This window comes from Nesterenkonia ebinurensis, assembly GCF_008711175.1.
Lineage (GTDB): Bacteria > Actinomycetota > Actinomycetes > Actinomycetales > Micrococcaceae > Nesterenkonia > Nesterenkonia ebinurensis.
Map to the genome: position 1 here is coordinate 1 of NZ_VWNF01000041.1, position 57,671 is coordinate 57,671.

Sequence of the window (57,671 nt, forward strand, 5' to 3'; positions counted from 1 at the left end):
GACCACCAACTGGACCGGGTTCTTCCTCTTCACCCTCTCCCTAGCAGTGATCATCGCCGCAGCCCTAGCCACCCGCGCAGTACTGATCGCACCCATCGCCTCCCTCTTCGGCCGCATAAGCCGCTGAGCAGAAACCGACACAACAACCCAACATCCCATAATTATCAGTTCTCTCCGCTCACCTTCTGCCCCTAGTCTCTCTTTCTTTCTCCCCTTAACACCAGCTTAGAAGTTCTCATGGTGTTGATCATCTCCCCATCAAGATGTATCGTCATATATATTGCACTTCTATTACGATCGCAAAAAAGTCGACATAAAAAGAAGCGTAGAATTTTTCGCACTCACATAGGGAGGAATGCAGTGACAAAGATCGATCGGTATAGCACTGGAAGTTACTTCGAAGGGTTCGCAGGCTACTGTCGTGCAGTTCGCTTAGGTGATCGAGTCGTCGTGAGCGGCACCGCGCCGCAGCCGCCCGAGGGGAAAGACCTGAGCGAGCTCGACACCTACACCCAAACGATAATGTCCCTCGAGAATGCTTTGGAATCTGCGGCGAAAGTTGGCGGTGATAAAGAGCTGACCATTTTCACACGCCTCTACCTTGCCCCTAACGCTTCATGGGAAGAAGCCTCGAAAGCACACAGTGAGATTTTCGATGCAATTCGACCGGCGAACACGACACTTTACATTCAACGACTGATTCCACCAGGAGCACTGATCGAGGTAGAAATCGAGTGCGGCGTCGCCAATGCACAACAGGGTTAAGCAACAGAGAGGAAATCAAATGGTTAAAGCAACAAGTACACCCGAGGTCGCGATAATCGGCGCCGGAGCAACCGGCATGTCGACCGCTTGGCATCTGAGTCAGCGTGGCCTGCGGGTGGTCGTGTTTGACCGCGTAGGCGTAGGAGCTGGCATGACATCCCTCCAGCCTGGTGGAGTACGGACGCAATGGGCGCACAACGACACATTCAAATTAGCGAAGGAATCACAGGATTTTTACGAGAATTTCATCGAACGTACCGGTGCGGAAAAAGATCCCGAACTGGTCCACTGCGGTTATGCTTTCGTGGCATCGAAACAGGAAACATTAGAAGCCTTGAAAGCAACGGTCAACTCACAAAATGCGCAGGGAATCCACTCTCGCATGTTGACAGCCGAAGAGCTCGGAGAAATGATACCCGGGCTTGCAGTGGATTTGATCGCAGGCGGGTCTTTCAACGAGTCCGACGGTTATTTCAATCACCCAGGCGCCCCGGTGTCGGGCTTTGCAGAGGGAGCACTCCGAGGCGACGCCGAAGTTCGCGTGGCTAACGTCGAGCTCATCGAGCGCTCCGGAAATGAGTGGAAGCTTCAACTGAGCACAGGCGAAATCCTGCTGGTTCCTATGGTCGTCGTTGCGGCGGGCGCTGAGAGCGCCAAACTCATGACGCTGCTAGGAATCGATCTGCCGCTCGTCCCAGAACCTCGCCATATTTTCTACAGCAATCCCATCAGCGAACGTCTAATAGAACCGCTCGTGATCTTCCAGGACGAGCATTTTGCAGTGAAACACCTCGCCGATGGCAGCGTACTAGCTTCTGATCTCTCACCCCTACCCAAAAATACCAAGGCCGATGAGAGGACCATGCGACGCAACATGATCGCCAAGGGAAAACGTCTGATTGAGACACTCGATTACGTGCAGTTCCCCGTCATGGTGACCGGCCACTACGATGTCACACCAGATCAGCAACTTTTACTGGGTTCTCCAGAAGGTCTTCCTAATTTAGCCCTCGCCTGTGGGCTCAACGGTCGCGGGATGATGCTCGCACCGGCTGTCGGGCGCGTAGTCGCAGACACCGTAGTGAACGGCAATAACGATGCAGTGCCGGCCAGCATGCGCACTGATCGTTTCGCTGAGGGCGGTGCGGGTGCACGAGAGCAGATGGTTATCTAACTGCAGTTCCCCGTGAAGTTGTGAACACGAGTTGAGGGAGCAGTGCCTTCGATGGCGATGTGGGTTCGGCGATGATTGCACTAATGAAGGAAGTCCTCGTAGGAAGCTGGCCGGACTGACTCACTAGAATAGGGGCAGGCGTAGGTCCACACTCACCATCAGTGTGCGGTTGAAGCGTTCGACTTTTCCATCAGGCTGTGGCCTATATAGTTTGGCGTGCCGGTGTTTTACACTTTCGCCGAGTGCTTGTTTGAACTTGCCTGAGTGGTAGCAGGAGCCGCTATCGGTCATGACCGCGAGATTCACCTACCAGTAGCCCTGTCCCGGTGAGGCACCCCGGTAGTAGCTGTCTGCCTCTTGGTCAGAGCTTTCAGCGCCTGCTCGGGCACGGTTGGCCCATTTACTCATGGTCACTGCTAGACCTGAGATCTCTCGGCGGCCCTCCGCCGAGCTCACCCTTCTTCCAGGACCAGGAGGACCGTCCCTGCTTCCACAATGTCCGGCCCAACTTCGCCTGATGGCACTGATGGGCGGTTAACTATGGGGCCGCCGGCGATACCCTTGCCTGACATCATAACGTCCATGCAAAAACCAATAGAGCACCAACCCCGCTAAGATCAGCCCTGCCCCGACGGCAAACATTAAACGGTAGCCACTAATCTCTACCAACAACCCCATTACTAGAGGAGAGAGACCAAGGCCAGTGTCAGCAACAATATAAAGAGTTGAAATACCGATGCTGATCCGCTTAGCAGCTACCGCAGAGGCAATGATCGCCTGCAACACCGGCAACATAGCGCCGTTACCAACGCCCGCGAGGATTGCTGAAAGCAAAATCCCAACTTCATGAGGGACCCCTGCCAGTAACGCCAGCGAGACCACAAACGACACCAAGGCCGGATAGAGCGCGGCGTTGTCTCCAAAACGATCCTGAATCCGACCAATAAAAAGTCGGGTAAGCAGCACGGTGGCCGCAAAAATCAAGAAATAGAGGCTGGCTATATTCTCCATTCCCTCACTCTGGGAGAAACTATCCAGAAATGTCAGCACGGGTCCGAATGCTGCTGAAGTAAGTAGCGCAACCATTGCAACAGGAAGCGCTTGACGGTCAATAATATCTTCCGGTTTCAACGCAAATTGGTAGCGTAGCTGTTGACGGCGCACTGATATCTCGGGCAGTTGAATAAGCAACCCCATCACCAGCGCTGCGGAGGCGATCACCGTAGCCGAAACGAAAACTGCGTCAAAGCCCAAAACGTGGCTGAGTTGTAACCCTAGAAGCGGCCCTAGAGCCTGCGGTAACGAATTAGCAGTTGTGTAGTATCCCGCACCCTCACCTCTGCGAGAGCGCGGGATAAGGGAAAACACTCCTGCATTCAGTGCTGTGTGGCCGAAACCCATGGCGGCACCGTGAATCATACGTAACACGACAAGCACTTCATAGTCGTTCACCAGCAGATATGCACCGCTACACAGGACGAAAACCATTAAGCTCAGCGCCACAGTGCGGCCTCTTCCCCACAGATCTACGTATTTCCCAGCGAAACAACGAGCTACAACAGTGCCGACTACAAAAGAGGATGAGGCGAACCCTGCCGCAGTGTGCCCAACAGCGAACTCCGAGACTGCAAATACTGCCATGCTGGTAAGGAGCATGAAGAGGACTACCCCAAACCCAAGGTTAATACCGATAGCTAGCAAGAAAGCAGCACTTATAAGCCCGGGACGGGAAGCCTCAAAGTCTTCATCGCCCCCTAAGGAATCGGGAGGGTGTTGAGAGTTCATGCCCTGCGTGTGTCACTCTTCATAAGAGTAATATATCGATAACCTTGCGATCGTTGAATTTATGTTACATAGAGACAGTCCAAGCTACCGTGACCATAAGGCGCCGAATAAAGTAGCCAACCCGTCCCGAGCCACCACCAACAAGGCCAAATTCCCACGAATGGGCGAACATCAGCTCGGGTGCAACCCTGAGGCGAAACCACACCCAACTCTCTGTAACCTCCCGGAAACGCCAAGGTGACCACTAAGTAACTGAGCTCTGGGTAGCATAGTGATCCATCCTCATATAGCAAAAATTTTACGATCGTTGACTTTATGGTATAAAAGCATAGTGTAGGTCACATCCCAGGTCGCACAGGGAGGTATTTCGCGTCAGAAGGCAACCCTTGCGTCGAGGCGAATGCTGCAAGTGCTTCTCGACAACATAAGGAGTACAGCTAGCACAACTTCAAAAACAGTGCAAAATTTTAATTTTTAGCAACATAAACGTGATCCCAAGGAATCATTTACTCGATATAGTTAGAATTATTAGTGTCGCAAATATTGTCCTTTATTTCATCTAATAGATGAAAGGAAAAGGGAGTTTATAAAAATGGTTGATTCGATAGTCTCGGTACCTCCTGAACTGAAAGAGAAGCAACTACGAGAGCCAACGATCGTGGTCGAGGGGCTCACGAAGCGATTCGGTGATACAGAGGTGCTAAAAGGCATTTCGTTCGACGTCAAGCCCGGCGAAGTGCTCTCTATCATTGGGCCCAGCGGTACAGGTAAAAGCACTGTCATACGTTGTCTCAACCTCCTCGAAACGCCGACTTCAGGCACTGTATCGATCCTTGGACAACAGGTCAGCACTGATGGCCGCACGCTACTGAGCCAGAGACAGCTAGAAAAGCTTAGATCGCGAGCGGGGATGGTCTTCCAAACTTTCAACGTCTTCCCACATCTGACTGCACTTGAGAATGTGACTCTTGCTCAGCAGCACGTTCTCGGTCGCAGCAAGTCCGAAGCACGTACGCGTGCAATGTCGCTACTTGAGCGGGTGGGGCTGGGAGAACGGGCAAACTTCAAGCCCAACCAGCTGTCCGGAGGACAAAAGCAACGTGTCGCGATCGCAAGAGCGCTCGCGCTCGACCCCGAAGTACTTCTACTGGACGAACCTACATCAGCGATTGACCCGGAACTCCGCGTAGAAGTACGAGCCGTCATCGACGAACTCGCAGCGAGCGGGATGACTATGGTGCTCGTAACACATGAGGTGCGTTATGCAGCTCGCCTTTCCGATCGTATGCTCTTCCTCTCCGACGGAGTAGTCGTAGAGAGCGGCACACCGGATCAGGTTGTCGGAGAGCCACAACAAGAACGCACCCGACGTTTCCTCCATGCGCTTGAGGACGATGGCGTATGAGTCTCATAGGTCTCCTCTCAGCATTTTTCGTAACACTACAGATGGTCGTAATCGTGTTGATCGGTGCGAGCCTGCTCGGCATACCAGTGGCATGGGCGCGAATGGCTCGATTCAAAGTCATTCAATTCATTGCTGCAGCTTTCATCGGAATAATCCGGGGCATTCCCACACTCGCTTGGCTATTTATTGTCTTTTTCAGTGTAACCATCGCAGGATGGACGCCGGGGGCTCTTTTCTCTGCCATCATCACACTCGTCGTGGTCAACTCTGCCTACTTCGCAGAGAATTATCGCGCTGGGTTCGAGGCCGTACCTTCTGGATACAAGGAAGCAAGTGCCGCCCTTGGCCTGAGCGGCTGGGATCGCACGAGGCTTGTCACCGCACCATTAGCGTTAAAAGTTATCGTCGGATCGTCAAGCTCCATCGCCATACAGATCGTCAAGGAGACCTCGGTCGCGTCCCTCATCGGCGCACAGGAACTCACCTACTACGCTAACGCTCATGTAGCTGCCGGAGGCAACGGAATGTTCTACTTCAGCGTAATTGGAGTCTTCTACCTAGCCCTTTCGTTGGTTCTCGGCATTTTCGCACGCCGCAACACCAACACCGAATCGACCCCCGCGACCATCTAATGATTGATACTCTCATCGAACTATTGCCCGGTCTTTGGACCAGCCTGCACATCACTGCTTGGACACTTGGCATTGGCTTAGTTGCAGGGTTGCTGCTTGGCCTCGCGATGTACGTCCTGCCAGCCTGGATCAGTTGGCTCCCCTGGGTGATCTCAGAAATAGGACGAGGGCTTCCAGCGCTCGTAACGCTCTACTTCGTCTACTTTGGTCTGCCGAACGTCGGTCTACCACTTCCCGGCTTCAGCTCAGTCGTCGTCGCTTTTAGTTTCGTCACCGCAAGTTACACCGCTGAGATCTACCGCACGGCGCTGACCTCCGTGCCTAAAGAGCAGACAGAGGCATCGCAGGCAGTTGGTTTATCCCAAGCGAAGACACTCTGGTTCATCATCATCCCGCAAGCCCTGAAAGTGGCTGTCCTGCCCCTAGCAAGCTTCTCAATTCTTGCCTTTCAAGGTACTTCGCTTGCCTACAGTATCGGCGTCACCGAGCTCATGTCCGTCGCGTACACGACAGGCGTTCTTGAGTTTTCCGTCACCCCCTACATCTATGGCGCAGCCGCCTACTACCTCATAGTCGTCCTCATCTTCGAGGGAATCATCTGGCTATTCAAAGAAGGACATATCAACCCTACCCGTATCCGACTATTGATCCGTCTCCCACGCACTCCACTAACCTCCCAGTAATTATATTTTAGAAAGGAAATAAAATGATGAATACTATTCAATCACGCATTTTATCAGCAACTATCGCTACTGGCTTTATTCTTTTTGCTTCCTCCTGTGGAAATAGCGAATCAGATGCTGAAAATAATGAATTCGATTGTGATCCACAATGGGAGTTTGACACTATTGAATCTGGTTATCTTTCTGTAGCAGCAGTAAATAATCCACCAAGTATCTATGTCGATCCTGATACGGGGGAAGCAGAGGGGTTCGATGCCGACATACTGCCAGAATTCGCCGAACGCAACTGCCTTGAGATCCGCTGGATTCCATTAGCTGGTGCCGCCGCTGTCGCGGCCATGACAGAAGGGCGAGCAGATCTCGGATCTGGAGGCTGGGCCATCACCGAAGAACGCGGGGAAGTCATCGGACAGTTCGAGGAGCCTGTCTATTACAACTCGGGAGCTATTCTCGCGAGTGAAGAATATACCAGCATTGAAGATCTCGAAGATCTGACTGTAGGTGTAGAAGGAGGCTCGATTTACCAGGATGCAGCCAGGGACGCGCTCGGCAGCGATAATGTCCGTGTATACCAATCTGTTGAAGCCCAGATCGGTGATCTTCACGCAGGCCGACTCGATGCCGTTCTAGCACAGTCACTTCAGATGAATTACCAGGCTGAACAACGAGGGCTCCTCGATGAATACCAGGTGACAACCCTCCCACCGGATGACGAGTATCCCGATATTACCGGATTCACTACTTCCAATTATCCCTTCACAAAGAACAACACAGAGCTTGGAGAGGCGATCCAGGAATACATCGCCGAGATCAAGGAGAGTGGCGAGTTTGAGGAGATTCTGCTCAGCTATGGGCTGGGGGAAGAGAACATCTATGGCCCAAATGCCCCTGAGGATTCTGAGTGAACAGTCTGTGCTCACGGCACGAGCACTCGATTATCAACCACACACTGCTAAGGAGTCCACCGTATGTCGATTTACCTCACGAATGTCAATGTTGTCGCCTGCGCTGCGAAGGGATCAGAACTCCCAGATCTCATTGAGGACGCAACCGTAGAAATCGACGACGCTAAGATTGTGAGCGTCTCGACCACACCCCCACCTGAGAATGTGCACGTACACGATCTTGCGGGACGTTATCTCATGCCGGGGCTGTGGGACGCGCACGTCCATTTAGGCAGTCGCGTCCCCCCGTACGAGAGCCTACTCGAGAGAGAGGAGGCCGCCGAGCAAATGGCGAGGTGTATCACCAAAGCGCAAGATAACCTGCGTCACGGCGTAACTTCGATACGATCGCTCGGGGAACCCCATGACATGGATCTTAAGTTACGGGATCTCATTCGCAAAGGCATGGTGTGGGGACCAAACCTGTATGGGGTGGGAAATGTCAAGTGGTCTCAGAAAGCGGCAGGCGTCGACGAGTTTCGACGTCATGTGCGTACGACCGCTCTCAAAGATGCCGATGAAATCAAGCTATTGATCACTGGTGGGATCCCCTACAACGGGCCCATCGATGCTTTGACAAGTCGGCGTCCAGAAGTGAGGGCAGCAATTGAAGAAGCACACATGTGGGGACGCTCAGTCGCGGTCCACGCCATGGGAAACGAGCCGACTAAGATGGCTATTGAAGAGGGTGCGGATGTGATCGAGCACGGATTTGGTTGCACCCCTGAGATTGCAGAGTTGTTTCTTCGCAAGGGCCTCGTATTCAGTCCTCAACTCACAGTTACGGACCGGTGGACAAGGGCATATGCGGAGGCTGAGGGACTCCCCCAGTGGTTCGCTGACAACGCCGAAGCATCCCGAGAAGGACACCATGAGTTGTTCGCTAAAGTTGTCGAATTAGGCGGAACTGTGGTGGCGGGAGTTGATAACCTACCTCGCAGAGGCGTCGATGACATCGGCATAGAGTGGGCTGACGATGTCCCCGGACTCGTGCGCGAGATCGAACTCATGGTTCAACTAGGACTAGACGTCGCAGAGGGGCTCCGCGCCGCAACTCGAAATGTTGCTGCAGTCCTCGGAATGGATGAACAGACTGGATCCATTGAAGAGGGCAAAGCAGCCGACATGATCATTCTCCAGCGCAACCCGCTAGATGATATTCGGGCTTTGGCCGACGTGGATGCGGTTTGGCTTGCAGGACGATGTGTTCACAGAACCACAGCACCCAAGACAGATAAAATTCACATTTCTGCAGGCTGATTACTAATGACCTAGTGGAAACCTACTGTTCAGTAACCATAAAGGTGCCACTGAGCTTCTCATCGGTTCATCTCAAAGGAAATTCTTACATTTAAAAAGTTGCCAAAGGAGCAGAGGAGCTTGAGGGAAGTAAGTGCCTGTGCGGGCGCGTGGGATGTTAATTCCATTTTACTGTTGGCGGGGGTCAGGGTTCTTGATCTGACGACCGCGTTGTCGGGGCCTTGCGGCACACAGACTTTGGCTGATATGGGTGCTGATATAATTAAGGTTGAGCGCCCTGCCGGGGATGATACCCGCAGATGGGGCCCACCATTCGTCGGTTCTGAGGCTGCGTACTTCTACGCAGTCAACCGTAACAAGCGCAGCATCGCCCTCGATCTGAAGGATGAGGAAGATCGGCAGACGCTTGCTGGGCTGGTTGCTCGGTCAGATGTTCTGGTGGAGAACTTCAGGCCCGGTGTGACTGCTCGGCGGGGAATCAGCTATGAGGAGATGCGGGAGCTCAATGAGACCCTTATCTACTGCTCAATCTCCGGGTGTGGGGCAACTCTTGCGCCGAAAGCCGGGTATGACCAGGTGGTGCAGGCGACTTCAGGATGGATGTCGTTGACCGGAGATGAGACTTCTGGGCCGATGAGGACCGGGTGCCTATAGGTGATATCGTCGCAGGGATGAACGCTGTGTAGTCCGATCCTGGCAGCGCTGTTCCGGCGGCAGAGCACCGGAGCAGGGGCTTATATCGATATTTCCATGCAGGACACGCTGATCTCGATGTTAGTCTATCACGCCACGAGGGTCTTCGCCACTGGTGAAGACCCTCGTCCTAGCAGGAATATTCACCCTCTGCTGTCTCCCTATGGGTACTTCCACACCTATGACGGTGGGATCGTGATGGCGGTGGGCAAGGATGCCCAGTTCGCCAACCTCTGCCGGGGCATCGGACGGGAGGACCTGGCTGCTTCGGCGGACTTCGCCACCAACAGCAGCCGGCAAGAGAACCAGGAGAAGCTCTTCGAGATTCTCAACCAAGAGTTCTCCACACGATCCTCAGCCGATCTGCTGGCCACACTGGAGCAGGTAGAAGTCCCGGCAGGAGAGATCCGCAAGCTCAGCCAGGTGCTGGACTCTTCGGAGGCAGAGTCACGAGAAGCCGTGCTGTCTGTCATTCACCCTCAAAGACGGAGACACTTTCCGGGCCCCCGGCGGAGGATGGCGGATCGATGGGACAACCGCGGCTGTACGCACCCGACCCCGAAGCTCAATGAGCACGCAGACGAAATCCTCAACGAACTCAGCGCACACCGTCGGCTGCCAGCCTCTCAGGAGCCCAGATGACACAGACTCTTGCGACTACCACTCACGTCACCGACACTGTCGAGGGCCCGGTCTTCTGGGTCACGCTTAATCAGCCGCAGAAGCGTGATGCTGTGTCATTGCAGGCAAGACAGCAGATCCCACACCTGATCTGCGAGGCTGAGCAGACCCCGAAATCCGAGCCATCATACTGCGCGGCGCTGGAGACGAAGCCTTCTCCGCCGGAGCGGACATCCCAGAGTTCTCCCAGCTACGCTTCGATGCTGAACAAGCCACCATCTAGAATGATGCGCACAACGGCGCTGAGGCCGCAATCCTGAAGTGTGGGAAACCGACCATTGCGGCCATCAATCAACGGCTGGTGCATCGGAGGCGGGATCCAACTGGCCCTAGCCTGCGATATCAGGCTGGGAACCACGCAGTCCCGATTTGGCATCACTCCCGCACGGCTAGGGATCGTCATCAGCCACCAAACCACCACCCGGATGGAAGCCGAGCTAGGACCAGCCTAGACCAAGCTGCTGCTCTACATCGGTCGTATCCTCAATGCCGAAGAGTCCTACAGAATCAACATCGTCCAAGAAATAGCCCCTCCCCCGCACATTGACGAGCGGATGGACCAGCTGTTCAAAGAGATCATCGGCGGCGAGCCGCTGGCCTAATACGCCACCAAGCAGTTCGCACTCCGCATTATCAGCACTCGCACTGAGGACAATCGAGAACGGCAATTAGCCCAAGGATTCTTCACCAACCCCCGGTACCATCAAGCCATCCATGATTCCTCTCCAAGCGGCGAAAAGACTTTTCCGGATACCCAGCCCTACCGAGGGGTCTTCAATAAGCGCTGAGGAGCTCTCGGGGGCTGAAGATGCGTCACGCCGTCAACAGTGCAGCCTCGCCACCAGGGTGTGTCCGCATGAGCACCCGGGAGTTGGAGACGGTGGGTCTGGAGGCTGCCCAGGTCACGTGCGTCAAAGGGCGCGGTTTCGAGCCATTTGAACGACCCGAGAGCGATAATCTACTTGGCCACCGGCTCTTTGTCACCTACCACCAGGTCGATTTCGGGGTTATTGGTGCGTGTCCAGTACCCGCCTACAACACCGGGAGTGCCATCTCTGGTCTGACACACATCAGGCATGAGCCGGCAGAGCGCCTCCAGGAGTACCGGCTCAACGGCCCGGCCACGCCAGGTTGTCCATGACTCCTTGATGCGGGCAAGCACCCGGTCTCCGCGCCCGCGTTCAATCTCGTTCAAGTGCGGCCCAGGAACGAGAGCCAGAACCGCAGATAAGGGTCCTCAACCCGGTATCTCTTATTGCTAGCAGAGGAGGCGGCAGCTGACAGCGGCTGATCCGCTGCAACCACTCGCTTCTCCATCAGCAGTTTCAGCGAACGGTGCAGTGTGCTCAGCGCGAGCCCCGGCCACCTGCCCGATGTTGGTGAATGTTCGTTCGCCGCCGCCGATAGCCTGAAGAACCACACGTGCCTGTGCATCAGAGGGAAACTCCGCGGCCAAAGACCGCTCCGCGGAGACCAGCAGCGCCGAGGTCGGATCGCTCGCCGCCACTTCCAGATACTCCCAAAGGCTGCGCCCGGGAAGCCACTCCGCACAGATAAGAGGAAGCCCGCCCGTCACCATAAAGGCGTCAAACGTATCTTCCGGTGACAGCCCCAGATCTCCCCTACCTCCGCAGGGGTCGGCTGGTGGACCACCATCTCACTGCCTCGCTGATGGAACGGGCGCCCGTATGCTGGCGTTCACGCCCGACGAACATCACACACCCCACTCATACTTCCATTGAGGATACTTTCACCGATGACACTACCATCGGTGAAAGTATATTCCGAGGGTGGGGTTCTGGACGCTCTACGGCAGGGTGTAGTCGATGACCAGCGGGGCGTGGTCGGACCAGCGCAGTGAGTAGTCAGCGGCCCTGTCCACCTTCAGGTTGCCGGCCAGTTCGGCCAGCGCCGGGGTAGCCGCGTGGTAGTCGATCCGCCAGCCGGTGTCATTGTCGAAGGCCTTGCCGCGGTATGACCACCAGGTGTAGGGGCCCTCCACCTCTCCGGCCAGTTTCCGGGCCACATCCACATACCCGCCCTCCCCGAAGTATTTGTCGAAGTAGGCCCGCTCCTCGGGCAGGAACCCGGAGTTCTTGCGGTTACCCTTCCAGTTCTTGATGTCCAGCTCGGTGTGACCCACGTTGAGATCGCCCATCATCAGCACGTGATCGGTGCGTGCCACCAGCTGGGGCAGGTAGTGCAGCATGTATTCCAGGAACCGCATCTTCTGCTCCTGGCGCACGGTGCCCACCTCTCCGGAATGCACGTAGACGCTGACCACGGTCAGGGTGGATCCGTCAGCCAACTCATAGTCAGCCTCCAGCCAGCGCCCGTCGTCCTCCGGATGGCCCTCACCTATCCCGGCCCGGGTAGCGATGGGTGCCTGCCGGGAGAGGATCGCCACTCCGGCTCGGCCCTTATCGGCAGCCTCATGCTCATGGATATACCAGGACGACTTGGGGTCCTCTTCTCCTGCTTCCTCAGCGAACTGATGAACCAGCTTGGTCAGGGTCGCACCATCGGCCCGGACCTCCTGCATGGTGAGAATGTCCAGCTCACGCTGCGCCAGCCACTCCCCCATGCCTTTGCGGGCGGCTGCCCGGATGCCGTTGACGTTCACCGAACCGATCCGGGTCACCCCGTCTGCCTTGGGGTCCACTATCCGGTGTGGGGATTCCTGGGACGGGATGCTCTCAGCGCTGGTTCCAACCACTGCAGACTCACTTCCTTGCGACTTTGCGTAGGGTTTTTGACTTTCCGTAGGGAAATAACTCTACGCAAAGTCAAAAACCCTACGATTTCTGACCTGCGGGGGCAGGTGGCCCCAATGCTTGGTTCAGCGGACGATATCCCCCTCAATGGTGCCGCTGCCGTCATCAGGTGCCGTGCCGGCGTCGTTGTTGCTGCTCTTCTTCCGGCCCACATGCTCGGCGAGCATATCCCGACCGTTGTGGGCGGTGATCTCAATGGTCTCCAGGGCGCGCTCAATCATCTCGGTATCAGCATCCTGCCCCTTGGCCAGCTCCTGGGTGATGACCCGGGTCTGGACTTGGACAATTTTGAAGGAGTGGTCCAGTTTGAGGTTGCGGGTGTGGGTGTCCTCGTCCACTACTGCGGTGCCCCCGGAGGCGGAGGAGCGCTGGGCTGCGGCGTCGGCCCGGGCGGAGTCCACCGCGGCCCCGAGCTTCCTGGCTCCGCGGCGGAAGGTGAGCACCAGCACGGTGGCCAGCAGCAGCCAGCCGGCGGCGATCACCACCAGGATCCAGCCGATGATCTCGTTCTGGTTGGCGGCGAAGATCAGCGCCACCAGCAGCACCGTGATCATCACTGCGAAGACGATGCCGGTGCCGCGGCGCCCGGCGTTCTGCAGGGCCTGCTGGGGAGAAGGAAGGGATTGCGTCACAGTTGACCATTCTTTCAGACCCAGCACTTAGGATCGAAACGCTGACTATCCCGCCGCACTCTGTACTGAAGGAGCCACCTGATGACCGAACTTCCTGAGCAGATCACCAGCGACGCCGCCCAGCGGACCACCTGGATGCGCCGCTACACCCTGGATCCGGCGCTGGCTGAGAAGTTCGTTCAGTTCCTCACCACCAAAGTGATCCCTGCCCGGGAGGACCGCGGCTTCACCGTAGAGTCCATCTGGCTCGATAATGACCTCTCCGAGCTGACCTGGTTCGTCTCGCGGCTGGGCGACTCGGAGGAGTTCGCCGCAGCAGAGCGGGACTGGGAGGAATCCCAGGAGCGGGCCGAGATCTTCGCCGGAACCCCCACCTACGTCACCGCCAAGGACCTCCGCGACGTCACCCGCCTGCGCTAACCTGCGGCTCTCTCCCACGCTTCTGGATTGACCGGATGAGGCGGCAGATCACCTCGGCCGATGGCCGCCGCATTCTCGGCGCAAACTCTCGCCATTTCAGAGCGCACTGAGGCGGTCGCACTGCCCACATGTGGCAACAGGAGAGTATTGCTCAGCACTGAGAGTCCATGATGCAGCTCCGGCTCGGCTTCGTAGACGTCTAACCCAGCCGCTGCGATCTCGGAGGCTCTCAAGGCCGCCACAAGGGCAGCCTCATCAACAACGGCACCCCGTGCTGTGTTAATGAGGATGGCACTGTCCTTCATGCGACGCAAGGTCTCAGCGTTGATGAGATGATGCGTCTCCGGAACCAGAGGCACATGAAGTGAGAGAAAATCACTGGTCTCCACCACCTCGTCCCAGCCGACTGCCTCAACCTTGTCTGCTAATTCCCCGATATCTGCCGAAGTTTCCTCTGCAGTCTGAGACGGTGGTCGCCTACAGTAGAGAATGCGCATATTGAATCCTGCAGCTCGCTGAGCGACGGCTCGGCCAATACGGCCGAAGCCGGCCAGCCCCAAGATTCTTCCTGAGATATCAGTACCCAACAAGAGGTCAGGTTTCCACCCGGTGAAGGAGCCAGATCGAGTCAGCTGATCTCCCTCTACTACCCGCCGCGCCGTGCCCAGCATCAGAAGGACAGCCAGATCCGCAGTGGCATCAGTCAAAATACCCGGGGTGTTCGCGACGAGGATGTCGCCAGCAGTGGCGGCCGGGACGTCGATATTGTTGAACCCGACAGCATAGTTGGAGATACCCTTAATATATGCCCGCTCCAGCAATCTCGCATCGAGACGGTCACTTAGCTGAGACACCAAAACATCGAACTCACACGAGGCGCACAGCCCAACGAGCTCCTCATAGACTGGGGGCTCTTCAAGAACGGTGACGTCACCGGTCCGATGCAGAATCTCCATACCCGGATCAGGCAACGGGAGGGTCACAAGAAACCGCGGACTCGTAATCTTACTCCTGTACATCTACATCAGCCACTGTCAGTGGCTTTGATACTCTTCCAAGATCCGGCGCGCTCGCTGGGCTATGGGGTAGTCGACGAATGTGCCGTCGGCAAGCCGAATCGAGGAAACTCCTCGGGCTTCTGCCTCTCGAAACACAACATCCACTTTGCGGGCCCACTCCAGCTCCTGCGTAGTCGGGGCAAAGGTTTCTGCCACTGGGGGGATCTGCCGCGGATGGATCACCTGTTTCCCCCCGAATCCAAGCTCTTTCGCCTTGCGTGCGGCGATCCTCATCCCTTCGTCGTCATTGAGGTTCAGATACGGTCCGTCTATAGGCGCTCTGATTTCAGCGGCTGCACATGCCAGGACAATCTGGGATCGTGCTGTAAAAAGTTCCTCCCCTTCCGCAGACGGCTCAACCCCCAATTCTCTGGAGAGGTCTGCCGGGCCGAAGGCAAGAGTGAACACCTGTGTCTCAGAGGCGATCTCATAAGCGTTCAGCACACCTCGAGCTGTCTCTATCAAGGGGATGAGCGGAACCTCGGAGAACGCCGCCTCCAGGAAACTTCTGCAGTCCCTGATGTTCTGGGCTGTACTCACCATCGGCAGGATGAGAAAATTCAGATGAGGCAGCACCGGTGCTAAAGCCGCGAGATCAGCTTCTGCGAATGGGGTGTTCATCGCATTGATCCGGACACCCAACCCGCAATTCCGCTGCTCTGCGTCCCGTACAGCCTCCACGGCAATGGCCCTCGCGACTTCCTTCCGGGCGACCTGCACAGCATCTTCCAAATCCAACACAACACTGTCCGCACCTGAAGCCAGTGCCTTGGGGATCCGGTCAGGTCGGTCAGCGGGCACAAAGAGATATGTACGGTATCGATTCATCCTGATCACTTCCCTGGCACGATCAGCGGCTTGATCTCAGTCTCTGCCCGCATCGCGTTGAGAGCATCATCCACTTCATCCAAGCCGTAGGTGCCAGTAATCAACTCTGCAAAAGGCATGTCCCCCTGGTGCCTGGAAACGATCTCCAAAGCTTGCCAATAATGGCGGATCGACCCGGAGAACGACCCCATTACCTGTAAATTCTTCTTGGTGATAAGTGAAGGCGCGAACTGCACTTCACCTGTGCCGAGCTGTCCGACCACCATGTATCTGCCACCCGGGGCAACAAGCTCCAAGCCCTCGGTGAAGGCCCGAGGATTCCCAGAGAATTCGAAGACGAGATCAGCACCGTTGCCCTCGGTAGCCCCAAGCACAGCTGCTCTGCGCTCTTCGCCTGATGCCTCCGCGATCGAGAAAACATCATCAGCCCCAAATCTCTTAGCCAGCTCCCTCCGCTCTGCGGGCTCTCCCAACGCAATGATCTTTCGGCTCCCAGCCAACTTTGCCATCGCGACTCCCAGTAGACCAAGCGGCCCGATCCCTTGGATCATTACTACGTCGGAGGGCGAAATTTGTCCGACTTGGTTGAAAGCATTGACCACTGAGCGAAAAGCACAGCTGGAGAGACTCGCCAACTCGTTCGACACATTGTCTGGCACCCGAACTCTTCCTGAATCCGGGAGCACATATGCATACTCGCCGAAACCACCGAGCAGGTAGGGGTACTCTCGGCAGTTCTCGTACATATAGGATCGTTTGTTCGCACAGAGTGTCGGAAGCCCGCTGACGCAGAACCTGCACTGCTTGCACTCAGCATGGGACCACACAATGCGATCGCCAACGTTGAGCTCCTGGTTGAATGAATCCTTCTCACTGCCCGTACCCGCAGCGACCACTCGGCCGACCATCTCATGGCCAAGGATGACCGGAAGGTCCACTCGGAGGGAAAGCTCGCCCCGCCAGAGGTGGACATCAGTTCCACAGACCGAACAGGCCTCCACCTGGACGAGAAGTGCTCCCGGCTCCAATTTGTCCGGTATCGGCACCGGCTGAAGGGTTGCCGACTGACCGAACCGTTCAATAACCACTGCTTGGGCAAACTCTGGGATCGAGCTATTCACAAAACCTACTTTCTAAAAGTTCCACAGGGTAAGGGCAGGCACATATGTGATCATCAAAACGACGACGATGGAGGTGAGTATGAACCGCAGTAGATGCGGCAGCACTCGCAGCACAGAGGAGTTAGAAACCTTCGCTGCGACGAAGATATTTGCTGCCAGCGGCGGAGTGATAAGACCGATCTCGATATTAGTCACTAGAATAATGCCGAAGTGGATCGGATCAATGCCAAACTCCATCGCGGCCGGAACCAGCAGAGGGGCCATTAGCAACACTGCCGCGTTAGTCTCCATCACCATGCCTACCAGGATCAGGACTAGGTTGACTAGCAGCAGGAAGACGATCACGTTGTCCGTGAGGCTCACCGCCGCATTAGCTACTCGCTGCGGAATCTGCTCCAATGTCAGCAGCCGGTTGAACGAGCTTGCAAAAGCGATCACGGTGAGAATTGCCGCTGCTGGCAACGCTGCACGATAGAACACGCCAGTCACCTGGCGCAGCCGAAGGCCTCGAGTGAGCAGCACCAGCACCAAAGCATACAGTCCTGCTGCTGCGGCAGCCTCGGTGGGAGTGAAGATACCGGAGTAGATTCCGCCCAGGAGCACCACTGGCATAAACAGCGCGGGGAGTGCCCCCAGGAATGCTGTGGGAATCGACTCCTTCGGTGTCACCGTGAGCTTCTTGTCCTCTATGTTCTCGGCAGAGCGCTTCGCACCAGGTCCCTCTCCTGCTCCTACTGCTGGTGAGTCAGTAATGGCACGCTTCAGCGAGAACCGATGCACGAGCATGAACGCCACGACCATCAGCAGACCCGGAACGATCGTCGCGATGAAGAGATCACTGACAGTTACTCCTGAGACCGTGGCATAGATGATCAGCGGAATCGAGGGCGGGATCATCACCCCGAGCAGCCCCGAGGCCGCGGTGAGTGCCGCCGTGTAGTCACGGTTGTACCCACCACGGATCATTCGGTCCCCCACCGTACTGCTCACCGCTGCGACCGTAGCTACCGACGAGCCAGTCATGGCACCCAGCATGGCGCTGACCGCGATGGCGACATAGCCAAGGGCTCCCTTGAGCCAATGCAGCAGCGCCTCCGCTAAGCGGATCAGCCGCTCCATCAGTCCGCCGTCCTTCATAATCTGCCCAGCCAGCAGGAAGAAGGGAATGGCCAGCATTGAGAACGACGTAGCTGACTGGAAGGGCACTGTTGCCGCCACCTGGGTAGGGTTCAGCCCTACCGAGGAAGCCCCCATGATGCTAGGCAAAGCGAAAGCCACACCAACGGGAAGCCCGATCACCAGCGCAGCGAGGATCAGGATCAGAATTTTGGTCATATCAGGTCACTCCTAGCTCATTGCCCCGGGAGCACTGATGAGCTCTGCCGCTTGCCCTGTATGCGGATCTTCGGCTTCTTTGCCGAGGAGCTTGGCCACTGTTCTGGTGAGCCTGCAAAGTGCATGGATGAGGATCAGGACGCCACCGGCGACCATGGCCCCCACGGGAAGGGTCAGAGGGATGTCCAACTGCAGAGTTGTCTCGCCACTGCGTGAGAGACCCTGCCAGTAGAGTGCTGAATAGTAGGTGAACACGACGCCGAAAAGGGCCAGCGCGGCTTGACTGATGCCTTCCGCAGTCAGGCGTATTCGGTTCGCAGGAAGCAGCGATACCAATTCGATGGTGATGTGGTCATGGGTATAGACCCCCAGGCCGGCACCAATGAAGATCAGTAGGGCTGCAGCAACCATAGCGATCTCATCGGTACCGATGCTGCCGAACTCCATCACTCGGATAACTACCTGACCGATACCGGCAAAGAACATCGCGATGAAGGCTGCGATAACTACAGCTTTCTCTGCCCTATACAGGTACTTCTCAATGTTGTTCAGCCAACGCATGGCAACTCCTGAATGTTCATTCAGCCGAGAGCTTCGATCTCATCCCGCAGTGTGGCGATGCGATCTTCGCCGTAAGTCGCAGCGAAGTCATCCCACATGTCAAGGCCGAAGTCCTGGAACTCTTGCATCTGCTCCTCCGAGAGCTCGGTGACTTCAATGCCATCTTCAGCAAGCGCCTCGGTATACTCTTCTACCCTGGACCGGTTGTCTTCAATCTGCTCCTGAGCGACTTCCTGAGCGACTTCCTCGAGAATCTGAGCTTGCTCGGGGTCGAGCCCCTCGAAGATGGTGGTGCTAGCCACGATTGATCCCACGGCATACACATGACGTGTGGGGGTCATATAGCTCTGGCTACCGGTCAAGCCTGCATCCCGAGTGATGAGCACACCGTTGTCCTGGCCGTCGACCGTTCCCTGCTCCAAGCCTGTGATGAGTTCGTCCATCGGCATCACCTGGGTCTGCACCCCGGCAGCGTCGAAGTAGCCCCGGATCGCTTCCGAGCCGGGCACCCTCAGACGAAGCCCTCGAAGGTCCTCGAGGGACTCGATGGGTCGGACATCGTTGGTGACGCTGCGGAACTCCAGTTCGAACAGCGCCAGATTGTCCATTCCGTGCTCGGCTAGTATCTCCTCAAGAGTTTCAGGAATGATGCCTTCTCCGAAGAAGATCTCGTCAGCGACGTCGTAATCCTGAACGATATAGGGTAAATAGTGGAAGTCCATCAGTGGATCCATACCTGCCAAGGAACCTGGGTTGAGGAAAGCGAGATCGAGGCTCCCGCTAGCAAGGTCACGTCCCAATGCCTCATCGCCTCCGAGCTGGCTAGCTGGGTAGACTGAGACTTCGAGCTCACCGTCTGTGCGTTCCTCGACCCGTTCGGCAAAGACTTCTGCCGCTGCGTTCTGGCTGCTCTCCACTCCGAAGACATGTCCCAGCCTCAAGGTCTGGGCCTCTGCGTCCCCGCCATCACCACCGTCCCCACACGCTGTGATCGTCAGAGCCAGGGCCGCGACGGCGGTTAATGTCGTGAGGCGCTTTCCACGGTGAATTCGCGCATGCATGACTGTTTCCTTTCACTTGTCTTATCGAAAAATCGGGATCTATACCTTCAGTGCGAAGGGATCCCCCGTGCTGGGTTCGGTCTCGACCCATACACTCTTGGTACGTAAGAAATCGTTGATGGCTTCTATCCCGTTCTCTCTGCCCAGGCCACTCTTCTTATAGCCGCCGAAGGGCATATTGTGTGCGATAGCCCGGTAGGTGTTGACCCAGACTGTCCCTGCTTTGAGCCGACGGGACACATAGTGGGAACGGCTGACGTCGTTGGTCCACAGCCCAGCAGCCAACCCGTAGTCGGTATCGTTGGCCAGTTCAATTGCCTCATCGTCTGTCTCGAAAGGCATGATGGTCAGCACGGGGCCGAAGACTTCCTCCCGCACGATCCGCATATCCGGCTTCACATCGCCGAAGATTGTCGGGCGGTAGAAGTAGCCCTGCGAGTCGACTGCCTTCCCTCCAGTAAGGAGGGTTGCTCCCTCTGCTTGGGCGATCTCCACATATTCTTTGACCTTCTCCAGCTGAGGAAGGTTAGCAATGGGCCCAATCTCCGTCTCAGGGTCCAAAGGGTCCCCCATGCGAATGGTCTGTGTCCGCTCAAGAAGTCTCTCAACGACTTCGTCGTAGATGTCACGGTGGACGATAGCGCGAGAACCTGCTACACAGGTCTGTCCCGCAGCCGCGAAGATTCCCGCGAGGATCCCGCTGATGGCAGCATCCTTGTTGCAGTCGCTGAAAAGGATGTTCGGTGACTTTCCACCGAGTTCCAACCCCACTTCGGCCAACCTCGCAGAGGCCCGCGAGGCGATGTGCTGACCGGCTGCTCCGCTGCCGGTGAAGGAGACTTTGCTGACCAGAGGATGGTCCACCAGCGCCGCGCCCGCAGTAACTCCCTCACCGGTCACCACATTGAATACTCCCGGTGGGAAGCCTGCCTCTTCGAAGCATTTCGCGAGTTCCACAGTGCCGACCGAAGCGTGCTCGCTGGGCTTGACCACTATGGTGTTTCCCGCCGCCAGGGCCGGAGCGAACTTCCAAGCACCCAGCAGGATCGGGGAATTCCATGGGGTGATGCATCCAATGACACCTAGTGGTTCTTTTAGCGTATAGGTGAACAGGCTCTCCTTGTCCATAGAGACAGTCTGCCCGTGGAGCTTATCCGCCAAGCCGCCGAAGTAGCGGTACCAGCGGGGAACGGCCTTGAGCTGAGCGATCATCTCGCGGTACACCTTGCCGTTATCCTGGACCTCAGCAATGGCAAGGTCCTCTGCTCGGTCCTCAATAGCATCAGCCAGACGGTGCAGCATCCGACCGCGCTCAGAGAGCGCCAAACTGCTCCAGGCCCCCCGGAATGCCTCATCTGCTGCAGTCACAGCCTGGGCCACCTCTTCCGCGGTGGCGTCGCTCAACGTTCCGGTCATCTCACCAGTGGTGGGATTGATCACTGGAATTCGCTTTCCAGTGCCTGAAACATATTTGCCGTTGATGTAGAGGTCGTAGTCAGTCAATCTGAACAGCTCCTAAATCTCTCAATCGAGCAATGTCGTCCTCCTGGAGGCCCATATCCTTTCGGAGAAATTCATACGTGTGCGTTCCGACTCTCGAAGGTCCCACGCTTTTAAGCTTGAGGTCTGCTTCTGCAAACCTCGGAAAGATATTTGTCATCGCAACGGATCTCCCAGGCGCCTCTTGAATCCTTGTCACTGACTCTCGCGCGACCACCTGCGGGTTTTCGAACATGGAGGCAACAGTTTCGAGAGGGCCTACCGCACAGCCTGTAGTGGACAGTTCCTCGATAGCGTCGTCCCTGTCTCGGCGCAGGCACCATGCGTTGATCAGATCGTCGAGCTCCTCGACGTTCTTGACCCGATCCTCATTGGTGCGGAAGCGCGGGTCCTGCACGAGGTCCTCACCGCCAATTGCCCGCAGCACCCGTTCAGCGATCGGCTGAGCGCTACCGGAAAGAGCGATCCACATCCCATCGCGGCACTTATAGGCTCCTCGGGGGGCAGTCGCAGACATCCGATTGCCCAGACGAGGGTGTTCGGTGCCCTTCTGGTCGTATTCGACGATGTTGAGGTCGAGCAGCTTCAGCGCGGCTTCGTAGATCGCCAAGTCAATGCATTCGCCCCGTCCTGAGCGCTCGCGGCGATATGCGGCGGCAAGGATAGCGCCGGTACCGAGATGGCCGGCGAGAATATCTGCTAAGGGATAGGCCGGCAACAGGGGAGGGCGGTCTGCGTACCCTGAGACTGCGGCCAGCCCTGTCATCGCTTCAGCAAGCGTTCCGAATCCGGGACGGTCCTTATAGGGACCGTCCTGCCCATAGGCTGTCATACGAAGCACAATCAGTCGGGGATTGATGCGCCGCAGGACATCGGGAGCCATCCCCCACTTCTCCAGAGTTCCTGGCCGATAGTTCTCGATGAGGACGTCAAAGTCTTTAATGATGTTTCGGATGAGCTCTTGGGACTCCGCAAAATGAAGATCAACGGCGACTGAACGCTTATTGCGGCTCAATGTTTTCCAGTACAGGCCTTCGCCGTCTTTCTGCGTCCCGAACTTCCGCACGAGATCCCCGGTCTGAGGCCTTTCTACCTTGACGACATCCGCTCCGAAGTCTGCAAGCTGCGAAGCTGTCAGAGGCGCGGCAATCATGGTGGACATGTCAAGCACACGCAGTCCGCTCAGCAGAGTAGTATCTGAGCCTGTTACCTCACTGATTGTCATTCGCCCAAACCTTTCCGCCCTACAGACTGCGACTCGCTCTCACCTTGCTTAAGACGAAGGACGTCATCACGGGCGCTGAGAATGTGGTTTCGCATCGCAGAGCGCGATGCCTCAGCGTCTTTGGAAAATATCGCGTCGATAAGGTCTTTATGCTCTTCGATTGACGCTGCTGCCCGTTCAGGAAAGAGCACTGGCCTGTAGGGGGAGACTCCGGTCCACAGTTGCTGAGCCAACGCATAGAGCCGCGAGCTTCCGGCAGCCTCCCAAATTGCACTGTGGAAGTGCTCGTTGGACTTCACCAGGCCGCTAACGTCCCCCTTCTCAGCGAGGGTGACCCCTTCTAAGTACGAGGCTTCGATCTCTGCATGATTCTCACCTAACTCTGCTGCGCGACTCGCCAGCTCACCTTCAATGAGTGCGCGCACGTCATAGTGATCCTTGAGATCATCCACGGTGATCTCAGCCACCGCCACACGCCGATTAGGGCGCACTACCACTAGTCCCTCGCGTTCAAGAGTCTGCAGCGCTTCCCTCACAGGAATGCGAGAAACGCCGTATTCCTGAGCCAGTTTCTCCTGCCTGATCTCAGCACCCGCTGGCAAGTCACCGTGCAGGATCGCGTGCCGAAGTGATTCAGCAAGCAGTTCCCCGACGGGCTTGGACTTAATTGAATGCTTCACTGCTCCTCCATCTGGATTCTGTATCCCGTATCCAATAAGTTGTGATCCTAGTCACGAAGGTAAGAAAGTGTCAACTGAGTCACACGAATAGAAGTGCTACTCTGAAAATGAGGGACACAAGCCGGAGAGCCCAGGGACCCCCTTGGTAGCAGCTGTCAGCTTCGCCACCGTGCCGCGCGGGCGGCGCCGATGGCGGCGATGACCGCGGTAGACATCGCAGCGGCGATCAGCAGCGCGGAGACCACCATGGCCTGCTGATGCCCCTGTCCCTCTGCCACCATAAAGTAGATGCCGGTGGCCACTGCCATGCCCATTGCGGTGAAAATCCGCTGCACGGTCTGCTGTACCCCGCCGGATGCCCCGGCCATCCGCTCCGGGACATCCTGCATGGACAGGGTCTGTGCACTGGGGATCAGCAATGCCTGTGAGAAGCCGCTGACCCCGATAGCCAGTGCGATCCACCACAGGGAGCCGTAGGCGGAGCCCATCAGGTGCACTGCAGCAGCCAGCATCAGCACCGCGAACACCGCAGTGGATGAGCCGACCACCAGCATCCGGGTTCCCCAGCGCGGCACCCGCTTACCCACTGCAGAGGCCAGCAGCAGCACCATCAGACCGCTGGGCAGGCTGACGATCCCGGCGGTCAGCGCACTGTGCCCCAGCCCATCCTGCAGGTAGATGGGGATCACCGCCCACATGGCCGGCATCCCGAGGAAGTAGAGCACCAGAATCGCGGAGTTCCAGGTGTAGCTGGGCAGGGTGAACAGTCGTAGGTCCACCATCGGATCCTGGGGGCGATGCAGCCCCAGCCACCTCTCCCAGGCCACCCAACCGGCCAGCAGCACGGCTCCTGCCGTAGCCACCAGGATGCCCCAGGCACTGCGAACCTGGATGAACGGCAGCATGATCAGCACAATGGCGGTGGTGAGCAGCAGCACACCCACCGGGTCCAGCTGCTTCAGGTTGTGGGAGGCCCGAGCACGTGGGGCACGGCGGCGCGGCAGCCAGAGCGCACCGAGCAGCACCCCGATCAGACCGATCGGCACATTGATGCCGAAGACCAGCCGCCAGGAGTACTCCTGCGGGGTGAGCTCCACCAGCACGCCGCCCACCAGCGGCCCCAGGGCCACGCCCAGGCCGATCACCGTGGCCATCAGCCCGTAGGCCTGGCCACGCACAGATCCGGTGAACAGCTGTTGGATGACCCCGATGATCTGCGGCAGCAGCATGGAGGAGGCCAGCCCCATCAGTACCCGGGCCACGATGAGCAGCTCGGGGTTCGGAGCCAGGGCCGCGGCGGCAGAGGTGAGGCCGAAGAAGCCGGTGCCGGCCAAGAACATCCCGCGGCGTCCCCACAGATCTCCGGCTCGGCCTGCAGGGACCAGTCCCATGCCGAAAGCCAAGGCGTAACCAGCCAAGATCCACTGTAGGTCAGAGTCGGTGGCGCCGATGCCCTCCACAATCACCGGGGCGGCCACAATCACCGAGGAGATGCTCAGCAGAGAGGCAAAGAGCGGCAGCAGCAGGGCGAATATCACTCTTCGGGTGGGGGGCTGCGCTGCCTCCTCACTGCGCTGCTGATCACTCACTTAAGGCACTCTATACCCGAAAACGGGCACTCGTTGCCTTAAGCAACGAACGCCCGTCCGGTGTGGCAGCGCATTGAGGCTGCGCCCTCTCCGACCAGCCTGCTCAGGAGCTGCGTTTGAATTGCTCCAGGTACTGCACATTCTCATGGCTGAAGGCCAGCACCAGCCAGTAGATGGTCACCGCCAACCAGACCAGGGTCAGCACCAGAGTGATGATGCCGAAGACCGTGCCCAATCCACCGAGGCTGGCCAGCATAGTACCTGCGGTGAGCAGGATGCCGATGATGGCCATCACGATGCCCAGTACACGGGCCCAGTTCTTGTTGTTCTTCAGCCCGAAGTACACCAGCAGATAGAGCCCAATGGCGATGACCAGCGGCACGAGGATGAATCCCCAGGCCATGGCCATCCCGATGGAGACCGCCTCATCAACGGTCAGCCCGCCCAAGTCCTGGCCAGCCAGTTCCTCCCGAGTAAGCTCCTCCGCCTCACCGGTGAACATCGGGACCAGAGAGATGATCGCGCTGAGCACGTAGAGACCGAAGGAGAACAGGGTGAACTGCTTGAGCTGGGCATATTTGGCTGGTTCCTCCACCGGTCCGCCGTAGGCGTTGGGATTGTAGGACTCAGTGCCAAATTTGGAGCCGGAGTCAGCTTCCCCGGGATACGGGGGCACCGCGGCGTCGTCGTTGGTGCTCCCCTCCGCGGGGCTGCCCCACTGGGGGTTGCTGTCATGTGGTGGGGTGCTCATTGTGCTCCTCCATCTTCTCTTTTTCTGGTTCAGATGCTGGTCACTAGATTCCCAGCGCAGGCTTGATGTTTGCTGTGTGCTCACCTGAGGGGTCTACTCGTAGCGCAGAGCCTCGATCGGGTCCTTCTTGGCCGCACGTGCCGCAGGCAGGGTGCCCGCTGCGAAAGCAATGACCAGGATCACTGCGGCAATCAGCCCCAGCGCCACCGGGTCCAGGGCGAACAGCGTCAGCCCACCGACGCCGCCGAGCGGGCCATCACCACCGGTCAGCAGCGTATTCGCGGTGAACCCGACCGCCAGGCCGGCCGCCAGACCGATCACTGAGCCGAGCAGGCCGATGATCACAGCCTCCATGGAGAAGAGCCCGAAGACCTTCCCGCTGGACATGCCCAGCGCCTTCATCAGCCCGATCTCACGTGTCCGCTCCTGCACGCTCATCAGCAGGGTGTTGACGATGCCGAAGCTGGCAGCCAGCAACGCAATCAGTGCGAATCCATAGAGTACCCAGGCGACGGCATCGATGATGCCCTGAATAATGCCCAGCAGATCCTCCAGCGTCATCCCGACCAGGCCTTCCTCCTGCAAAGCATCCTTGATCGCCTGCTCGTTGGCTTCCAGATCATCGACGTCGACCACAGCTTGTATGAAAGCATCAGGCTGCTCCACATCGAGACCAGAGTTCTGGATCTCGTAGAGCTCATCGTTCAGCGCATAGGACGGCATCGGTGCCCCACCGATGCCAGCCAGATTTGCGGTGCTGACACCGACGATCTCCGCCTGCACCGTCTCCTGTTCAAAGGCCAGATTCGAGATACCGATCTCCACAGTCTCGCCCAGGGCAATCTGCGGGTCGATGTCCTCGTAGTCCTCGGCATCAGCATCAAGCATCGTCAGCCAGGTATCCGGAATGGTGATCTCCATGGCATCACGCTCCGGCAGTTCTCCGACGACCAGCTCCATGGCGGGACCATCAGCGGGGATGTCCAGACTGTTCAGCGTGTACTGTTCACCGCCGCTGGTCTCCAGGTAGTCCGGGCTGACGAAGAAGATCGGCTCAACATTGGTCACACCGTCGATGCCCTCGATGAACTCGATATCGGTTTCGGAGAGCATCTCCTGGCCGAATGTGGAGGACTGTTGGCCGGCCTCCGGGTCGTAGGGCTGCGGACCGGGGCCGAGATCCTCGCCCATGCCCATCGCCGAGGCCTGCATCACGAAGAGCTGATCCTCCTCGCCGTAGCCGGCGAGCATATCGTCTACCGTCTGGTTGATCCCGGCCGACAGGCCGGAGGTGACGGTCAGGGTGAAGCCGCCGATGACGATGGCGATCACCGTCAGGAAAGTGCGCATCTTGGAGCGCAGGGTGTTGCTGAAAGCTGTTTTGGTGACATCCAGTGACCTCATCGGGCACCGCCCTTTCCAAACTTCATCAGACGACGACGCCGGCTCGGCTGTTCCTGCGGCCGCTCACCGGGGGCTGCGGGCACCCGGGCAGCGGTGGGCGTCGTCGTGCTTGCGCCGGTCTGCTCCTCCACGATGTGGCCGTCCTGCATGATCAGGCGGCGCTGGCACTTGGCGGCCAGGTCCTCATCATGGGTGACCACCACCAGAGTGATCCCGTGATCACGGTGCAGCCCGAACAGGATGTCCTCGACCGTCTCAGAGGTGGCAGAGTCCAAGTTGCCGGTGGGCTCATCGGCGAAGATGACCTCCGGGTTGTTGATCAGCGCCCGGGCGATGCACACCCGCTGCTTCTGACCACCCGAGAGATCAGTAGCCTTGTTCTTGGCCTTATCGGCCATCTCCAGCTGCTCCAGCGCCTTCATACCGTGCTCATTGCGCTCAGACTTGGAGATACCTGCGATCTTCAGCGGCAGGGTCACATTCTCCAGCACGGTTTGGTTGGGATTCAGAAAGAACTGCTGGAAAACAAACCCGAAAGTCGCGTTTCGCAGCCCGGAGACCGCTTTTGGCTTCAGCTTGGTGACCGGCTTACCGTCCAGGGCAACCACCCCGGAGGTCGGCTCATCCAGCAGCGCCAGCAGATGCATCAGAGTGGACTTGCCAGAACCAGACTTGCCCACAATCGCCACCGACTCCCCGCGATGGATCTCAAAGGTGAGGCCTTTGAGCGCGTGGAAGGCGGCCGGGCCTCGGCCATAGACCTTGACCAGGTTCTCCGTCTCTAAAACGGGGGTGCTCATAACTCCCTCTTTCATGAATAGTTCAATGATGCTCTCAGTCTTACGGATGATCATCGCGTGCACATCGCTCCAAGGGATGATTCACGTCAGGTTCAGGGATGAACCAGGGTCATCCTCAGGGTGAATAGGATAGATTGCTAGCAAATTAGCTAGTTGTGGGTGTAAACTGTCCGGCATGCCCATCTCCACTGCACTGTCTTCCAGTGCGCCCTCTGACACTGCGCCCGCACCCGCCATCCATGCCGTAGATCTGGTCAAGAAGTACGGCGACTTCACCGCCGTGGACGGCATCACCTTCCAAGTGACCCGCGGCGAGTCCTTCGGCCTGCTGGGACCCAACGGAGCAGGCAAGTCCACCACGATGCGGATGATCGCCGCAGTGGCCTCCCGCACCTCCGGTCAGATGCTGGTAGCCGGCCTGGACCCGGAGCAGCAGGGCCCCGAGGTCCGCGCCCGGCTAGGGGTGATCCCCCAGCAGGACAACCTGGACGAAGAGCTCACTGTCCGGGAGAACATCATCATGTACGGCCGCTACTTCGGCCTGCCGCGGCGCTATCTGCTGGCCAAGGCCGATGAGCTGCTGTCCTTCGCCCAGCTGGAGCATAAGGCCAATTCCCGGGTGGAGGACCTCTCCGGGGGCATGAAGCGCCGGCTGACCATCGCCCGTGCCCTGGTCAACGAGCCCGAGGTGCTGCTGCTGGACGAGCCCACCACCGGGCTGGACCCGCAGGCCCGGCACGTGCTCTGGGACCGACTGTTCCGGCTCAAGGAGTCCGGCACCACTCTGGTGCTGACCACCCACCATATGGACGAGGCCGAGCAGCTCTGCGACCGGCTGGTGGTGGTGGACCACGGCGCCATCATGGCGGAGGGATCGCCTGCCGGACTGATCCGCGAGCATTCCACCCGCGAGGTGCTGGAGCTGCGCTTCGGCATGGATCGCAACACCGAGCAGGCCAAGATCCTCGAAGACCTGTTGACGAATACTGATGCCGGATCCGGGGATGTCGGCTTCAGCCATGTTGAAGTACTGCCCGATCGGCTGCTGGTCTACGCAGAGTACGCCGAGTCCGCCATGGAGAAAATCCACGCCGCCGGTCATAAGCCGATAACCTCTCTGGTCCGCCGCTCCTCCCTGGAAGACGTCTTCCTCCGCCTGACAGGCAGGTCGTTAATTGACTGATACAGCGCCAGCTCCGCCGGCAGGGGAACCCCGCTCGGCTCTCGGCCGGCTGCGGCGGCGCCGGCCTTCACGCCTGAAGTCGGCTGCTCGTTCCGCTGGCAGCCTCAACGAAAGCTATTGATAGCCGTGACAATTATCGAATCCCCGACAACGAACAAGGATGCACTGGTGACGCGGACCAGGCGATGGGGCGCGTTCTACCAGGCCGAGGCCACACTGCGCTCGATGCGTGCCTACGGCGGGGTGATTCTCTTCGCCTCCACCTTCCAGCCGATCATGTACATCCTGGCCATGGGCCTGGGACTGGGGGTATTGGTAGGCGCGGAAACTGACTTTTCCGAATACGGCGCAGACACCTACCTGATGTACATCGCCCCGGCCATCCTGGCCTCCACAGTGGCGATGACCGCTGGCATCGAGTTCACCTTCCCGGTGATGGAGGGCTTCAAGTGGCGGCGCAAATACTACGGGGCGCAGGCTAGCGCGCTGACCCCGCAGCAGATCGCGCTGGGTCACATCCTGGGGGTCAGCTGCCGGTTCGGGGTGCACGCGCTGATCTTCACCGCAGTGCTCTTCGCCTTCGGCGCACTGAGCTCCCCGACTGCGGTGCTGATGATGCTTTCGGCAATTCTGGGCGGACTAGCCATCGGCCTGCCGATCATGGCCTATATCTCCACCCTGCGGGATGAGAAGGGCCATGCCGCCATCATCCAGCGGTTCGTCATCATGCCGCTGTTCCTGTTCTCCGGGACCTTCTACCCGCTGACCAACCTTCCGCAGTTCCTCCAGATCATCGGTTGGATCTCCCCGATCTGGCACGCCAACGAGCTGGGCCGGGTGCTGGCCTTCGGGCAACCCACCCCGCTGTGGCTGGTGGTGGTGCATATCGGGTACCTGGTCGGCGTCGTCGTCGTTGCTTGGCTAGCCGTGCGCCGGGTGTTCATCCGCCGGCTGGGCTATGACGAGTGGCGCGGCCGGATCCCGGGACTGAAGGCGGATCAGCGGCGACAGGCCAGACAAGACTCCAGGGAGTCGGCTGCCGGCAGCCATCAGCGCAGTGAAGGCGTGCCACCGGTGAGCTTCCGGCACGGGGTGGGTGCCAACTACTACTCCGGAAACATCCGCGCGGTGTTCATGCGCGGGCTCTCGGCTATCCGGAACAACCGGGGCATCATCTTTATCTCCGGGTTCCTGGAGCCGGTGCTGTTCCTGACCAGCTTCGGGCTCGGCGTCTCCCCGATGATCAGTGGGATCCAAGCCGAGCAGGCCGGAATGGCCGGGCAGGACACCATCAGCTATGCCGCGTTCATTGCACCGGCCCTGTTGGCAGTTTCGGCGATGAACGGAGCCGTGTTCGACTCCACCTGGAACGTGTTCTTCAAGCTGAAGATCACCAAGCTGTACCAGACCATGATGCAGACCTCACTGGGACCTGTGGATGTGGCCGTCGGCGAGATCTGCCTAGCATTGTTCCGTGGGGCGATCTATGCCCTAGGCTTCCTGGGCGTGCTGATGGTCGCCGGGCTGGTGACTCCGCTCTCGGCAGCGCTGATGTGGATCACCGCGCTGTTCATCGCCCTGGGCTTCGCCTGTATAGGGATGGCGGCGACCAGCTTCATGAAGCGGTTCCAGCAGATGGACTGGATGATGATGGTGCTGATCCCGATGTTTCTGTTCTCCGCCACCCTGTTCCCGATCGATGTCTATCCGGTGGGTGTGCAGTGGGTGATCCAAGCGCTGCCGCTGTGGCACGGGGTGGAGCTGATGCGCGATATCGCATTCTGGAGCTTCAGCGGGCTGACTCTGGTGCACATCAGCTACTTCCTGGTGATGGTCGCCGTGGGCGGCGCCTTAGCCGCCTACCGCATGAAGGCCCTCTTCCTGCGCTGAGCCATCCCTCTGCGCCCGCCACCATGCTCGAGGGGATGATGGATCTTAAACATCGCCGCCATTCCCGCTGCACTGTAGGGCACCAGTAAGATTTTTTACATACCTGATCGATCACCTGTGATTCCGCCCCGTCTCCGCGCTGGGGACGAGGTGCGCGTCGTCGCTCCGTCCCGGTCCCGATCTTTGATCATGGAGCACGACAACACGCAGTGGATCAACGAGCGCTTCGACGCTATGGAGCTGACACTGTCCTTCGGAGCGCATGTGGATGAAGGCGATGCGTTTCGCTGATCGCGCCTCTCCAGCTCAACGAGTGTGTGGAAACTCAGGAAATAACCACCGACGACGCCAGCATTCCCACAATTTTCGCACACGCGTTTCACAAGGGGAGGGGTTCAGGTTTCTTCGTCGTCCTGGTCCTCATCCTCGCGTTGGGTGTCGGTACCGACGATCAGGGCGTCCAAACCCAGGGAACGCAGCTCGGTGCGGTGCTCGGCGATGTTCTCGGTGTCCTCAGTGCTCAGCATGAGCACCACGGTGCGCTCGGTGCCGTCCTCAGCCGCTGCGTGCCAGGTGGCAGTGGCCACCCCGGGCAGTCCCCCGCCTTTGAAAGAGAGCCAATCCCACCATGGGTCCTCCACCGGCTCCGGGAGACCGGGGCTGGTGGTCAGCACAGTGCGCAGCTCGGGGTGGTCCTCTTCACGAGCCGCCAGCGCCCGGTGCACCTGAGCGATGTCCTCGGTTGAGGCATGCCAGTCGATGGCGAAGTCCAGGTCCTCCCCGGCTGGGTCCAGCGGGTCCAACTCCAGGGGCTGCTCAGCGACCTCATCCAGCACATCGCGTCGCTGAGACTCTTCCAACTGAGCCCAGTCCTCGCCGAGCTCAGGATAGCCCCAGCGCAGCTGGAACATCTCCCTGGTGGTCAGAAACGGCTGCAGCAGCTCCGGGCTGTGGTGGCCATAGTCGGCTACTGCCTGCTCCACCTCTTCTCGACCCAGCAGATCGATGAGCATATCGGTGCCGGTATTGTCACTGATGGAGATAGTGCGGATAGCCGCGTCATACACGCTGGTGGTGAAGCCCTCCGGCTGGTCCTGCAGGGTGCCGGCGGGCAGGCTGCGGTGCTCTTCCTCCAGAGTCACAGTGTCCTGCCAGTCAATCTCCCCGGCGTCCACCGCATCCACCAGGGCAGCCACTACGTAGAGCTTCCCCACTGAGGCCAGGGGCGAGGGCTCGTCCCGGCCCAGCTTCAGGAGCACCTCGTCATCCTCGAGCACCAGGGCCTCCACCTGTCCGGGCAGAGCGTCCAGCCGTTCAGCGATCTCCTCAAAACCCTCTGCCGGCCCTAAGAGGTCTTCCTCGGCGCCCTCTGCTGTGGCGGCGTCGTCTGTTCCGCCGTCCAAGGGACCAGAGTCCGCCGAGTCACCCTCCAGCGGCATGGATTCATTTCCACGCCGGGAATCCTCCCCACAGGAGGTCAGAACCAGTAGGGCCAGTGCAGCGGCGGCTGGGAAACGGCGGGAAACGATCACAACCGATGAGACTAACGCCTATGGCCTCATCCGTGCCACGTGCCCGGGTGAGGCGTCTGCACGGGTGAGGCCGCTGGACGATAGACTGAGCTGCGGCTACACGACCCATGACTTGCACCGCACCTAGGAGGCCCTTTTGACCGATATCAACGCTCTTCCGCTTTCTGTGGTGGATCCGGAGGTTGCCCAGGCGGTGGCTGATGAGCTGGGTCGTCAGCGTGGGACTTTGGAGATGATCGCCTCGGAGAACTTTGTGCCTCGTGCGGTGTTGGAGGCCCAGGGGTCGGTGCTGACCAATAAGTATGCCGAGGGGTATCCGGGGCGGCGTTACTACGGGGGTTGTGAGTTTGTGGATGTGGCCGAGAACCTGGCCATCGAGCGGGCTAAGGCGCTTTTCGGAGCTGAGCACGCTAATGTGCAGCCTCATGCCGGGGCCCAGGCCAATGTGGCGGTGATGACTGCGTTTTTGAAGCCCGGGGATAAGCTGATGGGTCTCTCACTGGCCCACGGCGGGCACCTGACCCATGGGATGAAGCTGAACCATTCGGGGAAGTTCTATGAGATCGCCGCCTATGGGGTGGACCCTGAGACTGGGGTGATCGATATGGAGAAGGTCCGCCAGCAGGCGCTGGCGGAGAAGCCGGAGATGATTGTGGCTGGCTGGTCGGCCTATCCCCGGCAGCTGGATTTCCCGGCGTTTAGGGAGATTGCTGATGAGGTGGGGGCGGTCTTCTGGGTAGATATGGCCCATTTCGCCGGGCTGGTGGCCACCGGGCTGCACCCGAATCCGGTGCCCTATGCCGATGTGGTGACCTCTACGGTGCATAAGACTTTGGCTGGGCCGCGTTCGGGGATCATCCTGTGTACTGAGGAGCATAAGAAGAAGATCAATTCTGCGGTCTTCCCCGGCCAGCAGGGCGGGCCGTTGATGCATGCGATCGCGGCTAAGGCGGTGGCGTTCAAGATCGCTGCCGGTGAGGAGTTCGCTGAGAAGCAGCGCCGCACTGTGGCAGGTGCCCAGATTCTTGCTGAGCGCCTGGTGGCCGAGGATGTGGCCGCCGCCGGTGTCTCGGTGCTGACCGGGGGAACCGATGTGCATCTGGTGCTGGTGGATCTGCGGAACTCACAGCTAGATGGTAAGCAGGCTGAGGATCTGCTGCACCAGGCGGGGATCACCGTCAACCGGAACGCGGTCCCGGATGATCCACGCCCGCCGATGGTCACCTCCGGGCTGCGTATCGGCACCCCGGCATTAGCATCTCGGGGGTTCGGTGAGACCGAGTTCGGTGAGGTCGCCGAGATCATCGCTGAGGCGCTGAAACCCGGCGCTGAGGTGACAGGGCTGAAGACCAGGGTGGCCAAGCTAGCCGCTGACTTCCCCCTCTACAACGGCCTCGAAAACTGGTGAACCGGCACTGATGACCGCACAGGTACTCGACGGCCGGGTCACCGCCAAGGCCATCAAGGCGGATCTCGCCGAGCGGGTCGCAGCGCTCAAGGCCCGCGGCATCACCCCGGGACTGGGCACCGTGCTGGTGGGATCCGACCCGGCCAGCCAGTCCTATGTGGCCGGTAAGCATCGCGACTGCCAGCAGGTGGGCATCAACTCCATTCAGGTGGAGCTGCCTGAGACGATCTCCGAGGAGGACCTCCTTGCCAAGCTGGAGCGGCTGAACAACGACGACGCCTGCACCGGCTATATCGTTCAGCTCCCGCTGCCGAAGCATTTGGACCAGCAGAAGGTCCTGGAGGCTATCTCCCCGGATAAGGACGCTGACGGACTGCACCCGATGAACCTGGGCCGACTGGTGGCCGGGGTCAACGAGGAACTGACCTCTCCGCTGCCCTGTACGCCCAAAGGCTGTGTGGATCTGCTGACCCACTACAGGATCGACCTCGCCGGAAAGCATGTGGTGGTGGTCGGCCGCGGGGTGACCATCGGCCGCCCGATCGGGCTGCTGCTGACCCGGCGGGCGGTCAATGCCACGGTGACCCTCTGCCACACCGGCACCCAGGACCTGCCCCGGCACCTAGCCGAGGCGGACGTCGTCGTCGGTGCTGCCGGTGTGAAGCATATGATCGACCCTGCTGATCTGAAGCCGGGCGTGATCGCCCTAGATGTGGGGGTGACCCGTGAGCCGAATCCGGAAACGGGGAAGGCTGTGATCTCCGGGGATTTCGCCCCGGGGATCGAGCAGGTGGCCAGCTGGTACTCCCCCAACCCGGGCGGAGTGGGGCCGATGACCCGGGTTGAGCTGCTGCAGAACGTGGTGCTCAGCGCCGAGCAGCAGCTCTGACTCCATGCCCACGCTGGTGCTGATCAACGGGGCTCCGGCCAGCGGGAAGTCCACTGTGGCTCGGCTGTTGGCGCGCGATCGGCCGCTGACGCTGGTGGTGGATATCGACACCATCCGTGGGTCTCTGGGCCATTGGGAAGATGACCCTGTGGCGGCCGGGCTGGCCGCACGTCAACTCGCACTGAGCATGTGCGGCACGCATCTCTCCGCTGGTCGGGATGTCATTGTTCCACAGTTCCTGCAGCGAGCAGAGTTCATCGATGAACTGGCTGCTGCCGCGAACGACGTTGGGGCTGATTTCCTTGAGTGCTGCCTGGTCAGCTCTCCTGAGCAGGCAGCGGCACAGTTCGCAGCGCGCGCCTCATCCGATGAACCCAATCACCGGGCCGCACAGACGCTGCAGTCGGCGCCGGGGGCAGTTCCGGTTCAGGACCTCTACGAGACGATGCTCGCCATGGTGTCGAAGCGGCCGCAGACCAGGTATGTCAGATTGGTCTCCGGCGATGTTGAGCAGAGCCTCGCCCACCTCCGCGCCGAGATCAGGCAATAGATCGGTACCGGTGGAACACCGGTTCATTCCCAGAGTGTGAGCTTGTCCGGGTTGCGCATGATCCACACGTCTGTGACCCGGCTTTGCTCAACGGCGAAGCTGATCAGACCGCCCGTCGCCTCCTCCATCACCACGTGGATGCCCCGTCCGCCGTGGAGCTCCACGGGAACCAGCTGCGCCTCCGGATAGCTGCTGCGCAGGCCCAGGACAAACCGCGCCACGCTGTCCCGGCCCAGGACCGGACGGCGCGCGGCGCTGACTCTCCCACCGCCATCGGAGCGCAGCACCACCTCGGGGTCGAGAATCGTGATCAGCTCCTGCAGGTTGCCTGTTTCGCAGGCGGTGAAGAACGCCTGGACCAGTTTCTGATGCTCCGGTGCTCCCGTCTGAGGCTCCCCGCGGTCCTTCAGCCTGCGGCGAGCAGCACTGGCAAGCTGCCGGCATGCTCCGGCTGAGCGGCCGAGGACCTCGGCAATCTCGGCAAAGGGCAGTGCGAAAGTCTCTCTGAGGACGAACACTGCACGCTCGGCCGAGGTCATAGTTTCCAAGAGCACCATCATCGCGATCGACACAGATTCACCGAGCTCCGCCCGCTCGGCAGGATCCTCGGCGGCTGAGAAGCCCCCGCCGCGGGCAGGCCAGGAGGCCGGCACGGGCTCCGGCAACCACTCCCCCACATAGTGTTCGCGGCGTCGTCGTGCGGATTTGAGCATATCCAGCGAGATGCGACCTCCGGCCCGCATCAGCCATGCTCCAGGGTTCTCTACCGCGTTCCGCTCCTCCAGATCCAGGCGGTACCAGCGGAGGAACGCCTCCTGCACCATGTCCTCTGCTTCGCTGACGGTCCCGAGCATGCGGTAGCCCAGGCCAAGGAGCCTTGGCCGCTCTGCCTGGAGGACCTCGTCGGCGCTCAGCGGGCTCATAGGACCATGATCTCAGACGCACCCTGACATTTCGCCCTGCTGTCTCGTCGTCTTTTCAGCAGGGACCGTCCCTGCGCCGCTGAAACCCTCTACGAACTGGAGTCCAGCCATGAAGATCGCCGTCGCAGGAGGCACCGGAACACTCGGTGCACATATTGTCCGCTCCGCCGAGGGCCGAGAACACGAGGTCACGGTCCTGACCCGCTCACAGGGGACTGACGTCCGCTCAGGATCCGGATTGGAGGATGCGCTGGCCGGTCACGATTCGGTCATCGACGCGCTGAACTATTCGACCCTGTCAGCGAAGAAGTCCATCGCCTTTTTCGAACAGACCAGTAAGAACCTGCTGAATGCGGCCGCCAAGGCACGTGTTGGGCATGCTGTGATGGTCTCGATTGTGGGCATCGACCGCAACCCCAACAACTACTTCGCAGGGAAGCTCATCCAGGAGCAGATCTACCAGCAGTCAGAGGCGCCGCATACGATTCTGCGTGCCACTCAGTTTCACGAATTCGCCGGCCAGATGCTCGCCCAGGCGAAGGTGGGACCGCTGCGGATCGCCCCGCGCGCCAAGATCCAGCCGGTGGCCGCTGAGGAGGCAGCCCTGAGGCTCATTGAGCTGGCCGAAGGCCCACCTTCTGGACAGGTATCTGACCTTGCCGGCCCACGCCCGGAGGAACTCTCCGAATTGGTCCGCGCCTATGCCGAACACACCGGCGTACACGGGCCACTGGTGCCGATGAGCCTTCCCGGAGCACAGATGAAAGGCATGCGTGCCGGACTGAACCTCCCCGAGACCGGCGCCACGCTTGGCACTATGACGTTCGCGCAGTGGTTGGCCGGCCAGCCCAGAGGCTAGGGCGCCCTTTCCGCCCTCCTGGTCAGGAAACACCAAGATGACTGCGATGAGGTTTCTCCCACGGAGTGAAACCAGCGAGGGGATCTCATGTCAGGACAGGCCAAGTCGGTGCTCATCGGCGTTGCCGCGATCTCGCCGACGCTGGCTCTGACCGCCTGCGAGGACAGCGCCGCCGAACGGCCGAAGTTCAGCAACATCCTCGAGCCGATGGCGACTTCCATGGGAGCTCAGGATTCGGTGCAATACTCCGGCCACATCGTAGTTCTCGACGGCACAGCCCGGTTGACTCTTGACCACGGCCCCTACGTGCACGACACGTTGATCCATGAAGGACGCCCCAACTTCTCCGGGGAAGACCTCACGGGGTCTGAGGAGCACGGTCCCGCCGCCGGCATCATAGACATGGCGGGTTTCACCGAAGATGTCAGTGGACTCTGGTTCGACCAGACCGAACGGGCCGGCGAAAGTTCCGCCATCTATACCAGCATTTGGGATCCCTTCGACGATGTCTCCCCAATGCTGAGCACCAGACGGTTCGAGGATGACGCATTAACTACTGCCGTCGGTGAGCATGATGGCCAGGAGGTTTGGATCAACAAGATCGAGGATGAGGCGGAGATCATTGTCCTCGCGGATGAGACAGGGCCGCTGCTACTCCGCTATTGGACTGAGGCCCATCACGGGCCAGTGGTCGAACTCGACTTCACCAATTGGAACAGCGCGGAGATACCGGAGACGCCAGGACCAGAGCTAATGCAGACCGGCTGATGATCTGAGGACCATCTACGAGGCGCATACTCCCTGAGGCGCAGCTGTCCTGCGGAATGCCGGAGCGGCCCCGACGGTTGGGAGCAGAGTGAGCACTAAGAAGATCGGCTTTCTGTCCTTCGGGCATTGGACCCCCTCCCCGCATTCACAGACCCGTTCGGCCTCTGACACTCTGCTGCAGAGCATCGACCTGGCGGTGGCAGCCGAGGAGCTCGGCGCAGACGGCGCCTACTTCCGGGTCCACCACTTCGCCCGGCAGTTGGGCAGCCCGTTCCCACTGCTGGCTGCCATCGGTGCCAAGACTGAGAGCATCGAGATCGGCACCGGGGTCATTGACATGCGGTATGAGAATCCCGGCTATTTCACCGAGGACGCTGGGGCGGCCGACCTCATTGCCGGAGGAAGGCTGCAGCTGGGCATCTCCCGGGGTTCCCCGGAACAGGTGATCGACGGGTTCCGCTACTTCGGCTACCACCCGGCCGAGGGTGAGACCGACGCCGAGATGGGGCGTCGACACACCGAAGTCGCCCTGCAGATGCTTCAGGGCCAGGGCTTCGCCGAGCCGAATCCTCGCCCCATGTTCCCCAATCCGCCTGGGCTGCTGCGCCTTGAGCCCTATTCTGAGGGTCTTCGTCAGCGCATCTGGTGGGGCGCTGGGTCCAATGCCACCGCCATATGGGCCGCAGAGAAGGGCATGAACCTGATGAGCTCCACCTTGAAGGATGACGAGTCCGGGGAGCCGCTGCACATCCAGCAGGCCAAACAGATCCGGCTTTTCCGGGAGGAATGGCAGAAGCACGATCACGGGTTCACGCCACGGGTCTCTGTCTCTCGCTCCATCATCCCGATCGTCTCTGACCAGGACCGCGCCTACTTCCTGGGCCAGCGGGACTCTGAGGACAAGTTCGGCATGATCGATGAGAAGACCAGGGCGGTCTTCGGCCGCAGCTATACCGCCGAGCCGGATGAGCTGGTCGAGGAACTGGCCAAAGACACCGCGATCGCCGAAGCCGACACCCTGCTGGTGACCGTGCCCAACCAACTTGGCGTAGACTACAACGCCCACATCCTGGAATCCATCGTCGAGCACGTCGCCAAGCCCCTGGGCTGGAAGTAACTTTCTGAAGGCATCACTTATAAGTGAGCCCATTTCCGGGAAATATCCAGGAACTGCCAAGGCTAACCGTTTTATGGTCAAAGGGACCGGAGACGGCCTGGATCTGGATGATGAACAGGCCTGACAGCAAGAGAACGGAAACTAAGGGGCATACCCATATGACCGCCACCATCACACCCACTGCACTGACCAAAGCTACCGGCCTCAGCCTGGCCACACTGCTGGCACTGACTGCCTGCGGAGGCGACGACGGCGAGGAGGCACCCCCGCCGGAGGAGGTCGGCGACGACAACGGGGCGGAAGAGAGCAACGGCGACGACGAGGAAGACACCGAGCCCGAATCGCCCGAAGATGATGAGGAAGAACCTCCGGAGGCCTCAGGTGAAGCCCCAGCTTTCGAGGACATCTATGACGACATGATGGCCTCCATGCGCTCTCATGAGAATGTCACTATGCATGGGGAGGGTTCCGGCATGGGCATGGCCCAGGAGCTGGGCCCAGGGTTCGAGGATGTGGAGGACGAGGCCACGTTCACCCTGGAGGGTGCCATCGGCGCGCAGCAGACGCTGTGGACCATCGAATTCGGCGATAACACCATGCAGATGCTGATCATGGAGGATACCGGGTATATCTCCGGCGACTTCTTCACCAGGGTCCTAGAGATAGAGGCCGAGAACCAAGGTATGAACTTCGACGCCTCCGGCTATGACGCTGACTACGGCGATTCCTGGATTGAGTCGAATGACTTTGTGGACCCTGAAATGCACATCGACTCCTTCCTCGACGAGCTTGACGTAGACATGTCCTTCGGCCCACAGGCTCCCGAGGGCGAGCTCGGCGAGCATGAGGGCCAGGAGGTGTGGATCTACACTGAGGATGAGGTGGAGGTCGCAGTGCTGGCTGATGAGAGCGATCCGGTGCTGGTGTACCTGATCGGCGAGGAACGCGGCGAGTACTTCGAGATGCACTTCACTGACTGGTCCAGCACTGATGTTCCCGAGGAGCCCGAGGGCGATGTCATCTCCGAGGAAGAGATGGAGAACATCCTGGTGGACTACCTGAGCTGACCAGCATGTCTTCCCATCACTGAGCCCCGGGCGCTTCATCCTCAAGGGTGAGGACCGGGGCTCAGCTGTGCGGCAGAATCGTAGGTATGAGCGATTCCAGCACCAACAGCCTCAGCCTGACCGCACTGACCTCTGCGACCGCACTAACCCTGGCCCTGTCTGCCTGCGGCACCGGTGAAGAAGATGAGACCGCTGAGCCCGACAACGGCACTGTGCAGAGTCCTCAGGAGACCGACGAGACAGAGACAGCCGACGACGACGCCCCCTCAGCAGATCCGGCAGAGCTCCCTGATACGCCGGCGGGCCAAACAGCCGAATATGTCCTGGAGGTGATCAATGCCGAGGAAGACTCCACCGCACAGGATTGGCAGGACAGGCTCAGCGAGTCCTTCCGCGCCGAGCTGGACGAGGCGTCAGTTGCGGAATTCATCAATGAGCAGCTGCGCCCGGCAGCCCCGTGGACAGCCACCGGGCATCAGGGCACCGAGACGCTCTCCAGCACACGAATCGAGGGCGCCGGGGGCGCCCTCGATTTGCAGCTTGAGGTCGATGCTGAGGAGCAGCTGACCCAATTGGTGTTCCTTCCCGCCCAGGAGCCGCCAGAGCCGGCAGAGTCCTTTGATGAGATCGAGCAGCGGCTCCCTGAACTTCCCGGCGAGGCTCAGCTGCTGGTGCTGGAGGGTGATGAGGAGGTCCTACGGGTCGGGGATGGCGAACCTGCAGCGATGGGCTCAGTGTTCAAGCTCTGGGTACTGGCCGCGGTAGTGGAGACCGTCGAGGCCGGGTACACCTCTTGGGATGAGACTCTGGTGCTGGAAGATCAGCATCTGGTGCCCTCATCGCTGGAGCTGGCCGATGCCCGGGCCGGAGATGAGCTCACCGTCCAGCAGGCAGCCCAAGCAATGATCGAGGTCAGTGACAACACGGCCACTGACCTGCTGATGGACCTGGTGGGCCGTGATGCCGTGGAGCAGGCAGTCACCGACTCCGGCCACCATGATCCAGATCTGCTGTCTCCCTTCCTCACCACCCGAGAGCTCTTCTACCTGCGCTGGGCCGATCCTGAGCTCAGCGAAGAATACGCGTCTGCCGGTGAGCAGCAGCGCCGCGACCTGCTGGATGAGATTCCCGGCGGAAAGCTGGAGATCACCGAGACAGATCTGATCCCCGATGACGGCGCAGAGCACGGACTGGAGTGGTTCGGCACCGGAGAGGACATCGCTGCGGTGCATGAGCTGCTGGAAGTACAAGCTGCAGAACACCCGCAGCTGAGAGACATCCTCGGTACTAACTCCGGTGTTCTCCCCCAGAACCAGTGGTGGGATCAGATAGCGTTCAAGGGAGGTTCCTCCCCCGGTGTGCTTGCCGGCTCCTGGCGGGCTGAGGGCGCCGAGGGCACAGCCCGCATCGTAGTGCTGCAGACCATGGGCCAGGCCGAGGAGGTTGCCCTCAACGAGGCCGAGTACTGGGTGCTGGCGCAGGCCGCCCTCGAAATGGAGGGCTGAGCCCGGCAGCACAGAGCGCCCCGGCCGGGAGCGGATCTCCGGCCGGGGCGCTCTGTGCGTCTCAGAGGTGACTGCGCCTCAACTACAGATCGCCGTCATCATCCTCGTCGTCATCGTCGAAGAGGCCGTTGTCATCGTCCTCGTCATCGCCGACGCCGGGAGCGTCCTCGTCAGCATCCCCGTTGTCCTCCGGAGCGTCGTTGTCGTCGTCGAGGCCGCCGTTGTCCTCAGTGCCGTTATCGTCAACGATGTCGCCGTTGCCGTTATCGTCGACCACGTCACCGTTGTCATCGCAGGCGGCGGCGCCGAAGAGCGCCAGGGCGCCTACGCCGAGGATACCGGTTGCGGTACGGAACTTGCTGGTAGTGATCTCTGCCATCGGAAGTGACCTCCTAGAGTAATCAGTTCTGAGGTAGTTGATGTTCAGCTTGTATTGAGTTTTCCCTTATCAACGGTGAACCCCCTCTCGGCCTTTGGCCGGAGGGGGTTCACCGTGAAGAGTGACAGATTTATGCGTCCTCGTCGTCAGGGTCCTCATCCATAGGATCCTCTTCAGCGGGATCCTCCTCAGGGGCTGGTTCTTCGACCCCGTTCTCGGGGTCTTCCACATCGCCGTTGTCATCGCAGGCAGTGATGCCCACGAGGGCGATGGATCCGATACCGAGGATCCCTGCGATTGAACGAAGCTTGTTATCGGTAGCAGCCATAGCTTGTTACCTCCGTATATGCATTGCATCAGGTCTGATGCTGGGCGGGCTTTCCGCCTTGCACCCGGTCTGTCTGCACAGCCCTAGGTGAACTGACTCCATCATGACCACAACACGGGGGCGAAGAAAAGCCAAAACAGGGGGTTTTGGGAGAACTATGGGAGGACTCTAAGGCGATGCCCAGGTAACCTGCATCACGCCCCGGTTTTACTAAGGCCCTGTCCAGCTGGCCGCACGTCATGCTGGATGAATGGCTAGGAATGGCCGGGTTGCGCTTTCGAGAACATCATCAACACCGGTAACACCAAGATGACTAATATCGAAGACGACACCGAACCCTCCATCTCCTGCAGCACCTCGATCCCATGGGGGCTGAGGCCTCCACATGAGGAATCTCGTCGAGCTCACTTCCGTCCGCCATATGTGTTCGGCTCAGAAGCGCAGCGAGACGACGCGTACGCGAACTCGCCACATAGTGCCAATCAGCTCCGTATCTTGCCCCAACCTATGTAGTCTCTCAAGTGCGATCTTGATCGCGATACGGTCTGCCTTCACTGCCTTGCGACCGTCATGGCCGCTGAGGCACAAGACAAGTTGGGGATGGTCCTCCATCAACCTGTGGATGCGCTCGACGAGGAGCAGAGTACGCCGCAGCGCTCCTTCTGACTGAAAGACCTCCTCGACCCAGACGGGAAGCACCCGGACGTTAACGCCTCCAGCCCGTAGTTCAGGTAGCCAGAACTCTTAGAACTAGTCGTCTAGGTCACGGCGGTCGAAGTGATCGACTAGCAGGATCAGGTCGTTGTGTAGATTGGCTACGGTCGCGCATACGCGGGGATCCGCAGCGCCTGTCTTTAGCTGAACGGTGCTTCCGGTACGCTCTACTCAGTCCCCCTCTCCTCGAGTCTGCTGAACCGCTTGGACGAGCTTCTTGGTGTAGAGGTGCTGCGGCGCCTCAAGCACCTGCTCCACTGAGCCACTCTCAACGACCTCGCCATGACGCAACACAATCAGCCGTTCTGCCACTTGCCGCACTACAGCGAGGTCATGTGTGATGAACAGCATCGCCATCTGATGACGGGCCCGAAGATCCCTCAGCAGCTCAAGCACCTGCGCTTGGGCCGAGACATCTAGGGCTGCGACCGGTTCATCGCATATCAGCAAGTCGGGTTCGAGCGTCAAAGCCCGGGCGATCGCCACGCGCTGCCGCTCACCTCCGGAAAGTCCAGATGGCAGCCTCGAGGCGTAATCTGCAGGAAGCCCCACTTGAGTAAGCAAGTCGGCCACGCTGGTACCGATCTTTCGGCGGCCACTGATCTGCAATACCTCGCTCAACGTTCCGCCGATGGTTCTGGCGGGGTTGAGTGAAGAGTAGGGATCTTGGAAGACCATCTGGATCCGTCGGCGGGCCTCCCTGCGCTCCCGGCCGCTGAGACTCTTGTACGAAGACAGATCCAGGTCACCCAAAATGATCCGCCCACTTTCCGCGCTGGTCAGACCGAGCAGAAGCCGGGCGATGGTGCTCTTCCCGGAGCCAGTCTCACCTACCAGCCCAAGCGCTTCCCCAGTTCTGAGACCGAATGACACCCCTTTGAGCGCAGGCACGGTACGCGTCCGCCCAAGAAGCGGCGAAACCCTATATGACTTCTCCAGGTCGGAAATCTCCAGCAACGGCTGCGCCGCACCAATATCTGGGAGCTTGCCTTCCTGCGCGATGATGCCCATCTCAGCCTGCAGCTCTTCGTCGATCTCATCGATACGCACACATGCAGTGCGTCGCATATCTCCGACTGGTTGAAGCGAGGGGCGCTCCTCTAGACACTGATCAGAGACCCAGGAACACCGTGCCGCGAAGGCGCACTGCTTCCATACGGAGTCAGCGGAGGGGACCCGGCCGGGGATTGTGCTCAGCTCCGGCGCGTAGTGCCTAAAGGGAGGTTCGGCGCGCTTGAGGCCGACGGTGTACGGATGTCCAGCGGTCTTGACAAGCGCTTGTGCCGGTCCCTCTTCGACTGTGGATCCGGCGTACATGACCTGAATGCGGTCACATACCGAGAAGGCAACGCCCAGGTCATGGGTGATGAGGATGAGCGCCATGTGGCGCTCAGCTTGGATCTCTCTGAGGAGATTGAGCACCTCGCTCTGAGTGGTGACGTCCAGAGCAGTCGTGGGCTCGTCAGCGATCAGGAGCTCGGGATCTCCCGCGAGCGCACATGCCGTCGCCAGTCTCTGGCGCATGCCGCCCGAGAGCTGGAAGGGATAGCGTTCTGCGACATCTGCGGCCAGTCCCACCTCGGATAACCGCCGCTCGATCTCTGCTCCCACCGCGCCTCGCTTGATCGCTCCCTTCGGCAAAGACTCGATGATATGGGTTCCAGCCGTCTGCAACGGATTCAGCATGGTAAATGGGTCCTGCATGAGCAGCGCCACCTTGCGGCCGCGAATCTTGCGCAGTCGAGACTCCGGAGCATCGAGGGTAGAGATGCTGTCCAGGACTGCCCCGCCTGATGCTTCCAGGCCTCGGGGAAGGAGTCCTGTGATCGCGCGGGCGGTCAATGACTTACCACTTCCGGACTCACCGACGATGCCCAGAGTCTCCCCGCGTCGAAGTTCTAGCGACACTTCCCGAACCAGGGTTCGACCATCGCCAGTACGAATGGTCAGCCCCGATACCGACAGCAGATTCTCTGCCGTCGTGAGGTCTTCTCGCTCCTGGAGTCCAGTCACCGTATAGCTGCCTTTCTACCCGCGGCCTCATGAAGCTGATCGCCTAGAAGCGTCACACAGGTCGCTGTCAGAATGAGAAGGATCGCCGGAGCCACGGACAACCAGGGGTTGATGAAGATGTAGGTCTGCCCGGTGGCGATCATTGCTCCCCAGTTCGGTGCTCCCGGCGGAATGCCGATCCCGAGGAAGGCGAGCGCCGCATATCCGATCATCGCCGTTACGAAGTCGAGGAGCAGGGTCGCCAGAACCGTCGGAACGATATTCGGCAGGATATGTGCCAGAATCGTGCGAGTGTCCGAGAGGCCTGAGGTCTTTGCCGCCTCGACATAGGGCAATGACATTTGTGCCATCGTGACGCTACGGATGATGCGGATCTGGTAGGCCAAGGAGAGGAATGTCAGGACGGCGGCCACCGACCAGTAGCCGCCGTCCATCACGCCGACAACGACAATCGCGACGATGATGGAAGGGAGGGCGTAGATCAGGTCCGCCAGGCGGTTCACTGCCGCGTCGAGGGTGCCACCGTAGTAGGCACCCAAGAGACCGAGGAGCCCCCCGATAAGCCCGCAACCGAGCGCTACGACGACGGGGCCCACCACGGCCGACCGTGCGCCGGCGATGAGGAGCGAGAGGACATCCCTTCCGAGCACATCAGTTCCCAATAGATGACCATCCCCGGGCGGGGAGACCCCTCGAAGCGGGTCCTGTGCCCTGGGATCGTAAGGGGCGATCACCTCACCTAGAATGGCGCAGATGACAACAGCTCCTATTACAGCGATACAAAGAGTGTTGACCAGGGCTCCCCGCGGAATCTTAGCGATGTATCGCCGAAACCCCCGGCCTATGGCGGAGCGAGGCACCTCGGGCGTCATGAGCGTCCTCTCATCCGGGTCCTCGGATCGATGACCAGAGCCAGCAGATCCACGAGCTGATTGATGATAATGATGAGTAACGCGAGGAGCATGGCAAGTCCCTGGACGACAGGAAGGTCGTTGTAATCTACTGACTCGATCATGAGGGTTCCAACTCCTTGGAGTGCGAACACTCTCTCGACGAGCACGGCACCCGACAACGCGACAATGAGTATCACTCCTGCAGACGTGACAATTGGCAACGATGTATTGCGCAACGCGTAACGAATGAGAATCCGCATGCGCGACACTCCCCTGGACCTTGCGAAGGTCACGTAATCTTGATCCATAACGTGCATCGTGGCAGCCCGAGTCTGCCGGTGAAGCACGGCTGCCATCGCGACGGCTAATGACACGGCCGGCAACGTGAGGTGGTACACCCGTCCGAAGAACCCATCGCCGGCACCGTAAACGGGCAGCCATTCAAGCCATACCCCGAATACCCAAATCAAAAGAATTGCAACAGCAAAGGCCGGGGCGCTCATCGCAACGATCGCGACTGTACTCGTTATCCGGTCCACTGGGCGACCACGGCGCATCCCAGCCAGCATGCCGAGAGGAATCCCAACTGCGACCACTAGGATCAGTGCATACGCCCCGAGTTGCAGGGTCAACGGCAGTCGCGATGCGATCACGCTAACAACTGGTTCCCCGGTCCGCACTGAGTGGCCCAGATCTCCCTGGAACGCATTCGTCAACCAGTGCCAGTATTGAACTGGGTAGGGGTCGTTGACCCGATATCGTTCCTCTAGAGCAGCAATCAGCTCCGGAGTCGCTGGCCGGGTACCAATCAGTGTTGAGACGATGGAACCCGGGCTCAGCGCGAGCAGGCTGAAGATCAGGATGCTCACGATAAACAGGACAGCGATGAGCGAAGCTAACCTTTTTGCCAGAAATACGACCACGTGAACTCGGCCTTTCGAATACTACTCGGCGACCAGGTTCTGCATCCAGAGTCCGCTTGCCATGTCAATCACTGTTGGGGTCTCTGTCAGTGCGAAGCCGTCCGCGAGCACAATGGTGAATTCGGGCTGGTACAGAGGAATGTAAGGAACTTCTTCGGAGATTCGCGTGAGTATGGTGGTGGCGGCCTCGAACCGAAGCTCCTCGTCTGCCGACTCCGTCAGATCCGTGGCAAGCGATTGCAGGTCTTCTGGTGCCCAGTTTGCCAGATTGAAGGTACCATCTGGTTCAGTGACGAGTTGGGCGAGAATTCTTGGATCGGGTACTGATGCACCGAGTGACATTGGCCACATCTCTGTCGTGTTATCGCTGAATATCCGATCAATCCACTCCTGCCTCGTAACCGATGTGATGTTGACGGTCACGCCCAGCGGAGTCAGATTCTCCTGGAGATTCAAAGCAGCTAGCTCCATCCACGTACCGGATGTGACAGCGAGCTCGACCTCGAAGCCGTCCGGATATTGCGATTGCGCCAGTTCCTCGGCAGCGGCGTCGAGATCGAATGTCATCAGTTCCAGGCTCTCGAAGAACTCGTCGACCTCAGCCTCGGATGAAAGCGGCGTCAGTGTTCCAGCCGGGATCAGCGCAGGTAGGATACTGGCGCCTTCTCCGAATGCGGCATGCATGATGCCTTCCCGGTCGATAGCGTGCGCAACTGCCCTACGGACATGGACGTCGTCGAAAGGTTCGGCAGTTACGTCGAGTGCAATGAAGTATGTTTGTAGAGCTGGAATCGAGTAGATACTCGCACCAGGGATGTTCTCGTACTGCGGGAGGGCCACGGAGTTAGACACCAACGTTCCGTTGAGAGAACCGGACTGCATGGCCCGCTGTGCGGTGTCGTCGGCGTCGAGGAAGCTTGCAGTGATCGTTTCGGGTACAGGGGCATCGCCCCAGTAATTGTCATTGCGCTCCAGCTCGACCGCTTCAGCACTGCTGGAGATTGCCACGTAAGGACCGGTGCCGACAGGAATCGCACTGGGCTGACCGAGTTCCGCTGCATTCTCTGCCGCGAATTCAGAGTCCTGCACCAGTGCAACAAGGGCGAGGTTCGCCCTGGCAGAGGGGTCCGGAGTATGCAGCGACACTGTTACTTCGTACTCGCCAGTGACCTCAGCCGAGGCTACTGCTGAGAGGTTCGAAGACGTGGCGGCCCCGGCCTCAGCGTCGGAGACGTGATCGATGGTCCACGCCACGTCCTCAGCGGTGAGTTCTTTACCATTGCTGAACTGCACCCCCTCACGGATCGTGTAGACGATAGTAAGATCGTCGGGTTGCGTCACCTCTTCGGCGAGGTTCGGGATAAGGGAGCCATCACCGGAGAGTCGCTCGAGAGGCTCTGTGAACAGTGACATGATGCCCATCGTGTTGGCATCGAAATGTCGGGCGACATCTAGGGAGTTCGGTGAGGAGAAGAAGTTCATCTCAAAGTTTTCGACGACCACCTCACCGTCGGGCTCGGACGAGCCGGCTCCGCCTTCAGGGGAGCCACCCGAGCATGCTGCGAGCACCAATGCTCCGGCGGACGCCAGGGTCACCAGTTTCACACCGAGGCGCACGCCCTCTCTGCGTGGTCGAGTTGTGATGGCTGTGTTCATTTGCATTCCTTTCGAACCTGGGCTTGAGGGGTCGAAGCTGGAGGAATAGCGAGGCCGGCCCAGGTGACCAGCAGAGCTTGTTAATTCCATGTTACTAATTCTGTTAATTCTGTGTTAAATTGATACTCGATCTACTTCGGAAAGTAGTCTCTGCGGAACTCAGGTACCGGTAAACAATCACTAAACCACGCGACTTCTAAGGTCGCGCCATGCATCCGTCGCAATCAGCGAATGCAGCTTGGCACAAATGTCGAAGCGTCATACAACACTCGCTTGATTGACTTTCTACTGAACCAAGCTCCCAGACAACTCTGTTGCTGGCACGAGCCTCGATGTCACGAGAGAGGACGGCAATGACAGAACGGATCGAAACCGTTGTGGTTGGTGGTGGTCTGATGGGATCAGCGACCGCCTGGCAACTCGCGAAGCGCGGGCGCGAAGTCACACTGCTTGAGCAGTTCGGGCAACTGCACAAGATCGGCGCCTCCCACGGGACCACGCGGAACTTCAATGTCGGCTACGTCGAGGAGCACTACCTGGCCCTCGTCAAGGAGGCGGGCCGCCTCTGGCGCGAGTTGGAGGCAGATGCAGACGTCTCGGTCCTAAATCTTTTGGGCATGACGAACCACGGGAAAGGCGTGCCAGCTCAACATGTGGAGGTCCTGCGTGCTCACGGCATCTCAGCACAATGGTTATCCGTCGACGAGGCCCGCGAGCGGTGGTCCGGAATCAACTTCGACACTAAGATTCTCTTCACACCGGATGGCGGCCGGTTGGATCCGTCTACCGCCATCCCCGCATTTCAGGCAACCACCGAAAAGTTCGGCGGACATGTCCGGCACGAGACACCGGTCCTCAAGGTCGCCGAGACCGCCAATGGGCAAGTAGAGGTAGTGACTGACTCCGTCACCTATCTCGCCGACCAGGTAGTGGTGACCGTAGGGGGATGGACCAACAAGTTCATCGGCGGACAGCTGAGCTACCCCCGACTGTATGTTACCCAGGAGCAGCCAGCGCACTTTGCGATCAATAACGAGGCCGCGACGTGGCCGAGCTTCAATCACCGGCGGATCATCGGGGATCCGCAGTACGACTACTGGTACTCGGACATATACGGGATGCTCACTCCAGGCGAAGGCATCAAGGCTGGCTGGCACGGCGTAGGCATTCATGTGGATCCGGACAACCGTTCATTTCAGTACGAACCGATGATGATGCGGGCTCTCCAGCGCTACGCTCGAGAGTACCTACCTGGTGTCGATCCCGAGCAGTTCACAGATATCAGTTGCACTTATACGATGTCATCCGACGAAGCTTTCATTCTCGACCGCCGAGGCCCTTTCATTCTCGGTGCCGGGTTTTCAGGACAAGGTGCCAAGTTCACTCCGGCCATCGGCCGGGTGCTGGCTGATTTCGTCACCGAGTCCAAAGCACGTCCAATCCCGCAGTTTGCTGCGGGTCGTTTCATCGCCTGACACAGACACCTGCACGGGATACAGCTAACAGGACCCGCATTGGGCCGGAGACCGGGTGATAAAATCCACGGCATGACGGCGAACCTTCAGCAGCTCGCAGAGGGCCTCGCGGACAGGCTGGAGCGCTCGGTGGCCATCGACAACAAGCACGTCCAGCTACTCGCCCACAGCCCTCACCGGGGCGAAGTTGATCCAGCTCGCGCCGAGTCCATCCTCCGGCGCGCGGTTCCGCAGGAGATCGTCAAGCATGTCTACGACTGCAAAGACGAAGCGACCGGGCTTTACAAAGTCACTCCCCGCCAAGACCTCGGGCTCGTAGACTCCAGGATCGGTTACCCGATCATCTATCAGGGAACCTTGTTTGGTTTCCTCTGGCTGCTCAGCGTCGAGGGGCCGGTCAGTGAAGAACACGATGACCAGGCCAGACGTGCGGCCACTGAGGCAGCACTCCTCATGCACCGCGAATACCTACAAGTAGGACTAGACCGGGGACGTGAGCGCGAATTGTTGGAACTCCTCGTCAGTGACAGCGAGGACCAGCGGCAGTCAGCAGCAGTCGAGATCGGCAAAGAAAACCTATTTGTCCCAAGGAACTTCGCCGTCATCGTCGCCGAAATTGAGCACAAGGGCCCGGAACTCACCCAGGAGGATCAACTCGCCCTAGCATCAGGGCTGGCTGCAGTACGGAGCAAGTGCCCTTCGCGCCATGTCCTGACTCTGGAGCAACGTGACCACGTGCTGCTGATTCTAGCGGACTCAGGGAAGACTGACGCTCGTGCCAACCTTCTCTCGGTCGGAGAGTCCCTCCGCGAAGCCGTTCTCAACAAGTCGGATGCCAAGCAGTGCTGGATCGGCATCGGGCGTTCTCGCAACGATCTCGCGGCTGCTTGGCGTTCCTATCATGAAGCCCTTCGAGCCGCACGGACTTCCCGTCGGGTGAAGATCCTTGAGCCGGTTACAGCCGTGGAACGGTTGGGCGTCTACGAACTTCTCGCTCAAGTACCAGAAGAAACTTTGAGTTCGATGCTCCACCCAGGCCTGCGCACACTCATGGAGCAGCGGCCTCGGACTGACTCCTTAATACACACACTCGAGGTCTTTCTGGACAACGCTGGCAATGTGAAGGCGACCGCTGAACAGCTCTTCGCCCATCGAACAAGTCTCTATTACCGCTTACATCGCATTCAGGAACTGACGGGTCTCGATTTATCGGACGGTGACGACCGGCTTGTCGCACACCTTGGGTTAAAGATTCTCCGGCTTTCGACGGCTCAATAGCACTGTTTCATCCCTACAACTGCCGAAACAGTCCGTTGGCATCTCCGACCATTCCGCCATACCGGGATGGCAGGTAAACAGCTACCTTGCTTGGAAGGAAACAAAACACGGAGATGGAGACAGCAGCTATGAGTCAGAAAGAGACACCATTCGAATTCGCAACTGGTAGTGGATGTGTTGGCCCCAAAGGGTACGCCACTGCAGATCAGGCTGTGGCCTCTAGCCAGCATCCGACAGTGACTGAAACCATGCTGTATGTCATGCGTTCGGGAGGGACCGCCGCGGATGCAGTGGTTGCCGGCAGCATCATCCAAGCTGTGATTCAGCAGGACATGACCAACCATACAGGCACCGTCACAGGACTCTTCTACTCATCCCAAACTGGAGAGATTACCGAACTCAACTCCATGGGCAGGATCGTCCCAGGACTACCTGCTCACCGTCCGGTCCCCGGCGGAAAAGGCCTCTACTCACCTGTCGGCAGCAGCGGGCCCATGTCAGTTCTGCCAGGCTTCATACCGGGGATGAAGGCGATCCACGAAAAGTTCGGGACCAAAAACTGGAGTGACCTCGTTGCACCAGCGGTGAAGGCCGCCAGTGAAGGTCACTTTGTGACATCCTTCGAACACCTGGTTATGGCACAAACCGTCGACTTCTTCTTGTACACGGACTCTGGGCGGAAGCACTTCACGCCGAATGGCCACCTGCCCCAGGTCGGCGAGGTGTGGGCCAGCCCTGAACTTGCTGAGACAATGGCAGGTCTTGCCTCAGAGGGGCCGGATTACTTCATCACGGGGAAGTGGGCAGAGCAGTTTGTGGCCCGGGCAAATGAGCTCGGATGGTTAATCACGCTGGACCATCTCGACTGGACGCCACGCTGGTCTGAGCCCACGACCTGGACACTCGGAGACTACGAGATCTCGCAACTGTCTGCCCCCGACAGACAGGCAGTCTATTGCGCTATCGTGCTCGGTGTCCTTGATGCGTTGGACCTGCCTTCTATAGGGCACTTCACCGAAGTCGCCCTAGCAGGTTATTACATGGCCCATGCGCTCCGACTAGCGCACCTGGAGACCGGCTTCATCAATGATCCCTCCCTCTTCGAGGACCCCAGTTCCCTTCTGATGGACCCTGAATTCCATCAGTTCCTGGCCAAGAAGCTCCGCGGTAGCCTGCCCAAGATCGACCTGAGTCAACATGTAGAACTGACCCACGGTAAGAACGCATTGCAAGCAGCTAGTGGGGCATCGAAGCAGCCAGCCGGCAGTTGCGAGTTGACTGCCGTCGACGCGGAAGGCAACTGGGCGCAGATGATGAATACCTTGCAAAGCGGAGGTATCCCAGGTGAAGTGGTCGGTGGCGTACCTATGGTGGGAAGCCACCAAACCAACGCCCTGACGTCAGGTATCTCTGGCTGGCTGGCTGGAAGCGGCGGCATGCGTGCAGTTTTGAGCAATACCATGATCCGTCGAAACGGAGAGGTTAAGATCTCGCTGGGCAGTCCAGGCAATGTCCACTGCACTGTGCCCCAGGTACTTGCCAATCTACTGCTCTACGGAAAGAACCCGGATCAGGCCTCGGAACTCCCCCGGATGCTGCCGCTGACAGACAACTACATTCTCTCGGTGGAGAGCAGGGTTAGTCAGAAGTACATCAGCGAGCTCGCACAATTGGGTGTGCTAGCCAACCCCTTACCGACCTACGACTACCACATGGGCAGCTACCAAGCTGCCTGGCGTGAAAACGGCGTGTTGCACGCCAGTACCGACCCTCGGCGCGAAGGCTCGGCTGGAGGCTACTGAAGAAGCGATTCAAGAGCATCGCCCTGGCACAACCAGGACGGTTCGACACAGCCCGTACTGTTTGCGGGCAACTCCACGGACGTCTTCCCTCACGCCAATTTCTCCACAAGACGAGGCTCCTGGATTGTTATCCAGGTTGCTGAAGGCGTTCGCTAATTCCTTATCTATCCAAGGACCCTCATGAACAACGACATGACAACCATGCCTGAGCAGACACCACATATCGCTTCGCTACTCGAGCACGAAAAGATCGCCATCACCTGTGGCCGTCGATCCGGACTGACCATCATTGCGACGGTTCACAACACTCTTCTCGGCCCGGCCTTCGGCGGCTGCCGGCTATGGAGATATCCAGACTGGACGGATGCACTTTCTGATGCTCTGCGACTCTCTCAAGGAATGACCTACAAAAATGCACTGGCCGGCTTGCACGCTGGTGGAGGGAAGTCCGTCATTCACATCCCAGCGGGAGAGTCGCTCTCGGAAGAGCGCCGTTGTGCAGCTTTCCTCGATCTTGGAGATGCTGTGGAATCCTTCGACGGCTTGTATGTGACCGCTGAGGATGTCGGAAGCAGTGTGGAGGACATGTTGACGGTGGCGCAGCGGACAGCACATGTCCGCGGCCTTCCTACCGAAGCCGGCGGCTCAGGAGATCCGAGCGGCTACACTGCACGCGGGGTCTACTCTGCGCTTCAGGAAACGCTTCGCCGCGTGACTGGCAGTCCCAGCTGTGCAGGGCGCCGCATTACCATCGCTGGGGTCGGGCACGTTGGTAGACACCTTGCGGTCCGTCTTGCCAATGAAGGTGCGGAGCTGGCTCTCTCCGATCTCGACACATCAAAGAAGAGCCTTGCCGAGGTCCTGGGAGCGAGCTGGGTAGCCCCCGAAGAGGCACACACAGTGCCCGCCGACGTCTTTATGCCCGCAGGCGTCGGCGGCATGCTTTCTGATCAGGTAATTGATCAACTAGCGGCCGCGGCCGTAGTAGGCCCGGCAAATAACCAGCTCGCCAAGAGCGATAGTGCAGAAAAGCTCAGTCGGCGAGGAATTCTCTATGCACCCGACTATCTCGTCAACGCGGGAGGTGTGCTCTTCCTGGGTGCCGAGCAAGATCCTCTTGAAGAGCGCCTTGCTCGCATCGATGCCATTGGCAGCGCCTTAGGGCGAGTCTACGATGAGGCCGATGACCGCGGCATCACAACGGCCGAGGCCGCCAATAGACTGGTGCGGGAACGCCTCAGCCTTCTAGCAACCAATTCACGGGCCGGTACCGCCGAAGCGTGGCGGAGGCACACTCACTCGACTTCCTCTATCAGGCCCTGAGACGGAACACCGCTTTGAACTCGGGGTCGGTGATCGCGGGCCGGGTCAGGCTGAATGCTCGAATGTCATGCCCCGTGCGCCCGCTAGTCGTGAGGTCCGACAGAATCTGCCCGACTAGGCTTGCAAACTTGCCTGCATGTCCTGCGCCGTTGAAGATAGCTACGTGCGGGTACCCGGGAACGGTATCGAGGATAAAGTCCCTGTCAGCGGGCATGTCGTACACACAGGTCTTACTCATCAACAGTGGCCCGGCTCCTCCAGGTAGGTACTTGGAGAGGAAGGCGTGCAGCAACTGTGGCTCCGTGGAATCACCTTCAAAAACGCGTTCTTCACCGGTGATGAAATGCCCGCGCATGTCTCGAGCGATCTTAACTGCCGCTTCACCATAGACAGGGAAGCCGTAGTGGATCTGATCGCCGCCGTGGTGGATCCAGATCGGGAACCGATCTGGCGTGAAATCAGCCAGTTTCGGCGCCGTGAAATAGGCGACCTGCTCCTGTGAAAGAGTGAGGTCGAAGTTTAGGCCAAGGTCCGGCATCAATTCACCGAGCCAGGACGCAGCCGCAACGATGAGGTGGTCGCCGTGAAAATCCCCTTCTGTCGTGGAGACACTGACACTGCCTTCCCTCATTCGGATCCCGGTCACTTTGGTCCGAGAACGGAATTCAACACCGTTACTGATCGCAAGCGAGGTGTGCGCAGAAACCGACTTCCGGATGTCCAAGATACCCCCGGCATCCTGATAGATCCCAATAGTGTCATCAGAGATATGCCATTGCGGGTATCGTTCACGGATTTCGTCAGCTTCCAGATCTTCATACGAGATTCCCGCAGCATCCATCGCAGCCTTGTATTCCGCGATCTCATCCTCCCCTGCTCCGCCCTCGGTGGCAAGGTCGATGCCGCCGGTCTTCAGATAAACACCCAGTCCTGAGCGCTCCTCGACGTGTTCCCACGCCTCGAACATGGCGCGTGTTAACTGGGTGTAGTCGTCACGGTGGTAAGCGTGACGGATCAGCCGTGAGTGGTCGCCGGACGATCCAAGAGTATTGATCAGGTCGAACTGCTCAAGCACGAGCACCCGCTCGGCCCCGTGCTGTGATAGCCAGTACGCGGTCGCTGAGCCGATCGCTCCTGCACCGATGATGATATGCGAGTATCCCTTGGCCATGACGTCTCCTTACGATGAGTTTCTTATCTGCTAGCCTCCCGGCTAGACGTCACAGGGTCCTCGTTGTGATGTATGAGATCAGCGAGGGCATTTCTACAGATGTTCTAGTCGGTAGAACCCCCACTCAAGGGAAGACTCAGTGTCTTCAACCAGTGCAGGGCGGCGGCGGTCATGGCCCGGGCTCCGGTACTCAGTGTCGGCTCCAGCGGCGGGGCAAAATATGGTGAATGGTTGCCAGGCGGATCCGCTGCGCCCGGTTCGGCCCCGCCAAAAAACCACAGCACTGAGGGCACCCCAGCAGCCTTGCCCAGGAGTCCAAAATCTTCGGATCCCATCCGGGGTCGCTCGAGGCTGACCTGTTCAGTCCCGAGCGTCTGCTCAATGGCGTTGTACGTCTGCTCCGCAGCCTGAACATCGTTGATGGTCGGCGGCACCTGCGAGTAATGCTCAATCTCCGGCTCCGGTGCTCCGGCGACCTCAGCCTCACCTCGGACAACCCGCCGCACTGCGGCCAGCACCTGATCCCGCAGCGGTTCTGTGAGGGCACGGACATTAACGACGAACTCGGCCTGCTCGGGGATAATGTTCTCCTTCAGACCGCCTCGGAAGACGCCCACGGTCACCACTGCCGGCTCGTGGGCATCCACCTCGCGGGAGACGATGGTCTGCAGCCGCGTGATCATTGCTGATCCCAGCACAATGGGATCAATGCCCATATGCGGCCGGGAGCCGTGGGCCTGCTTACCGTGCACTGTCACCCGCAGCGAATCCGTGCCGGCCATGGCCGGACCGATTGCCATAGTCACTGTGCCCGCAGGTTGGTTCGACACATGCTGGCCCAGGACGACGTCAGGGCGCGGCGCCCTTTCCCAGAGGCCGTCGGCCACCATCGCCCGGGCACCCTGGCCAAGCTCCTCACCTGGCTGGAACACCGCCACTAGTGTGCCGCTCCAGTCCTCGCGGCGGCGCAACAACACACGGAGTGCGGCGATCAGGCAGGCAATATGGGTATCGTGGCCGCAACCGTGCATCACGGGTACCTGCGTGCCGTCGGCGGCGGTGCCATGGACCGTAGAGGCGTAGTCCAGCCCCGTGCGCTCCAGCATCGGCAGGCCATCGGTATCGGCACGCAGAGCAACCACCGGCCCAGCACCATTACGGACGATGCCAACCACTCCGGATTGCGTACAGCGGAAGCGCTCCACTCCCATCGCGTCCAACTCAGCCTCGATCCGCTCGGCAGTGCGATACTCCTGCATGCTCAGCTCGGGGTGGGCATGCAGGGTCCTGTAAAACCGATGCAGCTGCTCGCGCTCCGCAGCCGTGAGACCAGTCCCCGAAGGGGCCGTGGCCGCTTGCGGGAACATCGGTAAGATAATGTGTGAGCGCTCCTTGGCCATAATGTCTCCTTATAATGAGTTTCTTATCCGCTAGCCTCCCGACTAGATGTCACCGATCAGCACCACTGAACGAAACCGATGTTGTCAATTTGTATCAAGCCGGCTTCCCCACCTTGTCGGACCACACGGCTTGAACGCCTTCACTGACAAGATCCGCCACGACCGTGAAATAGTCTTTGGCCGGGAAGACTCGCATGGTGACCTTCAACGACGGATATTGGCGCAGTAACAGTGTCTCGGCCATCAGGACCGGTGCACTGACTGTGCCCCAGGCCGCCATATAGAGTTGGCCGATCTCTTGTTCGCCCACGCCGAAGAAGATGTCAGCCTTCAGGTCAGTATGGGCAGACGCATAGCTCGCCTCCTCTTTAAAGGCCATCCGATCCACTGCGTTACTCGCCGGACTGCCGATGATGTAGCGGCGGAAGGCACCAGGTCTGGAGAACACCGCGTAGTTGACGAACACACCACCCACCGAATGGCCGAACAACCCATGGTCGTCGCCATCCATACGATACCTCTGCGCCAACGCCGGGCGCAGTTCATCGATCAGGAAGGTCAGGAACTCGTCAGCTCGCCCTGTAGCGTCATCCGGAACGCCAAGTTTGCGCAGGTACTCACCGCCCAGCCCGCCGAAAAGTGTCGATTCTCCAGGCGGGAGAAGGTCGATGGTGCGGCGGCGGTAGTACTCGTCAGGACTTACCTCTCCTGCGCAGCCTACGCCAACGATGATCATCTCAGGTGCCCGGCCACCCATGACCAGACTATTGACCAGACCAACCGTAGTGGGGAACATGAGAGGCCCGTCTGTCAGCCATAGAACTGGATAACGTTGATCGGGCATGACTTCGTAGCTGGCTGGCA

At 59.3% G+C, this 57,671-nt stretch carries 52 protein-coding genes and 3 pseudogenes (1 of these 55 running past the window's edge); 24 read left to right on the top strand and 31 right to left on the bottom strand.

Annotation, left to right across the window (positions count from 1 at the left end):
* The first annotated feature begins 237 nt into the window (after positions 1-237).
* Positions 238-765, top strand: coding sequence for a Rid family hydrolase (locus F0311_RS11285; protein ID WP_150462046.1), 528 nt, complete (start codon positions 238-240; stop codon positions 763-765).
* A 19-nt stretch (positions 766-784) separates the two neighbouring features.
* Positions 785-1,939: an NAD(P)/FAD-dependent oxidoreductase gene (locus F0311_RS11290; protein ID WP_191089894.1), complete on the top strand. Its 1,155-nt coding sequence runs from the start codon at positions 785-787 to the stop codon at positions 1,937-1,939.
* Here the strand turns inward: F0311_RS11290 and F0311_RS18530 are convergent.
* Together F0311_RS18530 and F0311_RS11300 are read right to left on the bottom strand one after the other, a co-directional pair.
* Positions 1,936-2,236: pseudogene (locus F0311_RS18530) on the bottom strand (integrase core domain-containing protein); the annotation flags it as partial. The gene F0311_RS11290 and the pseudogene F0311_RS18530 sit on opposite strands and share 4 nt — an antisense overlap.
* 237 nt (positions 2,237-2,473) lie before the next feature.
* Positions 2,474-3,724 carry an MFS transporter gene (locus tag F0311_RS11300; RefSeq protein WP_150462049.1) on the bottom strand — a complete coding sequence of 417 codons (1,251 nt, stop codon included), beginning with the start codon at positions 3,722-3,724 and terminating at the stop codon, positions 2,474-2,476.
* 592 nt (positions 3,725-4,316) lie between these two features.
* On the opposite strand from F0311_RS11300, the gene F0311_RS11305 reads away from it, so the two are divergent.
* The 7 genes and pseudogenes from F0311_RS11305 to F0311_RS19095 all read left to right on the top strand — a co-directional run bounded on the left by F0311_RS11305 (position 4,317) and on the right by F0311_RS19095 (position 10,474).
* Positions 4,317-5,129 (top strand): amino acid ABC transporter ATP-binding protein, encoded by an 813-nt coding sequence (locus F0311_RS11305; protein ID WP_150462050.1) that lies wholly within the window; start codon positions 4,317-4,319, stop codon positions 5,127-5,129.
* Positions 5,126-5,761, top strand: coding sequence for an amino acid ABC transporter permease (locus F0311_RS11310; RefSeq protein WP_150462051.1), 636 nt, complete (start codon positions 5,126-5,128; stop codon positions 5,759-5,761). Before F0311_RS11305 ends, F0311_RS11310 begins: the two co-directional genes overlap by 4 nt.
* A complete protein-coding gene (locus F0311_RS11315; RefSeq protein WP_150462052.1) occupies positions 5,761-6,444 on the top strand; it encodes an amino acid ABC transporter permease in 684 nt (227 codons plus the stop codon). Before F0311_RS11310 ends, F0311_RS11315 begins: the two co-directional genes overlap by 1 nt.
* A gap of 23 nt (positions 6,445-6,467) precedes the next feature.
* On the top strand, positions 6,468-7,349 hold the full coding sequence (locus F0311_RS11320; RefSeq protein ID WP_150462053.1) for a substrate-binding periplasmic protein: 882 nt from the start codon (positions 6,468-6,470) through the stop codon (positions 7,347-7,349).
* Positions 7,350-7,412: 63 nt separating this feature from the next.
* Entirely contained in the window at positions 7,413-8,648 is a 1,236-nt protein-coding gene (locus F0311_RS11325) for an amidohydrolase family protein (protein WP_150462054.1), read from the top strand.
* Between the two features lie 174 nt (positions 8,649-8,822).
* Positions 8,823-9,983 (top strand): annotated as a pseudogene (locus F0311_RS18535) (CaiB/BaiF CoA transferase family protein).
* A gap of 302 nt (positions 9,984-10,285) precedes the next feature.
* The gene (locus F0311_RS19095) at positions 10,286-10,474 is read left to right on the top strand and encodes an enoyl-CoA hydratase-related protein (protein ID WP_150462057.1); all 189 of its coding nucleotides are present in this window, start codon (positions 10,286-10,288) and stop codon (positions 10,472-10,474) included.
* Here F0311_RS19095 and F0311_RS11345 read toward each other — a convergent pair.
* From F0311_RS11345 to F0311_RS11360, 4 genes are all read right to left on the bottom strand, one after another.
* The gene (locus F0311_RS11345) at positions 10,460-10,690 is read right to left on the bottom strand and encodes a hypothetical protein (protein WP_150462058.1); all 231 of its coding nucleotides are present in this window, start codon (positions 10,688-10,690) and stop codon (positions 10,460-10,462) included. The genes F0311_RS19095 and F0311_RS11345 overlap by 15 nt on opposite strands.
* Before the next feature lie 290 nt (positions 10,691-10,980).
* Entirely contained in the window at positions 10,981-11,217 is a 237-nt protein-coding gene (locus F0311_RS18540) for a DUF234 domain-containing protein (protein ID WP_223881289.1), read from the bottom strand.
* 612 nt (positions 11,218-11,829) lie between these two features.
* Entirely contained in the window at positions 11,830-12,738 is a 909-nt protein-coding gene (locus tag F0311_RS11355; RefSeq protein ID WP_223881290.1) for an exodeoxyribonuclease III, read from the bottom strand.
* Positions 12,739-12,861: 123 nt separating this feature from the next.
* On the bottom strand, positions 12,862-13,428 hold the full coding sequence (locus F0311_RS11360) for a hypothetical protein (RefSeq protein WP_150462059.1): 567 nt from the start codon (positions 13,426-13,428) through the stop codon (positions 12,862-12,864).
* 81 nt (positions 13,429-13,509) lie between these two features.
* Here F0311_RS11360 and F0311_RS11365 point away from each other — a divergent pair, with 81 nt between their 5' ends.
* Positions 13,510-13,848 carry a hypothetical protein gene (locus tag F0311_RS11365; protein WP_150462060.1) on the top strand — a complete coding sequence of 113 codons (339 nt, stop codon included), beginning with the start codon at positions 13,510-13,512 and terminating at the stop codon, positions 13,846-13,848.
* On the opposite strand, the gene F0311_RS11370 is transcribed toward F0311_RS11365, so the two are convergent.
* The 13 genes from F0311_RS11370 to F0311_RS11430 all read right to left on the bottom strand — a co-directional run bounded on the left by F0311_RS11370 (position 13,845) and on the right by F0311_RS11430 (position 27,761).
* A complete protein-coding gene (locus F0311_RS11370) occupies positions 13,845-14,867 on the bottom strand; it encodes a 2-hydroxyacid dehydrogenase (protein WP_150462061.1) in 1,023 nt (340 codons plus the stop codon). The genes F0311_RS11365 and F0311_RS11370 overlap by 4 nt on opposite strands.
* A 15-nt stretch (positions 14,868-14,882) precedes the next feature.
* Positions 14,883-15,734, bottom strand: coding sequence for an HpcH/HpaI aldolase/citrate lyase family protein (locus F0311_RS11375; protein ID WP_150462062.1), 852 nt, complete (start codon positions 15,732-15,734; stop codon positions 14,883-14,885).
* A gap of 5 nt (positions 15,735-15,739) precedes the next feature.
* Positions 15,740-16,855: a zinc-binding dehydrogenase gene (locus F0311_RS11380; RefSeq protein ID WP_150462063.1), complete on the bottom strand. Its 1,116-nt coding sequence runs from the start codon at positions 16,853-16,855 to the stop codon at positions 15,740-15,742.
* Positions 16,856-16,867: 12 nt separating this feature from the next.
* Positions 16,868-18,190: a TRAP transporter large permease gene (locus F0311_RS11385; protein WP_150462064.1), complete on the bottom strand. Its 1,323-nt coding sequence runs from the start codon at positions 18,188-18,190 to the stop codon at positions 16,868-16,870.
* Between the two features lie 12 nt (positions 18,191-18,202).
* Positions 18,203-18,751: a TRAP transporter small permease gene (locus tag F0311_RS11390; RefSeq protein WP_150462065.1), complete on the bottom strand. Its 549-nt coding sequence runs from the start codon at positions 18,749-18,751 to the stop codon at positions 18,203-18,205.
* Between the two features lie 20 nt (positions 18,752-18,771).
* Positions 18,772-19,812 (bottom strand): TRAP transporter substrate-binding protein, encoded by a 1,041-nt coding sequence (locus F0311_RS11395; protein WP_150462066.1) that lies wholly within the window; start codon positions 19,810-19,812, stop codon positions 18,772-18,774.
* Between the two features lie 39 nt (positions 19,813-19,851).
* Complete coding sequence (locus F0311_RS11400) at positions 19,852-21,315, bottom strand: aldehyde dehydrogenase (RefSeq protein ID WP_150462067.1); 1,464 nt, start codon at positions 21,313-21,315, stop codon at positions 19,852-19,854.
* Positions 21,308-22,537, bottom strand: coding sequence for a CaiB/BaiF CoA transferase family protein (locus F0311_RS11405; protein WP_150462068.1), 1,230 nt, complete (start codon positions 22,535-22,537; stop codon positions 21,308-21,310). The genes F0311_RS11400 and F0311_RS11405 overlap by 8 nt, the downstream gene beginning before the upstream one ends.
* Positions 22,534-23,217, bottom strand: coding sequence for a GntR family transcriptional regulator (locus tag F0311_RS11410; protein ID WP_150462069.1), 684 nt, complete (start codon positions 23,215-23,217; stop codon positions 22,534-22,536). The genes F0311_RS11405 and F0311_RS11410 overlap by 4 nt, the downstream gene beginning before the upstream one ends.
* A 155-nt stretch (positions 23,218-23,372) precedes the next feature.
* Positions 23,373-24,806 carry an MFS transporter gene (locus F0311_RS11415; RefSeq protein WP_150462070.1) on the bottom strand — a complete coding sequence of 478 codons (1,434 nt, stop codon included), beginning with the start codon at positions 24,804-24,806 and terminating at the stop codon, positions 23,373-23,375.
* A 103-nt stretch (positions 24,807-24,909) separates the two neighbouring features.
* Positions 24,910-25,557, bottom strand: coding sequence for a hypothetical protein (locus tag F0311_RS11420; RefSeq protein ID WP_150462071.1), 648 nt, complete (start codon positions 25,555-25,557; stop codon positions 24,910-24,912).
* 93 nt (positions 25,558-25,650) lie between these two features.
* Entirely contained in the window at positions 25,651-26,961 is a 1,311-nt protein-coding gene (locus F0311_RS11425; protein WP_150462072.1) for an ABC transporter permease, read from the bottom strand.
* The gene (locus tag F0311_RS11430) at positions 26,958-27,761 is read right to left on the bottom strand and encodes an ABC transporter ATP-binding protein (RefSeq protein ID WP_150462073.1); all 804 of its coding nucleotides are present in this window, start codon (positions 27,759-27,761) and stop codon (positions 26,958-26,960) included. Before F0311_RS11430 ends, F0311_RS11425 begins: the two co-directional genes overlap by 4 nt.
* 175 nt (positions 27,762-27,936) lie before the next feature.
* On the opposite strand from F0311_RS11430, the gene F0311_RS11435 reads away from it, so the two are divergent.
* Both F0311_RS11435 and F0311_RS11440 read left to right on the top strand, forming a co-directional pair.
* Positions 27,937-28,944 carry an ABC transporter ATP-binding protein gene (locus tag F0311_RS11435; RefSeq protein ID WP_150462074.1) on the top strand — a complete coding sequence of 336 codons (1,008 nt, stop codon included), beginning with the start codon at positions 27,937-27,939 and terminating at the stop codon, positions 28,942-28,944.
* A 168-nt stretch (positions 28,945-29,112) separates the two neighbouring features.
* Positions 29,113-30,834, top strand: a complete 1,722-nt coding sequence (locus F0311_RS11440) for an ABC transporter permease (protein WP_150462075.1) — start codon at positions 29,113-29,115, stop codon at positions 30,832-30,834.
* A 395-nt stretch (positions 30,835-31,229) separates the two neighbouring features.
* On the opposite strand, the gene F0311_RS11450 is transcribed toward F0311_RS11440, so the two are convergent.
* Positions 31,230-32,366 (bottom strand): serine hydrolase, encoded by a 1,137-nt coding sequence (locus F0311_RS11450; protein ID WP_150462076.1) that lies wholly within the window; start codon positions 32,364-32,366, stop codon positions 31,230-31,232.
* 136 nt (positions 32,367-32,502) lie between these two features.
* On the opposite strand from F0311_RS11450, the gene glyA reads away from it, so the two are divergent.
* The 3 genes from glyA to F0311_RS11465 are packed head-to-tail and all read left to right on the top strand — an operon-like array spanning position 32,503 to position 35,213.
* Entirely contained in the window at positions 32,503-33,774 is a 1,272-nt protein-coding gene (glyA, locus tag F0311_RS11455) for a serine hydroxymethyltransferase (RefSeq protein WP_150462077.1), read from the top strand.
* 10 nt (positions 33,775-33,784) lie between these two features.
* A complete protein-coding gene (locus F0311_RS11460) occupies positions 33,785-34,663 on the top strand; it encodes a bifunctional methylenetetrahydrofolate dehydrogenase/methenyltetrahydrofolate cyclohydrolase (RefSeq protein WP_150462078.1) in 879 nt (292 codons plus the stop codon).
* 4 nt (positions 34,664-34,667) lie between these two features.
* The gene (locus F0311_RS11465; protein WP_150462079.1) at positions 34,668-35,213 is read left to right on the top strand and encodes an AAA family ATPase; all 546 of its coding nucleotides are present in this window, start codon (positions 34,668-34,670) and stop codon (positions 35,211-35,213) included.
* 23 nt (positions 35,214-35,236) lie between these two features.
* Here F0311_RS11465 and sigJ read toward each other — a convergent pair whose 3' ends face one another.
* On the bottom strand, positions 35,237-36,136 hold the full coding sequence (gene sigJ, locus F0311_RS11470) for an RNA polymerase sigma factor SigJ (protein WP_150462080.1): 900 nt from the start codon (positions 36,134-36,136) through the stop codon (positions 35,237-35,239).
* A gap of 109 nt (positions 36,137-36,245) precedes the next feature.
* Between sigJ and F0311_RS11475 the strand changes: the two genes are divergently transcribed.
* The 5 genes from F0311_RS11475 to F0311_RS11495 all read left to right on the top strand — a co-directional run bounded on the left by F0311_RS11475 (position 36,246) and on the right by F0311_RS11495 (position 41,452).
* Positions 36,246-36,995: an SDR family oxidoreductase gene (locus tag F0311_RS11475; RefSeq protein WP_150462081.1), complete on the top strand. Its 750-nt coding sequence runs from the start codon at positions 36,246-36,248 to the stop codon at positions 36,993-36,995.
* An 87-nt stretch (positions 36,996-37,082) separates the two neighbouring features.
* Positions 37,083-37,763 carry a hypothetical protein gene (locus F0311_RS11480; RefSeq protein WP_150462082.1) on the top strand — a complete coding sequence of 227 codons (681 nt, stop codon included), beginning with the start codon at positions 37,083-37,085 and terminating at the stop codon, positions 37,761-37,763.
* An 88-nt stretch (positions 37,764-37,851) separates the two neighbouring features.
* A complete protein-coding gene (locus F0311_RS11485) occupies positions 37,852-38,880 on the top strand; it encodes an LLM class flavin-dependent oxidoreductase (protein WP_150462083.1) in 1,029 nt (342 codons plus the stop codon).
* Between the two features lie 158 nt (positions 38,881-39,038).
* Positions 39,039-39,947, top strand: coding sequence for a hypothetical protein (locus tag F0311_RS11490; protein ID WP_150462084.1), 909 nt, complete (start codon positions 39,039-39,041; stop codon positions 39,945-39,947).
* Positions 39,948-40,033: 86 nt separating this feature from the next.
* On the top strand, positions 40,034-41,452 hold the full coding sequence (locus F0311_RS11495) for a serine hydrolase (protein ID WP_150462085.1): 1,419 nt from the start codon (positions 40,034-40,036) through the stop codon (positions 41,450-41,452).
* Between the two features lie 82 nt (positions 41,453-41,534).
* On the opposite strand, the gene F0311_RS11500 is transcribed toward F0311_RS11495, so the two are convergent.
* From F0311_RS11500 to F0311_RS11530, 7 genes and pseudogenes are all read right to left on the bottom strand, one after another.
* Positions 41,535-41,831, bottom strand: a complete 297-nt coding sequence (locus F0311_RS11500) for a hypothetical protein (RefSeq protein ID WP_150462086.1) — start codon at positions 41,829-41,831, stop codon at positions 41,535-41,537.
* 130 nt (positions 41,832-41,961) lie between these two features.
* Complete coding sequence (locus tag F0311_RS18110) at positions 41,962-42,159, bottom strand: hypothetical protein (RefSeq protein WP_191089898.1); 198 nt, start codon at positions 42,157-42,159, stop codon at positions 41,962-41,964.
* 432 nt (positions 42,160-42,591) lie between these two features.
* Positions 42,592-42,885, bottom strand: a pseudogene (locus tag F0311_RS19100) (membrane dipeptidase); the annotation flags it as partial.
* A gap of 159 nt (positions 42,886-43,044) precedes the next feature.
* On the bottom strand, positions 43,045-44,886 hold the full coding sequence (locus tag F0311_RS11515; RefSeq protein WP_223881291.1) for a dipeptide ABC transporter ATP-binding protein: 1,842 nt from the start codon (positions 44,884-44,886) through the stop codon (positions 43,045-43,047).
* Positions 44,883-45,758, bottom strand: coding sequence for an ABC transporter permease (locus F0311_RS11520; protein WP_150462088.1), 876 nt, complete (start codon positions 45,756-45,758; stop codon positions 44,883-44,885). The genes F0311_RS11515 and F0311_RS11520 overlap by 4 nt, the downstream gene beginning before the upstream one ends.
* A complete protein-coding gene (locus F0311_RS11525; RefSeq protein ID WP_150462089.1) occupies positions 45,755-46,702 on the bottom strand; it encodes an ABC transporter permease in 948 nt (315 codons plus the stop codon). Before F0311_RS11525 ends, F0311_RS11520 begins: the two co-directional genes overlap by 4 nt.
* Before the next feature lie 21 nt (positions 46,703-46,723).
* Positions 46,724-48,358 (bottom strand): ABC transporter substrate-binding protein, encoded by a 1,635-nt coding sequence (locus F0311_RS11530; RefSeq protein ID WP_191089899.1) that lies wholly within the window; start codon positions 48,356-48,358, stop codon positions 46,724-46,726.
* Between the two features lie 353 nt (positions 48,359-48,711).
* Here F0311_RS11530 and F0311_RS11535 point away from each other — a divergent pair, with 353 nt between their 5' ends.
* The 4 genes from F0311_RS11535 to F0311_RS11550 all read left to right on the top strand — a co-directional run bounded on the left by F0311_RS11535 (position 48,712) and on the right by F0311_RS11550 (position 54,236).
* Entirely contained in the window at positions 48,712-49,833 is a 1,122-nt protein-coding gene (locus F0311_RS11535; RefSeq protein ID WP_150462091.1) for an FAD-dependent oxidoreductase, read from the top strand.
* Between the two features lie 72 nt (positions 49,834-49,905).
* Entirely contained in the window at positions 49,906-51,111 is a 1,206-nt protein-coding gene (locus F0311_RS11540; RefSeq protein WP_150462092.1) for a PucR family transcriptional regulator, read from the top strand.
* Between the two features lie 236 nt (positions 51,112-51,347).
* Positions 51,348-52,913: a gamma-glutamyltransferase gene (locus F0311_RS11545; RefSeq protein ID WP_223881292.1), complete on the top strand. Its 1,566-nt coding sequence runs from the start codon at positions 51,348-51,350 to the stop codon at positions 52,911-52,913.
* 180 nt (positions 52,914-53,093) lie between these two features.
* The gene (locus F0311_RS11550; RefSeq protein ID WP_150462094.1) at positions 53,094-54,236 is read left to right on the top strand and encodes a Glu/Leu/Phe/Val family dehydrogenase; all 1,143 of its coding nucleotides are present in this window, start codon (positions 53,094-53,096) and stop codon (positions 54,234-54,236) included.
* Here F0311_RS11550 and solA read toward each other — a convergent pair.
* The 3 genes from solA to F0311_RS11565 form a co-directional block, all read right to left on the bottom strand.
* On the bottom strand, positions 54,226-55,407 hold the full coding sequence (solA, locus tag F0311_RS11555) for an N-methyl-L-tryptophan oxidase (RefSeq protein ID WP_150462095.1): 1,182 nt from the start codon (positions 55,405-55,407) through the stop codon (positions 54,226-54,228). The two genes, F0311_RS11550 and solA, sit on opposite strands and share 11 nt — an antisense overlap.
* Before the next feature lie 104 nt (positions 55,408-55,511).
* Positions 55,512-56,774: an amidohydrolase gene (locus F0311_RS11560; protein WP_150462096.1), complete on the bottom strand. Its 1,263-nt coding sequence runs from the start codon at positions 56,772-56,774 to the stop codon at positions 55,512-55,514.
* A 127-nt stretch (positions 56,775-56,901) separates the two neighbouring features.
* On the bottom strand, positions 56,902-57,671 hold the 3' portion of the coding sequence (locus tag F0311_RS11565) for an alpha/beta hydrolase (RefSeq protein ID WP_150462097.1). Its footprint extends 70 nt past the window's final position; only the last 770 of its 840 coding nucleotides appear in the window; the start codon falls outside the window, past its right edge; it ends in the stop codon at positions 56,902-56,904.

What these genes read in the sequence shown, in the direction of transcription:
- F0311_RS11285 (WP_150462046.1), top strand. Translation starts at nt 238, where the DNA reads ATGGTGTTGATCATCTCCCCATCAAGATGTATCGTCATATATATTGCA.
- F0311_RS11290 (WP_191089894.1), top strand. Translation starts at nt 785, where the DNA reads ATGGTTAAAGCAACAAGTACACCCGAGGTCGCGATAATCGGCGCCGGA.
- F0311_RS11300 (WP_150462049.1), bottom strand. Translation starts at nt 3,724, where the DNA reads ATGAACTCTCAACACCCTCCCGATTCCTTAGGGGGCGATGAAGACTTT.
- F0311_RS11305 (WP_150462050.1), top strand. Translation starts at nt 4,317, where the DNA reads ATGGTTGATTCGATAGTCTCGGTACCTCCTGAACTGAAAGAGAAGCAA.
- F0311_RS11310 (WP_150462051.1), top strand. Translation starts at nt 5,126, where the DNA reads ATGAGTCTCATAGGTCTCCTCTCAGCATTTTTCGTAACACTACAGATG.
- F0311_RS11315 (WP_150462052.1), top strand. Translation starts at nt 5,761, where the DNA reads ATGATTGATACTCTCATCGAACTATTGCCCGGTCTTTGGACCAGCCTG.
- F0311_RS11320 (WP_150462053.1), top strand. Translation starts at nt 6,468, where the DNA reads ATGATGAATACTATTCAATCACGCATTTTATCAGCAACTATCGCTACT.
- F0311_RS11325 (WP_150462054.1), top strand. Translation starts at nt 7,413, where the DNA reads ATGTCGATTTACCTCACGAATGTCAATGTTGTCGCCTGCGCTGCGAAG.
- F0311_RS11365 (WP_150462060.1), top strand. Translation starts at nt 13,510, where the DNA reads ATGACCGAACTTCCTGAGCAGATCACCAGCGACGCCGCCCAGCGGACC.
- F0311_RS11370 (WP_150462061.1), bottom strand. Translation starts at nt 14,867, where the DNA reads ATGTACAGGAGTAAGATTACGAGTCCGCGGTTTCTTGTGACCCTCCCG.
- F0311_RS11375 (WP_150462062.1), bottom strand. Translation starts at nt 15,734, where the DNA reads ATGAATCGATACCGTACATATCTCTTTGTGCCCGCTGACCGACCTGAC.
- F0311_RS11385 (WP_150462064.1), bottom strand. Translation starts at nt 18,190, where the DNA reads ATGACCAAAATTCTGATCCTGATCCTCGCTGCGCTGGTGATCGGGCTT.
- F0311_RS11390 (WP_150462065.1), bottom strand. Translation starts at nt 18,751, where the DNA reads ATGCGTTGGCTGAACAACATTGAGAAGTACCTGTATAGGGCAGAGAAA.
- F0311_RS11395 (WP_150462066.1), bottom strand. Translation starts at nt 19,812, where the DNA reads ATGCATGCGCGAATTCACCGTGGAAAGCGCCTCACGACATTAACCGCC.
- F0311_RS11405 (WP_150462068.1), bottom strand. Translation starts at nt 22,537, where the DNA reads ATGACAATCAGTGAGGTAACAGGCTCAGATACTACTCTGCTGAGCGGA.
- F0311_RS11420 (WP_150462071.1), bottom strand. Translation starts at nt 25,557, where the DNA reads ATGAGCACCCCACCACATGACAGCAACCCCCAGTGGGGCAGCCCCGCG.
- F0311_RS11425 (WP_150462072.1), bottom strand. Translation starts at nt 26,961, where the DNA reads ATGAGGTCACTGGATGTCACCAAAACAGCTTTCAGCAACACCCTGCGC.
- F0311_RS11430 (WP_150462073.1), bottom strand. Translation starts at nt 27,761, where the DNA reads ATGAGCACCCCCGTTTTAGAGACGGAGAACCTGGTCAAGGTCTATGGC.
- F0311_RS11435 (WP_150462074.1), top strand. Translation starts at nt 27,937, where the DNA reads ATGCCCATCTCCACTGCACTGTCTTCCAGTGCGCCCTCTGACACTGCG.
- F0311_RS11460 (WP_150462078.1), top strand. Translation starts at nt 33,785, where the DNA reads ATGACCGCACAGGTACTCGACGGCCGGGTCACCGCCAAGGCCATCAAG.
- F0311_RS11465 (WP_150462079.1), top strand. Translation starts at nt 34,668, where the DNA reads ATGCCCACGCTGGTGCTGATCAACGGGGCTCCGGCCAGCGGGAAGTCC.
- sigJ (WP_150462080.1), bottom strand. Translation starts at nt 36,136, where the DNA reads ATGAGCCCGCTGAGCGCCGACGAGGTCCTCCAGGCAGAGCGGCCAAGG.
- F0311_RS11475 (WP_150462081.1), top strand. Translation starts at nt 36,246, where the DNA reads ATGAAGATCGCCGTCGCAGGAGGCACCGGAACACTCGGTGCACATATT.
- F0311_RS11480 (WP_150462082.1), top strand. Translation starts at nt 37,083, where the DNA reads ATGTCAGGACAGGCCAAGTCGGTGCTCATCGGCGTTGCCGCGATCTCG.
- F0311_RS11490 (WP_150462084.1), top strand. Translation starts at nt 39,039, where the DNA reads ATGACCGCCACCATCACACCCACTGCACTGACCAAAGCTACCGGCCTC.
- F0311_RS11495 (WP_150462085.1), top strand. Translation starts at nt 40,034, where the DNA reads ATGAGCGATTCCAGCACCAACAGCCTCAGCCTGACCGCACTGACCTCT.
- F0311_RS11500 (WP_150462086.1), bottom strand. Translation starts at nt 41,831, where the DNA reads ATGGCAGAGATCACTACCAGCAAGTTCCGTACCGCAACCGGTATCCTC.
- F0311_RS18110 (WP_191089898.1), bottom strand. Translation starts at nt 42,159, where the DNA reads ATGGCTGCTACCGATAACAAGCTTCGTTCAATCGCAGGGATCCTCGGT.
- F0311_RS11520 (WP_150462088.1), bottom strand. Translation starts at nt 45,758, where the DNA reads ATGACGCCCGAGGTGCCTCGCTCCGCCATAGGCCGGGGGTTTCGGCGA.
- F0311_RS11530 (WP_191089899.1), bottom strand. Translation starts at nt 48,358, where the DNA reads ATGAACACAGCCATCACAACTCGACCACGCAGAGAGGGCGTGCGCCTC.
- F0311_RS11535 (WP_150462091.1), top strand. Translation starts at nt 48,712, where the DNA reads ATGACAGAACGGATCGAAACCGTTGTGGTTGGTGGTGGTCTGATGGGA.
- F0311_RS11540 (WP_150462092.1), top strand. Translation starts at nt 49,906, where the DNA reads ATGACGGCGAACCTTCAGCAGCTCGCAGAGGGCCTCGCGGACAGGCTG.
- F0311_RS11550 (WP_150462094.1), top strand. Translation starts at nt 53,094, where the DNA reads ATGAACAACGACATGACAACCATGCCTGAGCAGACACCACATATCGCT.
- solA (WP_150462095.1), bottom strand. Translation starts at nt 55,407, where the DNA reads ATGGCCAAGGGATACTCGCATATCATCATCGGTGCAGGAGCGATCGGC.
- F0311_RS11560 (WP_150462096.1), bottom strand. Translation starts at nt 56,774, where the DNA reads ATGTTCCCGCAAGCGGCCACGGCCCCTTCGGGGACTGGTCTCACGGCT.